This window comes from Lactiplantibacillus sp. 7.2.4 (genome assembly GCF_018991185.1).
Lineage (GTDB): Bacteria > Bacillota > Bacilli > Lactobacillales > Lactobacillaceae > Lactiplantibacillus > Lactiplantibacillus pentosus.
Genome location: NZ_JAGYGS010000023.1, coordinates 1 through 46864 on the forward strand (window position 1 = coordinate 1; position 46864 = coordinate 46864).

General features: G+C 48.0%; 33 protein-coding genes and 1 pseudogene. 14 read left to right on the forward strand and 20 right to left on the reverse strand.

Annotated elements, in window-relative coordinates:
- Window positions 1-190 precede the first annotated feature (190 nt).
- Window positions 191-370 carry a small multidrug resistance protein gene (locus KGF70_RS08825; protein ID WP_225083503.1) on the reverse strand — a complete coding sequence of 60 codons (180 nt, stop codon included), beginning with the start codon at window positions 368-370 and terminating at the stop codon, window positions 191-193.
- 129 nt (window positions 371-499) lie between these two features.
- Entirely contained in the window at window positions 500-1687 is a 1188-nt protein-coding gene (locus tag KGF70_RS08830; protein ID WP_216768008.1) for an acetate/propionate family kinase, read from the reverse strand.
- Between the two features lie 195 nt (window positions 1688-1882).
- On the opposite strand from KGF70_RS08830, the gene KGF70_RS08835 reads away from it, so the two are divergent.
- Both KGF70_RS08835 and KGF70_RS08840 read left to right on the forward strand, forming a co-directional pair.
- Window positions 1883-2764 (forward strand): NFACT RNA binding domain-containing protein, encoded by an 882-nt coding sequence (locus tag KGF70_RS08835; protein ID WP_216768009.1) that lies wholly within the window; start codon window positions 1883-1885, stop codon window positions 2762-2764.
- Window positions 2751-3101, forward strand: coding sequence for an iron chaperone (locus KGF70_RS08840; protein ID WP_088770224.1), 351 nt, complete (start codon window positions 2751-2753; stop codon window positions 3099-3101). Before KGF70_RS08835 ends, KGF70_RS08840 begins: the two co-directional genes overlap by 14 nt.
- Before the next feature lie 2 nt (window positions 3102-3103).
- Here KGF70_RS08840 and KGF70_RS08845 read toward each other — a convergent pair whose 3' ends face one another.
- From KGF70_RS08845 to KGF70_RS08865, 5 genes are all read right to left on the reverse strand, one after another.
- Window positions 3104-3325 carry a hypothetical protein gene (locus tag KGF70_RS08845; RefSeq protein WP_003637440.1) on the reverse strand — a complete coding sequence of 74 codons (222 nt, stop codon included), beginning with the start codon at window positions 3323-3325 and terminating at the stop codon, window positions 3104-3106.
- Between the two features lie 473 nt (window positions 3326-3798).
- Window positions 3799-4788 carry an aldo/keto reductase gene (locus KGF70_RS08850; protein WP_216768010.1) on the reverse strand — a complete coding sequence of 330 codons (990 nt, stop codon included), beginning with the start codon at window positions 4786-4788 and terminating at the stop codon, window positions 3799-3801.
- A 262-nt stretch (window positions 4789-5050) separates the two neighbouring features.
- The gene (locus tag KGF70_RS08855; RefSeq protein ID WP_216768011.1) at window positions 5051-6919 is read right to left on the reverse strand and encodes an ABC transporter ATP-binding protein; all 1869 of its coding nucleotides are present in this window, start codon (window positions 6917-6919) and stop codon (window positions 5051-5053) included.
- A complete protein-coding gene (locus tag KGF70_RS17765) occupies window positions 6897-8720 on the reverse strand; it encodes an ABC transporter ATP-binding protein (protein WP_216768012.1) in 1824 nt (607 codons plus the stop codon). Before KGF70_RS17765 ends, KGF70_RS08855 begins: the two co-directional genes overlap by 23 nt.
- A gap of 1448 nt (window positions 8721-10168) precedes the next feature.
- Window positions 10169-10792: a histidine phosphatase family protein gene (locus KGF70_RS08865; RefSeq protein ID WP_216768013.1), complete on the reverse strand. Its 624-nt coding sequence runs from the start codon at window positions 10790-10792 to the stop codon at window positions 10169-10171.
- Window positions 10793-11308: 516 nt separating this feature from the next.
- On the opposite strand from KGF70_RS08865, the gene serC reads away from it, so the two are divergent.
- The 7 genes from serC (at window position 11309) to KGF70_RS08895 (ending at window position 20879) form a co-directional block, all read left to right on the forward strand.
- Entirely contained in the window at window positions 11309-12385 is a 1077-nt protein-coding gene (gene serC, locus KGF70_RS08870; RefSeq protein ID WP_216768014.1) for a 3-phosphoserine/phosphohydroxythreonine transaminase, read from the forward strand.
- Window positions 12386-12415: 30 nt separating this feature from the next.
- Window positions 12416-13585, forward strand: a complete 1170-nt coding sequence (locus KGF70_RS08875; protein WP_216768015.1) for a phosphoglycerate dehydrogenase — start codon at window positions 12416-12418, stop codon at window positions 13583-13585.
- Between the two features lie 362 nt (window positions 13586-13947).
- Window positions 13948-15609 carry a peptide ABC transporter substrate-binding protein gene (locus tag KGF70_RS08880; RefSeq protein WP_101872658.1) on the forward strand — a complete coding sequence of 554 codons (1662 nt, stop codon included), beginning with the start codon at window positions 13948-13950 and terminating at the stop codon, window positions 15607-15609.
- Between the two features lie 316 nt (window positions 15610-15925).
- On the forward strand, window positions 15926-17587 hold the full coding sequence (locus tag KGF70_RS08885) for a peptide ABC transporter substrate-binding protein (protein ID WP_216768016.1): 1662 nt from the start codon (window positions 15926-15928) through the stop codon (window positions 17585-17587).
- 354 nt (window positions 17588-17941) lie between these two features.
- Complete coding sequence (locus KGF70_RS08890) at window positions 17942-18784, forward strand: helix-turn-helix transcriptional regulator (RefSeq protein ID WP_050337920.1); 843 nt, start codon at window positions 17942-17944, stop codon at window positions 18782-18784.
- Window positions 18785-18877: 93 nt separating this feature from the next.
- Window positions 18878-19009: a hypothetical protein gene (locus KGF70_RS17605; RefSeq protein WP_021336886.1), complete on the forward strand. Its 132-nt coding sequence runs from the start codon at window positions 18878-18880 to the stop codon at window positions 19007-19009.
- A 949-nt stretch (window positions 19010-19958) separates the two neighbouring features.
- A complete protein-coding gene (locus tag KGF70_RS08895; RefSeq protein ID WP_050337921.1) occupies window positions 19959-20879 on the forward strand; it encodes a LysR family transcriptional regulator in 921 nt (306 codons plus the stop codon).
- Between the two features lie 156 nt (window positions 20880-21035).
- On the opposite strand, the gene KGF70_RS08900 is transcribed toward KGF70_RS08895, so the two are convergent.
- Entirely contained in the window at window positions 21036-22709 is a 1674-nt protein-coding gene (locus KGF70_RS08900; protein WP_216768017.1) for an alpha-glucosidase, read from the reverse strand.
- Between the two features lie 548 nt (window positions 22710-23257).
- Here KGF70_RS08900 and nhaC point away from each other — a divergent pair.
- A complete protein-coding gene (gene nhaC, locus KGF70_RS08905; RefSeq protein WP_216768018.1) occupies window positions 23258-24658 on the forward strand; it encodes a Na+/H+ antiporter NhaC in 1401 nt (466 codons plus the stop codon).
- Window positions 24659-24853: 195 nt separating this feature from the next.
- A complete protein-coding gene (locus KGF70_RS08910) occupies window positions 24854-25768 on the forward strand; it encodes an NADP-dependent oxidoreductase (RefSeq protein ID WP_216768019.1) in 915 nt (304 codons plus the stop codon).
- A 935-nt stretch (window positions 25769-26703) separates the two neighbouring features.
- On the opposite strand, the gene KGF70_RS08915 is transcribed toward KGF70_RS08910, so the two are convergent.
- From KGF70_RS08915 to KGF70_RS08925, 3 genes are read right to left on the reverse strand one after another with little or no spacing between them, the layout of a single operon-like run.
- Entirely contained in the window at window positions 26704-28380 is a 1677-nt protein-coding gene (locus KGF70_RS08915; protein ID WP_216768020.1) for an alpha-glucosidase, read from the reverse strand.
- 19 nt (window positions 28381-28399) lie between these two features.
- Entirely contained in the window at window positions 28400-29380 is a 981-nt protein-coding gene (locus tag KGF70_RS08920; protein WP_105960613.1) for a LacI family DNA-binding transcriptional regulator, read from the reverse strand.
- Window positions 29361-30872 (reverse strand): sucrose-6-phosphate hydrolase, encoded by a 1512-nt coding sequence (locus tag KGF70_RS08925; RefSeq protein WP_216768021.1) that lies wholly within the window; start codon window positions 30870-30872, stop codon window positions 29361-29363. The genes KGF70_RS08920 and KGF70_RS08925 overlap by 20 nt, the downstream gene beginning before the upstream one ends.
- Window positions 30873-31118: 246 nt before the next feature.
- On the opposite strand from KGF70_RS08925, the gene KGF70_RS08930 reads away from it, so the two are divergent.
- Together KGF70_RS08930 and KGF70_RS08935 are read left to right on the forward strand one after the other, a co-directional pair.
- Complete coding sequence (locus tag KGF70_RS08930; protein ID WP_216768022.1) at window positions 31119-33074, forward strand: sucrose-specific PTS transporter subunit IIBC; 1956 nt, start codon at window positions 31119-31121, stop codon at window positions 33072-33074.
- A 133-nt stretch (window positions 33075-33207) separates the two neighbouring features.
- Window positions 33208-34074 carry a fructokinase gene (locus KGF70_RS08935; protein WP_050337929.1) on the forward strand — a complete coding sequence of 289 codons (867 nt, stop codon included), beginning with the start codon at window positions 33208-33210 and terminating at the stop codon, window positions 34072-34074.
- 198 nt (window positions 34075-34272) lie between these two features.
- On the opposite strand, the gene relB is transcribed toward KGF70_RS08935, so the two are convergent.
- Window positions 34273-34512, reverse strand: a complete 240-nt coding sequence (gene relB, locus KGF70_RS08940; RefSeq protein ID WP_216768023.1) for a type II toxin-antitoxin system RelB family antitoxin — start codon at window positions 34510-34512, stop codon at window positions 34273-34275.
- Between the two features lie 315 nt (window positions 34513-34827).
- The gene (locus KGF70_RS08945) at window positions 34828-35148 is read right to left on the reverse strand and encodes a SemiSWEET family transporter (RefSeq protein WP_082230185.1); all 321 of its coding nucleotides are present in this window, start codon (window positions 35146-35148) and stop codon (window positions 34828-34830) included.
- Between the two features lie 448 nt (window positions 35149-35596).
- On the opposite strand from KGF70_RS08945, the pseudogene KGF70_RS08950 reads away from it, so the two are divergent.
- Window positions 35597-38443, forward strand: a pseudogene (locus KGF70_RS08950) (discoidin domain-containing protein).
- Here the strand turns inward: KGF70_RS08950 and KGF70_RS08955 are convergent.
- From KGF70_RS08955 to KGF70_RS08985, 7 genes are all read right to left on the reverse strand, one after another.
- Entirely contained in the window at window positions 38436-38711 is a 276-nt protein-coding gene (locus tag KGF70_RS08955; RefSeq protein ID WP_216768025.1) for a hypothetical protein, read from the reverse strand. The pseudogene KGF70_RS08950 and the gene KGF70_RS08955 overlap by 8 nt on opposite strands.
- A 235-nt stretch (window positions 38712-38946) precedes the next feature.
- On the reverse strand, window positions 38947-41217 hold the full coding sequence (locus KGF70_RS08960; RefSeq protein WP_216768026.1) for a glycoside hydrolase family 65 protein: 2271 nt from the start codon (window positions 41215-41217) through the stop codon (window positions 38947-38949).
- Between the two features lie 26 nt (window positions 41218-41243).
- Window positions 41244-42350 (reverse strand): ABC transporter ATP-binding protein, encoded by a 1107-nt coding sequence (locus tag KGF70_RS08965; RefSeq protein WP_216768027.1) that lies wholly within the window; start codon window positions 42348-42350, stop codon window positions 41244-41246.
- Window positions 42351-42451: 101 nt separating this feature from the next.
- Complete coding sequence (locus tag KGF70_RS08970; RefSeq protein ID WP_216768028.1) at window positions 42452-43774, reverse strand: alpha-amylase family glycosyl hydrolase; 1323 nt, start codon at window positions 43772-43774, stop codon at window positions 42452-42454.
- A 33-nt stretch (window positions 43775-43807) separates the two neighbouring features.
- Window positions 43808-44638 carry a DUF1189 domain-containing protein gene (locus KGF70_RS08975; protein WP_216768029.1) on the reverse strand — a complete coding sequence of 277 codons (831 nt, stop codon included), beginning with the start codon at window positions 44636-44638 and terminating at the stop codon, window positions 43808-43810.
- Between the two features lie 27 nt (window positions 44639-44665).
- Window positions 44666-45451, reverse strand: coding sequence for a sugar ABC transporter permease (locus tag KGF70_RS08980; protein ID WP_175365131.1), 786 nt, complete (start codon window positions 45449-45451; stop codon window positions 44666-44668).
- A 103-nt stretch (window positions 45452-45554) separates the two neighbouring features.
- Entirely contained in the window at window positions 45555-46844 is a 1290-nt protein-coding gene (locus KGF70_RS08985; RefSeq protein WP_003637416.1) for a carbohydrate ABC transporter permease, read from the reverse strand.
- Window positions 46845-46864: the final 20 nt, after the last annotated feature.

Consider the following 46864-nt stretch of genomic DNA (forward strand, 5'->3'; position numbering starts at 1 on the left):
AGCTGACGAACAGTAAGCCAGACAAATTAACTAGCGCAATGTGTACGATAACCATTAAAAAATAGCCGCCTCAGATTCGAGGCGGCCTTTTTAACGATATTTAAGTCGTTTTGACCATGCTAGTAACGATTCAATTCCGTCACTAGCAATGGGTAAAACGATTTTTTAAGTTACTCAATTTATCTTCACGTTAAGTCGTGGCACTTCCGAATAAAGCGACACCGGCAATTGCGACAACGATTAGGCCGAGCCATAGGGCAATTTTGAATAAAAATAACCCGATGGCAATCATGAACACCCAACCAATAATTTTGAAACCAATTTTAAAGATAACTTTGAGCAACCACAAACCAATTACTAAAGCAATCAATAAACCGATCATCTATGCGCTCTGCGACGAGAGCTTCCCTCCTTACAAGTCCCATTATGGGATCCTTGTCAGTTAGTATAGCACGGCTGTTCGTCCAGGGGTCGTTGCCGCTTCCGAATTAAGAGAAGCTTAATTTTGCAGCGCTGCGACCTGGCGCACCATTGCCAACTCTTCGTTAGTCGGAATCAGTAACACTTTGATTTGCGAGTCGGGACTGCTGATGACACCTTCCTGCCCGGCGGCGTTCAAGTCCGCATCCAGTTTGACACCAAAAATGCTGAGTTCATCAACGATTTGTTGCCGGAGCTTGGGATTATGCTCACCGATACCGCCAGCGAAGACTAACGCATCCACGTGTTTCAACTCTGTCAGATAACTCCCGGCGTACTTAACGATTCGGTTGATGAAGATTTCAATCGCCAAGTGGGCCTGCGGATTGGTGGCTTCCTGGGCTCGAATTTCACGCATATCTGATGACACCCCTGAGAGTCCTAATAAGCCGGACTGGTCATTGAGTAACGTCATGATTTCATTCGGGTCAGTCGTCTTTAAGACCTTCATCAAGAATGGCAGCAGTGCCGGGTCGACATCCCCCGCACGCGTGCCCATCGTCACCCCAGTTAGCGGTGTAAAGCCCATCGACGTATCAAACGCCCGGCCAGCTTTGACTGCGGCTAGGGAAGAACCGCTCCCTAAATGCAACGTCACCAGGTTAACTTCTGATTGTGGCTGATCTAATAGCGTGGCCGCACGCCCGGTCAAGTAACCGTGGGAAATGCCGTGTTCACCATAGCGGCGAATGTGATATTGTTGCGTTAAATCATAGGGCAGACTATAAATCGCGTTCATTTCAGGCAAATCGGTAAAGAACTGACTATCAAACACGGCGTATTGCGTCACGTCTGGCAAGGCTTTGGCCATCGTTTCGATACCACGCGCTTCCATCGGATTGTGCAATGGTGCAAAATCACTCAACTGTTTGATGGCGGTCAACACTTCCGGCGTGATTGCGACCGCCTGCTTGAAGGTCTCGCCACCCGCCACGACGCGGTGCGCCACCGCCGTGATTTCTGATAAGGATTCAATAATTGCTAACTGCTGTAATTCATCTAATAGCATCTGAGCAGCCTGACTTTGACTCAATTGGTCGACAGTCTTCTCAAATTTCTGATGGTCACCGTACTTGATGGTAAAAATCGAACCAGGCGTACTGATTCGCTCAACCAACCCACTCGCGACGACGGTTTCGGCAGGCATGGCAAATAATTGCCATTTCAAAGACGAACTACCCGCATTAATAATCAATGTTTTCTGCATTTCTCTCTCAACTCCCAAGTACTAGAATACCGGAATTTTCTGAAAAATGCTCAACTTTTTTCAATCTTAATAAATTGACTATGGAAGCCGCACCAGCCCGCACCTTTTTAGGCCATCAGCGGTTGTGATATCGCTGATTATCCGGAACGTGTTATCATTGAGACGTTAACTTTTAGAGATTAGAGGAACGTATTCATGACAACCTTACCCGCAAACGATGCCGCGCTCGTCCAGCATGGCTTGGCGCACCTAATTCATCACACGCGCAAGCAAATCGAGTCGCTGACTAAGGCGCTCGCACACCTGCCAGTGGCCGATGACCTGCAGCTTAAAGGGACGCTGTTGAAGACCTATGCCAGCCAGATCGACGGTCGCCATCATTTCGTCGAATTACCGGACTATCAGCATCCCGGTCACCAACTCAGTATTCAACTTGATATTAAAAAATCAATTATGGAAAATGCTGAAGATTATTTTAAACGCTACCGCAAGAGCAAACGCGGCCGTGCGACCGTTCAAGCTAACCTGACTAAGGCTGAGGCCGAGTTACAACAACAGCTCACGACCCAAGCCAATTTTGACCCGACTGATGCGAAACAAGTGGCGACACTCAAAGCAAAATTGATCGACGCCGGTGCGATTCACACCCAGGTTTTGCATTCATCGAAAGCGCCAGAACCCGCTCACCCGCGCCGGTTTTACACCCATGACCATGTCTTAGTAGAGGTCGGCAAAAATAGCCACCAAAACGACCACCTGACCATGACGGCGCGCAAAGATTATTACTGGATGCACGCGGGCGGTGAAATTCCGGGCTCGCACGTCGTCATTCACAGTACCCATCCGAGCGAACGGACCTTGCACGAAGCGGCCGTCTTAACGGCTTATTATAGTAAAGGGCGGCAGCTCAAGCGCGTCCCAGTCGACGTCCTCACCGTGGGTCAAATGCATAAACCCAAGGGGGCCAAAGCTGGCTTAGTGACTTTCAGTGGTCCAGCCAAGACCCTGACGGTAGCGCCGGACGCCAACCTAGTCACCGAATTACGCGAACAGGAGACAGCCAATGACACCCATTGACACTTATATTGCGGCCGCACCAGCAGCCTATCGCGACCAGCTCACTGCCATTCGTCAGACGATTGCCGCAAATCTACCAGGCGCTGAAGAACAGCTCAAATATCAAATGCCGACCTTTTATTGGCATGAGAATGTGATTCACTTCGCACTCAACCAGCACCACTTTGGCTTATACCCAACGCCCAGCGCGGTGACTGCTTTTCAAGCCACGTTGACCGCCTATAAGACGAGTAAAGGAGCCATCCAATTCCCACTGGATGCCCCCTTACCACTAGATTTAATTGGTGCCATTACGGCTTTTCGTCGGCGCGAAATCATCGCCAAATACGACCTTTAGGCTTAGCGCTGCCACCATGACTGCGCTAAAAAGTCAATGGCTGTGACGTCGTCCAGGGCGACCTGGTTCACCACGCCAGCTTGTTGATTCAATAGTAGCTGATGGTCGTTCACAGCCGCAATGAGCCCGCTTGGCTGACGGCCATCGCTCAATGTGAGCTGGACAACGCAGTTCAACTCATAGGCTTGTAATATCGACGCTTCAATTGGTTTCAGCTGTTCCATGTCCATCACCTCATCGAAATAGTAGCTCTATCATAGCACACTTTTAGAACGTACGTTCGACAAAAAGCATTACATTTTGATGACGTTGATTTTACGGTCGTTTGTAACCATCAGTGATTGCGAGTGCCAACTAATAACACGCTTAACTACCGGGATTACCGAACATTGTCATCATTTTTTGACTAATCAGCAGCTAAATCAACTGTGTTTAGAATCGTGAACCAATCCCTTTCAACCGGCTAGCTGATTCTGACCATCATTGCCACCTAAAATGGCGCCTCAAGTGGATTCGTCTACTTGAAGCGCCATTTTTTTAAATTCAGTCGTCGAATACCATAACCCCAACATCCTGTGGCGGTCGGCTAACCGTGACTCGTTTCAAACCTAGTAGCATCTGTTGCGACGCTCACTAACACCACGTCATCCTTGCGTTGCAGTACCGAATATCAGCAACAGAGCACTAGCGACGTGACCTACTTCAAAATCGCGGTGATTGCTGCGACTTCATCGGCACTAAAGTCCAACTGTTTGGCCGCGTCAAGGTTGGCGTGTAAGTGGTCGATGCTCGTCGTACCAATGATGACACTGGTGACCGTTTGAGACCGCAACAACCAAGCTAATGCCATTTGGGCTAAAGTTTGACCGCGCTGTTGTGCGATGTCATTTAAGGCGTTCAACTGCGCCACGACCGGCTGCGTCCCCTGTTCAAACAAATATTTATTCGTGCGATGGATTGGGAAATCCGCTAGAATGCCATCTAAATAGCGCTGGCTCAGCAATCCTTCCGCCAATGGCCCGTACGCAACTAGTCCCGCACCATGTTGGCCAAGATAGTCCAATAAACCGGTCGTCTGGGCCTGCTGATTCAACATATTGTAAGAATACTGGTTGACCGTGAACGGCGTGTGCATGTCGTTGAAATACTGAATCATCGTCGCGGTCTGGTCCCGGTCGTAGTTGGAAATCCCAACGTACAGTGCCTTCCCCTGGCGAACGAGTTGGTCGAGCGCTTGGGCCGTCTCCTGCAAATCAATATTAGGATCTGGACGATGTGAATAGAAAATATCGACGTAATCCAGATGCATCTGCTTGAGACTCCGATCCAATGAGCTAATCAGTGTCTTGCGTGAGCCAAACGCCCCGTATGGCCCGGGCCAAGCGGGATAACCCGCCTTAGTCGTAATGACTAATTCATCACGATAGGGGTTCAAATCACGTTGCATAATTTGTCCAAAAGTCCGTTCTGCCGAGCCTTTCGATGGCCCATAGTTATTGGCTAAGTCAAAGCTGAAGACACCATGGTCAAATGCGTCTAATACGACCTCCCGTGAACGGGCAAATGGGGCTTCATCCCCGAAATGCCGCCATAATCCTAACGAAATCACTGGTAATTGTAACCCAGTCTTACCGACACGCCGTATTGGCAACTGATCGTAGCGTGTCCCTGCTGCCGAATAAGTCATTATTTACTCACCTCATCTAATTTTTAAATACAATTTATATTATACCGCTTCTGTATTTTTGGTACCGTTTTAATGACTGATATCTCAGCGGATTTCGATCATTAGTAGTAGTTAGCGGAAAGATGAGGAAAATGCACCAGTGATTGGCTTAGACGTCACCTCCACTGAAAATTGACGCAAACTCGCACTGTTTCCAGTGGTCCTAAGCTGGCTGCCTTTTAACTTAAGAATCGACACATTTTACCTTGACTAGCACACCCCATCACTGATAATACTTAGCTTGTTGTGAGAATAAGTCGTAATAGAGGCCGTGCTGGGCCATCAGCGTTGTATGTGTCCCGCTTTCAACGATGGCGCTGTGATTTAAGACGAGGATCCGTGAGCTGAAGCGAGTCGAACTCATGCGATGAGAAATATAGACCGCCGTCTTATTGGCAACCAGCTCATTGAAGTGCGCGTAAATCTCCGCTTCCGAGATTGGATCTAACGCAGCGGTCGGTTCATCTAGCACAATGATGGGCGCATCTTTGTACCAAGCCCGGGCAATGGCGATTTTTTGTAATTCACCACCAGAAAATTGGACGCCATTAGCATCCAACTGCGTCCCAATCGCGGTTTCACCTTGATGCGGGAGGCTCGCAATCTTTTCCCAGACGCCAGCTAGTTTCAACGACCGTTTGGCCCGGGCCGCATTCAGTGTGGGCGCCGACGAAACGTTGTCGTTAACTGAAAAACTGGATAATGAGAAGTCTTGAAACACCACCGAAAACAGGGCTTGATAGTCAGCAACACTTAAATCATCGATGTTGACACCATTAATCTTGATCGTGCCAGATGTCGGTTGAATTAGTTTGACCAACAATTTCACCAGCGTCGTCTTGCCACTCCCATTAGGCCCGACGATGGCTAACCGTTCGCCCTTGTGGATGGTCAGGTTGATATCGTTCAACGCCCACCTGTCACTTCCAGGATAGCGATAAGACACGTGGCTAAATTCGATTTGGCAGTCCGTCCCCAAGTCCGGAAGCGGTCGTTTACCAGAATCATCGGTGGTATCGCCAAAATTCATGAACTGAATATACTGATCCATTGTTTTAAATGAGCTTTCTCGTTGGCCCCAAGCACTAAAAACGGTGGCTAACGTGGCCATTAATTGCTGCAAATAGCCGACATAGACGACCACGCTCCCGACTCCAATGGCCCCAGTGGCACTCTTCATCGAGACTAATAGATACAATAAACCGACAACACCATATGTAATCAACGTATTCATGCTGGCAACCTGTGCGACCCTGACCTGAAAATCAGCGTCTTTTTTAATCTGCTGGTAGACGTCCTCGCGCGCCTTCCTAACTGTTTTACCAGTCAGATCATACAATCTGAGCGTCTTGCCAAAAATCGGCGTTTTAAATAAAATCTCGCCGTAATAGTCGAGCACCCGATTGAATTGAATATTATAGGCGAAAAACTGCTTCATGATTTGACTTCTCGCAGTCGTAATTGGTCGCGAACTAAGCAGTGGAATCACGACCAAGCCGATGACGACCAGGATGAACCACGGCGAATTAACGAAATTCCCCAATGAGTCATGGGTCGTCGCATGGGCAAAAATCATCACGACAAGCGAACCGGCCGCCAGCACACAAGTGGTTCCAAACGAAATCAGGCCGTTCAAAATATTGGCCACGAAAACTGTAAAACCACCCGTGTAAGTGAAGCCAGTTTTGACCGTGCTATACAGCTTTCTAAAGGCCGGGTCAATAAAAGTCGGATAGTCGGCGTCTAACATTTTGGTCGCCATGTTGCGCCGTGCGTGGGCCAAAATCAGATGTGCACCCGAGTTCGCCCGCACTTTGAAATATTCGCTGATTAGATTCAAAACCAACAAGATCAATAAGAAGCCGACTGTTCGCCAAATCACGATTGGTTGGTCTTCCGCACGCACGAGCAGGTTGATGATTTGGCCAATAAAGAAGATATTGACGAAGATGCTGATGGTCGAAATCACCGAGGCACACAACTGAATACCAAAAACATGTGGATATAGCTGATTGGCATATCTGATATAGCTCCGGGCCTTGGTCAAATCCGCGTTAAATTGTCCGAATTTATTCCGTTGTATCCGCGCCATCCCCCTCCTGATAATATTGACTTTGCGCGTGGTAGAGGGCTGCATAGGCTGGATTGGCTTTCATCAAATCCTGATGAGTCCCCGCATCCGCGATTCGGCCATCCTGAACGAAAAAGACGATATCTGCAAACTGCGTCGAGGCCAAACGATGGGAGATGAAGATGGAAATCGTCCCCTTCGACAAGTCGTGATAGTGCTGATACAGTTCACTTTCAGCTAGCGCATCCAGGGCCGCAGTCGGTTCATCCAGAATTAACACTGGCCGCTTTTGATATAGCGCTCGGGCCAGCATCAGCTTCTGAGATTGCCCACCTGACAGGCTCATCCCCTGATCATCGACATACTGTGTTAGATTCGTTTGTAGCCCCGCCGGCAAGTCCTGGACGTCTTTCCATAATCCAGACTGTCTGATGGCGGCTTCCATGGCCGGGGTAGCTGTTTTTCCAAAAGTAATGTTGTTTTCTAACGTATCTGCAAACGTCGCGGATTCCTGAAAAACAGGTGCAAACAGCCCTAAATAGTCATGATAATCGAACGTCTCACTGGGCTGATCATTGATCAATATCGTGCCACTAGTCGGCTTCAGTAAGCCCATCAGTAGCGCGACCAGTGTGGATTTACCCGCGCCATTGAGTCCGACTAGCGCCACCGCCGTATTTTTATGGATGACAAAACTAACATCATCAATAATTTTCTGATCATGATTTGGATAGTGATAGCTGACGTTTCTAAACTCGATTTTTTCCACTTGCGCCTTATTTTGCAATTGGTGCTGTTCTGAATCAGACGTGATGAACTGCGCCGCGTAATCTAAATAATCACGCCCCACCGATAAGTTCTCGTTGGCGACAATCATCTGCGAGAATTCGGTCGCACCCTTCCGAACCAGGTTGCTTAAGGTGCCTAACAGGGTAAAGAAAAAGGTGAACGCCGGTAGCGATAAGTGGTGTGAACTCACCTGTATAACTAATGGCACGTATAACAAAATCAATTGAACACTATCAATCAGGCAAACGACCCACACGGCTTTGATCTTCTCGCGGTCAAGTTGGCGCTGTACCGCTAGCATCTGTTGCGATAAGGCGGCGATTTTTTGATGATACTGCTGTCGCAAGTGATAGAGTCTGATATCTTTGCCGGCCCCTAACCTGAACGCCTCTTTATACAAATATTTCTGCATAAAATTAATGTTTGCTAAACTCGTTCTGAACTTTTCCTGACCGCGATCAAACTTGACCAGCAGGGTTCCCGCCAAAAGTGTCAGCGTGACAATGACGATTGGGCTCCACCACTGTATTCTCAGCGTCAATCCGGCAATCACCCCTACCGAAATCAGCGTTGCACTAAAGTCGACGAAGCTGGGCCACAGCAATGCGACCCCACTATCGTCATCTTCGTATCCCAGCTTACTACTCCTCGCGCGTTGTTTTTGGACCGCGGTATCGATTGATTCCTCAAAAGGCGAATTCAAAAAGCCCTCGCCATCATCCACGCTCAGTTGCATTCTGAGATTGGCATTCTCCCACGTCATCCACGTCTTATAAACGGCTTGCCCAGCCACCAAACACCCGAGTCCGACACAAATTGACAAGATGAAACCGGCAAACTGCGGAAATGCTAATTGCTCCTGTAACCCCCAGACAATCAACGTTGGGACGCCACTAGTTGCAACTAGTAAAATCAGACTCATCGTCACGGTCAGGAGCAAGCCGTACTTGAGATTCGGAAATTTGGGCGCTGCTTTGGTCAAGTACCAGTGAATATTCTGAAAGATCGAATTCTTTTTGTGCGTTAGATTCACAATCATCCCCCCTTTTCTAGCTGATTAGGGCAATTTCGCTTTGAACGATCCCCGTCCATCACGTTTCATGACACGGCGCCTACTCGGACTGTTAGCTTCAAAACGGCGCTAGTCTCACCAGCAACAACTGAAACCAGTTCACTAATCTAATCAATTTTTAATTGCTTTATTATATTACAATCATATGCCATGTCAATTTATCACTCGGCATGGCGCTAGTTATTGTGCATTGTGCTAGTTAATTCGTCATGATTCATGGTTAAATCATGACAAGTTGGCGTCCTGTTCGTCAGCCAATGCGCGCCTTAGTCCGACCTCCGGGGCTGGCTGACAACGCTGGAACAGGGCGGACATCAATTTGAACTCACGCAGAACCCCACTGCGCAATTTCAAATACGAGTCTTCTTCTAGCCCGGGAAATTCGCCCGGACAAGAAGAATTTCGCCCTTGAGCATTGTCAATCAGCCCCTCCAGTCGGGAACCCGCTCGAATGGCAGATGAACAGCCACCTATCTGGGTGCAATTGACCACTGAATATTAAGTGACTGGTCCTTCAGGCAAACTTTTAATTGGCCTCAATAATGCTTTATCACACTTAATCACTGAAAAAATCCGTTAAATTTTATTCGCAAGATTCAACGGATATTAGTCTTGAATTTAGTCGATAAAATTACCTTCGTTTATAATTTGAGGCTTTGCTATCTCAAACGATTAGGGAAAGTTCTGACAAATTCAGTGAAACTGCTGATTCGAAAAGTTAAAACATGGGTTAGGAAGCTTAGCTATCATTAAAAACTAGTCTGACAGTTGAATGTCAAAATGACCTTAGACTACGAATCAACGACTAATCTAAGAAAAAGTTGAGTTCGCACACGTCTGCCTTTCGAATACCATCCAGGCTGGAAGGTGTTTCTGACAATGCTCAGCGATGAAATTTCACTTAACAAGCGTCTTTTGCTTGGTTAGTGAAAGACCAGTATTTAAGACGTGGGTTGTCGGCTTAAATCTGTGTCCATCGCGTTCCAGCGTTGTCAGAAATACCTGGAAGCCGGCCTAGGACGTCTCCACAACAGCAAGTTTACGCTCAGTCGCACTTCTTCCAGCGGGTCTCAGCTGGCAGCACTTGAACTTAGAACTTGTCATGATTTAACCATCTTTAAGGCTAAAGAATAACTAGCACAACGCGTAGTTATTACGCTGATTGAACCGGTCAGTTCATTGGATGGCGATTTGGAAAATGTAGTCTCCAACTGCCCGATTCCCCGATAATGCCATGCCAAAAAGGCAGTCCTCGCATTTGCCAGGACTGCCTCACTTAGGAGTTTATGTGATGTCTGCTGTTGTTGCCTGAATGAAACTCGGATTTGAAATATGGTTCAACAGGACGTGGTTATTTCAAACCAACCTCTATTGTAATCCGGAATGTGCGGTTCGTTAAGCAATACCCATTAGAACTGTGGCAGCCGATTGTAGTAGGCCAAGTACTGACGCGCGTGCACGGCATCGACGACGATCTTAGTCACACTGGTGTTGGCGGGCTCTGGCAGGCTCATCGGGTCTTTTGGTTGGAGCACCGCAAGCGCCATGGCCTTGACGGTAAAGCCGTGGGTCACGACAATCAGTTGTTCATCGGGATAGGCCTGGGCCATGGCCGTCAAAAAGGCTTGAACCCGTTGCTGCACATGCGTAAACGTCTCGCCGTCCGTCGCCACATCGACGTAACTCGGTAAGAGGTCCTGCAACATTGGATCAAAATACTGCGGATAGGCGGCCAATAATTGGTCGTTGGCCTGCCCATCCCACTGGCCGTATGAAATTTCTAATAGCCGCTCATCCGTACTAACGGGCAAGTCACGGCCTGCATTCAAAATAGCCGCGGTTGCCTGGGTGCGGTCGAGTGGACTACAAATGAGTCGGTCCGCAAAACTGATATCAAACGCGTCGTGTAGCGTTTGAGCTTGTTGCCGACCTACGGCATTTAGGTGCGTGATGTCAGTATTGATCGTGCCCTGTTTGAGATTTTGCGCATTGGCCGTTGTTTGACCATGCCGTACCACGTAAAAGGTTGTCATTGTGCGCCTCCAAGATTAGATTATTATTAATTACAGTAATGGTGTCACAGTTTTTTCTCATTAACATGCTTGACAAACCAGAATTTGCTTGCTAAATTAATACCAACGCAATTCAAGCACCGGCAATCATGACCGGTCAGTCGAAAGGAGTCTAACTGATTATGGCACAGCGACAACTCAACAATCAATATCATATCAGTTCCTCCTGGTCTACGCACTCATCTGTGTTGGCCTAATTTTGCGTTCGCAAATCAGCCCGAGCACGGATGTTAGACATTCGCTACCGGGCGCAATTGCTTCAGATTGTCATTAACCGTCCTGGTAGTCGAAATCGACTGCGAGGACTTTTTTGTTGTTACCGACTAATCGGGCGAAACGCCACAGTTGCCTGATACACGAACTGATGATGGTTCACGTTAGTACTAGCTGACTAACCATCGAGATGTGATTAGGTCGACCTGCTCCAGACGATTAGCCGTTTAACTGCCATTAAACAATCGAAAGCGAGGATTTTTTATGCCAATTTATAATTTTTCTGCTGGTCCAGCGGTCTTGCCGCAACCCGTCATTGCCCAAATTCAAGCAGCGTTACCGTCATTTCAGAATTCTGGGATGAGTATCTTGGAAATCTCCCATCGCTCCGATCTGTTCGAACAAGTCATCAATGACGCCGAACAGGACTTGCGGGACCTAATGGCGATTCCCGATAACTACCGGGTGCTATTCTTTCAAGGTGGCGGGACCTTGCAGTTCACCGCTGCCCCGTTGAACCTCGCGACGAACCATCACCACATTGGCCTGTTAGATAGCGGACACTGGGCACAACGGGCTGGCGACGAAGCCCAACGCGTTGACACCAAAGTCACCGTCCTTGGCAGTAGCGCCGCCACCCATTATGACCGGCTACCCACTATCGAACAGCCACTCGATCCAACCCTCGACTACGTTCATTTGACGACCAACAATACGATTGAAGGAACCATGACGACCGATTTGCCAGCCACCGGCGATATTCCACTGGTCGCCGACATGTCTTCTAACTTTTTAGGTGAATCCTACCGCGTCAGTGATTTTGGCCTGATTTTTGCCGGCGCTCAGAAGAACCTGGGCCCTGCTGGTTTGACGCTGGTCATCGTTCGCGAGGACTTGATTGGCCACGCCCAACAGCTCCCCAGCATGCTGGATTATCAACTGTTCGCTGACAAACACTCGATGTTCAACACGCCACCCGTTTTTGCAATCTATGCCGCGGGGCTCGTCCTCAAGTGGCTCAAACAACAGGGTGGCTTAGCAGCCATGACGGCGCGTAATCACGCTAAAGCCGCGCTACTGTACGACTTTCTCGACCAGTCACAACTATTCACGAATCCCGTTAAAGCCAGCGACCGCTCAACGATGAATGTGCCCTTTGTCACCGGCAACGCCGAACTAGACGCCGCCGTCATCGCTGGTGCCAGCCAACACGGTCTCTTGAATCTAAAGGGCCACCGCTCCGTTGGGGGTATGCGAGCTAGTCTCTATAACGCCATGCCACTTGCCGGGGTCCAAGCCCTCGTTGACTACTTAGCCGCATTTGAAGCCCAACATCATTAATATTCGAACGATCCGAGGAGGAATTTCGTTATGTATCAAATTAAAACTTACAACGCCATCGCCCCAGCCGGTCTCAACACATTTTCCGCTGATTACGCGCTGAACCAGTCTGACCAGCCCGATGCCTATCTGATTCGCTCGGCCAACTTGCACCATGAGACACTACCCACGTCGCTCAAGGTAATTGCTCGCGCCGGCGCCGGTGTCAACAACATTCCGCTCGACCAAGCAACCGCAAATGGTACCGCCGTTTTCAATACGCCCGGCAGTAACGCCAACACCGTCAAGGAACTGATTATCGGCCTCCTGATCGTCGCTTCTCGCCATTTGATGGCCGCCGCCAACTATTCAGCGAAGCACACTGAGGCGGACGTTTCTCAGCGGACTGAGCATGACAAGACCCAGTTTAACGGCTCCGAATTAACGGGTAAGACGCTGGCTGTGATTGGCCTGGGCCACGTCGGTTCACTAGTGGCCAACGCCGCCCTCAATCTGGGGATGAACGTGATTGGTTATGACCCCTACCTATCCGCCGATGCCGCCTGGAATATTGCCAAACAAGTGCAGCGGGCCGCGACCCTGACCGACGCCGTTAAACACGCCGATTTCGTCACCGTCCACGTCCCTAAAAATCCGGACACGCTAAATTTACTTAATGCGGAAGCTTTCGCTTCAATGCCCGCCGGTGTCCAGTTATTCAACTATTCACGCCTCGGCATCGTGGATAATACCGCCGCCTTAGCAGCCATCGCCGCACATCACATCGCGCACTACTACACCGACTTTGGCGAACCGCAGCTCGCTGACAACCCGGACGTCACCGTCACCCCCCATATCGGTGGCTCAACGCTAGAAGCCGAGGTCAACGGTGCCACGCAGGCCGCGCGAACCATCATGACTTACTTAGAGACCGGTAACGTCCACGCCGCCATCAATTTGCCGGACCTAAACGTGCCATTCAACGCCGCTTACCGTTTTACCATCATCCACCAAAACGTGCCCAACATGGTGAGCCAAATCACGGCGAAACTGGCCGCAGCCAACCTCAATATCACGACGATGGCCAACGCCGCCAAGCACCAAACGGCCTATACGATTATTGATGTCGACGACTTACAACAACCGCAACACGCCCAACTAATCGACGAACTGACGAAGATTCCCGCAGTCATTCGGGTGCGGTTACTGCAACAGGATTAATGGTTCGTCTTGCTTAACCCTGCTCAAATCTGCATCATCATGGAATTGGTGTTGACTAGTTTCTGGCCTGTATGCGCTAAGTTTTCAAACATAAATGCGGACTAGCTATGACTATCCGTAACTTTCAGAAATCGAGCGCTGACAGGCTTTTGACATGTCGCTACCAAAGTTTTGGGCATTGACATCAGCCCTAATATTCCCGCGTTAGTTTACTTAATTAAGCTAGCACGGCCTCCAACAGGTCGTGCTAGCTTTTTTGACTGAATAATGTTAACCATTAAAATGTTTATATTGCTTTTAATCTATTTTTAATGTATTCTCATCTACATATCATACTTATTTGAGTAGGGGGTACATATTTTATGCAATGGAAATTATTTACAACTGTTGCGACACTGACCGCAACCACCGGGGTTCTATTAGTGGGTTGTGGGCAATCATCATCTAGCTCTAGTAACGCCGGCAATACGACGGCCAAGATGGCCAGCACCCAAGTTCTGAATTGGTCAGAAAACGGGCAAGACTTGACCACTTTGGACCCGTCGCTTGCGACCGACGTGGTTAGTGGCACGATGATCAGCAATTCGCAGGAAGGCCTGTATCGGCTCGGTAAAAATAGTAAGGTCACGCCTGGGATTGCCACTAAGACGACCGTTTCAAAAGATAAAAAGACTTATACGTTTACCCTGCGGAAGAACGCCAAGTGGAGTAACGGCGATCAAGTCACGGCCAAAGATTTCGTTTACGGCTGGCAACGGACCGTCAATCCGAAGACGGCTTCCCAATACGCTTACTTGTACTCTGGCATCAAGAACGCCGACAAGATCGTTAACGGCAAGGCCAAGCCAAGTACGCTGGGGATCAAGGCAGATGGCAAGTACAAGTTGACGGTCACCCTGGAAAAACCAATGCAGTATTTCAAATTACTGATGGGCTTCGTCTCCTTCTTCCCACAAAATCAACATGCGGTTGAAAAATACGGCAAGGATTACGGGACGAGCGCCAGCAAGATGGTCTACGACGGGCCATTCAAGATGACCGGTTGGAAAGGGACGAACTCTACTTGGGCATTGAAACGTAACTCAGCTTATTGGGATAAAAAGCACGTTTACCTAACGAAGATCAACGACCAAGTTGTCAAGTCAACCACGACGGCCTTCAACCTCTTCCAGAGCAACAAACTGGATATGGCAACCTTGTCTGGACAACAAGTTAAAAACGAAAAGAACAATAGTAAGTTAGTCGTCCGCAAGTCTTCACGCTTGAACTACTTGGAATTTAACCAGAAGAAGGTCAAGCTCTTGGCTAACAAGAAGATCCGGCAAGCAATGTCCTTGACGCTTAACCGCAAACAACTGGTTAACGACGTGCTCGGTGACGGTTCCGTCACACCAAAGGGCTTTGTCACGACCGGTCTGGCCACTGACCCAACCACGGGCAAGGACTTTGCGACTGAAAACACGGTCAAATCATCCGTAACTCAAGACAACGCCAAGGCGAAGAAGCTTTGGAAGGAAGGCTTGGAAGAAACAGGCAAGAAGTCGGTCACTTTGACATTGACGCATGACGATACGGACCAAATGAAGGCCCTCGCTGAATACGTTCAAGGGCAATTAGAGAAGGAACTACCTGGCTTGAAGGTTCAAAGTGTCACGGTTCCATACAAGACCAGAATTTCTCGTGAACTGGCCGGTAACTTCCAACTCGTCATCTCTGCTTGGCAGGCCGATTTCGCTGACCCCGTCTCTGATTTAGGCATCATGACGTCGACCAACGACTACAACTTCGGTAAGTGGACGAACAAGTCCTTCGACAGTGCCATCAATACGGCCAACAGCACCACCAGCACGAAGAAACGCTGGCAAGCACTTTCGACCGCTGCCAAGACATTGGGCACTGACCAAGGTGTCGCACCATTATCCCAAAACGCGGTCGCTCAAATGGTCAATCCAAAGTTGAAAGGCCTCGTCTACAACACAGCCGGTATCAACTACAACTTCAAGAGTGCTTACATGGCCAAATAGGATTCTCTCTAAAAATCAGTAATACACGCTAATTACGGACTCCCTGCAGTATGGTGGGAGCCCGTTTTTGAGTTCAAAGACAGCCAGCTTAGGACCGCTGGAAATGTTGCGAGTTAGTTGGTGTGCTGTTCGTCAGCCAGCCCCGGAGGTCGGATTAGGAAGCTCTCGGCTGACGAACAGCAATCCAGCTAACTGGTACTTTTAATTATTAATGAGCTCAACGCGTGTTAATTACCTTAATTATTAGCGCTGAAAAATTGATTCTCATTATCCTTTAATGTATCCTCGTGAACATCCAGTTGGGGGGAGTTCACATATGAAATGGAAAATTGTTTTAACAACTGCGACCGCTGCCGCGACATCCGGCTTACTATTGGCAGCCTGCAGTCAGAGTCATACTGCTTCAGATAATGGGGGAAATTTGAAATCAGACATGGCTAGTAGCCAAGTTTTGAATTGGTCCGAAAATGGTTCCGAGTTAACGACACTAGATACGTCCCTCGTGACCGATTCCATTAGTGCCAACATGATCAATAACACGATGGAAGGCCTCTACCGCATTGGTGCCAATAATAAAATCACACCTGGGATTGCCACCAATACCGTCGTTTCGAAGGACAAGAAGACCTACACCTTCACCTTGCGTAAAAATGCCAAGTGGAGTAACGGCGACCCGGTGACCGCACAGGACTTTGTTTATAGTTGGCGGCGGACGATCGATCCGAAGACCGCTTCACAGTACGCTTACTTATATGCCGGCATCAAAAATGCCGAACAGATTATGAATGGCAAGGCAAAGGTCGATAGTTTGGGGATCAAAGCTGATGGTAAATATAAACTGACTGTCACTTTGGATAAACCGATGGCCTACTTCAAAATTTTGATGGGCTTTGCCATCTTCTTCCCACAAAATCAACACGCGGTTCAAGACTATGGCAAGGACTACGGGACGACTGCCAGCAAGATGGTCTATGACGGGCCGTTTACCATGACCGGCTGGAAAGGCACGAATACGACCTGGACCTTGAAACGCAATCCGCATTATTGGGACAAACGCCACGTCTATCTCGAACGCATCAATGACCAAGTCGTCAAGTCACCGACCACTGGGTTCAACCTCTTCCAGAGCAACAAGCTCGATATGGCAACCTTGAGCGGTGAGCAGGTCAAAAATGAACGTAATAATCCGAAATTAGTCCTTCGGAAGACGTCCCGTTTGAACTACCTAGAATTCAATCAGAAGAAAGTCCCCGCTTTAGCCAACGCCAAGTTACGCCAGGCGATGTCGCTGGTCATTGATCGGCAAGAACTCGTTAAAAACGTCCTCGGCGATGGGTCGACCGTGCCTAAAGGCTTCGTCACCACGGGCTTAGCCACCGACCCAACGACTGGTGAAGATTTCGCCACTGAAAACAGTGTCGCAGAAGCCGTAACGCAAAATGACGCTAAGGCTAAACAACTCTGGGCAGCAGGACTCAAAGAAGTCGGTAAAAAATCGTTGACGCTCTCGCTCACCCATGACAGCGTTGACCAGACTAAGGAAACGGCTGAATACCTGGAAGGACAATGGCAAAAGGAATTACCGGGCCTCAAGATTACTGACATCACTTTGCCGTTTAAAAATCGGTTAGCACGTGAAACGGCCGGCAACTTCGAGCTTGCCATCTCGGGCTGGCAAGCAGACTTCGCGGATCCAATCTCAGACCTGGGCATCCTGACATCGACTAACGACTACAACTTTGGTAAGTGGAAGAATGCCGACTACGACGCCGCCATCAAGCAGGCTCAAACTGCCACTAACAATTCAACGCGGTGGCAAGCGATGGGCCGCGCCGAAAAAATTATCGGCACTGAATCCGGCGTCGTACCTTTAACGCAAAACACGATTGCGCAGATGGTCAATCCGAAGTTGAAGGGCCTGATTTATAACACGTCCGGCACCAACTACAACTTTAAAGACGCTTATCTGGAAAAGTAAGTTGAATGAGCGCTACACAGAGCGACTAGTTGCTTTTAGCAGAAAGTAGCCGAGCAGCATTACTGCTTTTAAGCCGTCGTGCGAGACTAACTTGAGCCGACCTGTCCTATCAATTAGCCTTCAATCAGGCTTCAATTCACGCCTGAATGGACACTTTATCGGCACCGCAAGTATTGGATTACTGCTTGCGGTACCGATTTTTTAGTTGCCATATTTTTATATTTGATAGACACATTTTTGGAATACTATGGATTATGTATAAATATTGACAAAATTATATAAAAAAGTTTTTAATTAGAATAAATGAAAACAATTTCAAAAATGACTTAACTATGTAAAGGAAGCGTTGATGGCATGAATATTGAGCTCTTCATCGCCCGTCGCAAGGCACTGGGTCTTTCGCAAAAAGCCCTTGCAGACGGCATATGTACCCAGGCAACATTAAGTAAGTTTGAGAATAATGGTAAGGCCCCTGCCATTCGAATCGTGGCGCAATTGTGCCAGCGGCTGAACCTTCAATTGGAAGATGTCTTTCCAACTGAACGGGTCGCGGATGCTGCAGTCTTGAAGATTCTGGAACAAGTCGAATTTGATTTGATCACCGCAGAATATCAGGATGCTGAAGAACAACTCGAAAAGGCCGCTGATATGCCGCGGCACGATCGCGAGACTAAGCTCCAATACTGTTATCTAAAGGGTTACGTGGCAGCACTTAACCACCATCCAATCAGTGACGTGGTCTTTAACTTCGACCAAATCATCACGGACTTGGATGAATCGCACATTACGATTTACACCCAGTTGGCTTATTGCGGAACCGGGATTGCTTATCAGCAGACCGGCGATAACGACAAGGCCCAATATTATTTTGAAAAGGTCCGGCACGCTCTGCCCAACTTGCCACTAGAGACGACCGCAAGTATCTGGCGCGTAATCAACCTCGCCTATTACACCGGGGCCTTTTACGCTAGCATCGCAGATACTGAACGTAGCCTGCAACTACTCAACTACGGGATTGAAATCTGTGCTCGGTTCCACGTCACCTACTACGCCGCTCGCATCAAGTTCTTACAGGCCCAACTCGCGACGGATACTGATGAAGTTCATGAGTATCTCAACGACGCGGCTGCCTTTGCCCGGATGAACAAAAACCATCAATTGCTTAAGAATATTTCAAGTTATTCAAATTCCCATTAATTAGCGGTGAAATAATTGCAATTGGTTAAGAAATCGCCTAGACTGCAAGTATCAAATGACGAGTGCTTAACAACCATTGAGGAGGTCCTGCCCATGTTATTAGCAGGTTTATTAGTTGCAGCTGGTTTAGCTGCTGTCGCCGGGGTTGTCGCTGGCAACCGAGTTCCTGCTGCGCAACCAGTCAGAATCAAGCATGACCAACGTACGCCTCAGAATCGGCGGTAATGTCGAGTATGCGCACTAGCTATCTTCGTGATAGCTGGTGCGTTTTATTTTGGATCAAGTTGTGAGACAAAATCCTTTAGCCCCGATTCGGGGTTTGCTATAATAAATTATTATAGTTAATTAATTAACTCACTGTTATATCGGCGTTTTATAGATTGTCGTTCCGAGTAGTATTATAATTATTTATGCAAATGAGTGGGTTAATCCTCAGGCCAACTAAATTAGCACACCCGTTTAACTGATTATCACAAGTTATGATTAAGCCAGCGAACATAGGCCCGCGGATCGCCTTTTTTTGGTCGTTTTTTGGAGCTTATTAGTTTCAGTTATAACTTAAACACGTTAACTTATTTGGTTCAAAAATTTGACCGTTACCGCCAAATGCGACGCCCACAGCCTGCAGCCGACTTCATGTAGACCAATTTTTAGTTAGCTGGCTATTTCCGACAACCCCTTAACTGATACGAATCATTTATGGTGTGTAACCGCTTTTATAATTGAGCCTGGTACTTATTGAAGATGGGTAATAAAATTTATTTATCACTTGACCCCTTTAACTTTATCAATCGCGGTCATAGCTATCATTTCAAGGGTTTCTTAAGTGCCAGTGATCTATAATGACCCGTTTCAAATTGACAAATTAGTCCCGATAGATAATCAAACAGCCCTTTAACTGATAAATTAAACTGATGATTCAAAAGCTTGAATGGTGTCAAACCAGCATCCATACCAATTTCAAGTGTTCGGCTTATTAATAATCATTATAATTTCAGGGCGTTAACTATTCTGTGAATTTATTTTTACGAATTATCCTGACACTATTCGTTATAACAATGGTATGATTAACATGACGTATAATAACCAGCTTTAATCAATCAGTCGGAGCCTGCTTACCTGCGACTATTAATTGCTCAACCAACATTAATATTTTATGGAGGCTACATTTTTCATGAACATTAAAGACTTGTATTACTTCCAACGCTTGATCAGTACGCAAAGCTACACGCAAACCGCTGCTGATTTTCACGTTAGCCAACCAACAATTTCACAAGCAATTAAGCGACTGGAGCGTCATTTCCAAGTGACGCTATTCTTTCGTCAAGCAAAAACCAAGGCGCTCGTCCTGACACCGAGCGGCCAGCAGCTTTTGCTCGCGGCCAATGATATTATCAATAACTGGCAACACGTCAACGAATCAATCAGTCACCTCCGTCAACACACACTGCGGTTTGGGATCGAACCCTCCGTCAGTGAACATTACTTACCAGCATTAACTAAGCCCATCATCGAACAGGACTTGCTCAGTAGCGTCCATACCGTTGAAATGGGCGCCAACCAGCTCGTTAAGCAAGTCTTGGCTGGTCAGCTGGACCTTGCCATCAGTGGCAACTTAGACCAAACGCTCGATGAACGCCTGGCAGTCACGCCATTGCGGCCATTTAAATTCCGCATTCTGGCTAACCCAGACCACCCGCTAGCCAAGTCGGATCACCCGACCTTTGCGGAAGCGCTGAAGTCACCGTTTGTCCTACTTAATGCAACTTATTTGAACAAGCTCGTCTTTCGGCAGTTGGCTGAACAGCTTTCAATCGAGCCACAAGTCCTCTTCGAATCTGACAGCAGTACTTTAATCAAGGGACTGGTCAAGGAGAACTTGGCGTTAGGGTTCATCTCGGACATTACGACGCCGGCTGAAGGTGAAGACGACGACCTCGTCGAAATTCCATTCGACGACGTCCAAGTTCCCAGCGTGCATATCAATCTGATTCGGCGCGCACACCAATTCCCAATCGGGTTGGTCAAGCAAGTCATCGATATCATCGAAAAGACCTTTGCTGATGACAACGCCAAACAAGAAAACAAGCAGTAATTGCACTTAACACGACTAAAGGACGCTCTGTTATCTTTGTTGATAACAAGGGCGTCCTTTAGTTTTTACTGATTAATTTTCAAATCTGAACTCGACAATTGACTAATAGCCAGCGCCTCGCCGCACGCATCTAAGTTAGTCAGCCCGAGCCTCGACTTAGAATTGATAAACCTTCGCTTCATACGCCCGCAAAACGTCCTGATGGTCCTCATCATAATTACTCAACAGAAGCTTAGCCGTGGCCGGTAATTCAGCAAAGTGCCGCGTCTGGGTGGCGTCCGTGAAGTTGCAGATCACGAGCAGATGTTGGTCACCCGCTTGGCGCATGTAGGCGTAGACGGACTGGTCTTCTGGCAACAATAGCCGGTAAGTCCCAGTCGTGATAACTGGTAATTGGTGCCGCAACTTGATCAACCGTTGATAGTAGCCAAATACCGAGCCAGGTGTCCGTTGCGCTAGTTGCGCGTTCAGGCGTGGATAATTTGCGTTGACCGCTAGCCAAGGTGTCGCCGTTGAGAAGCCGGCATTGGCACTGTCATCCCATTGCATTGGGGTCCGGGCATTATCACGAGACGTGTGCGCTAAATAGCTTAACATCTTATCCGCTGAGACGACCTGTTCGTCGTCGACAAAGTGATGATAAGCATTCAGTGATTCCAAATCTTGATAGTCGCTCAGTTTGTCGAAATGGGCGTTGGTCATGCCAAGCTCTTTGCCCTCATAAATGTACGGGGTCCCTTGCAAGAAGTGTAGCGCCGTGGCCAACATTTTGGCTGAGCGTTCCCGATAAGCTGGTCGTTCGTCGCCAAAGCGGGACACGATCCGTGGTTGATCGTGATTATTCCAATAGAGGCTATTCCAAGCCGCACCTTGCAAGCCCGTCTGCCATTTTGATAAACTCTGCTTCAAATCAACGAGTTGGACGGGTTGATCATTCCACTTGCCCAATGCGGGGTCGGGATTGCCGTCTAAGCCCATGTGTTCAAATTCGAAGACCATGTTGAGTTCTTGACCTTGTAGACTCGCTAACTGCTTGGCATCCGCAACGGTCGCACCCGGCGTCTCCCCGACCGTCATCAGTTGATGGCCAGCAAAGACCTGTTGATTCATCTCTTGTAAGTAATCATGCAAATGTGGCCCGTTTGCCACGATGTCACCGATGGCCGCGTATGGTTCGCCCGCTTCAGGTTGTCCATCCGCAAAGCTGGCTGGTTTGGAAATCAGGTTGATGACGTCTAAGCGGAAGCCATCGACACCCTTATCGACCCAGAAGTTCATCATGTCATAGACCGCTTGCCGCAACTTGGGATTATCCCAATTCAAATCCGGTTGTTCGACGGCAAATGAATGCAAATAATACTGTTGCCGACTCTCGACGTATTCCCAGACTGAGCCGCCGAAGAAGCCACCCCAGTTATTGGGCGCATGTCCGTCGACTGGGTCACGCCAAATATAATAATCAGAATATGGATTATCCTTGCTCTTGGCACTCTCCGTAAACCATTTATTTTGGTTGGATGAGTGGTTCACGACGATGTCCATCATGATTTTCAAGCCCTTCGCGTGGGCGGTTGCGAGCAGCTGGTCAAAATCGGCCATCGTCCCAAATTCCGGATTAATATCGTAATAATCACTGATATCATAACCGTTATCGACTCCGGGTGACCGGTAGATTGGATTGAGCCAGATGACATCGGCACCCAAGTGTTTAATATAATCTAAGCGTTGGGTGATTCCGGGTAGATCCCCAATCCCATCACCATTCGAATCTTGAAACGAGCGTGGATAGACTTGATACACGACGGCTGATTGCCACCATTGATTAGCCATATTGATATCCCCCTAAAAACTTTTTTATCTTTAAAAATAACTAGCGCCGTCTCTTGTTAGAGACCGCTTACAACACTATCTATTCTACCATTCCAACCTCACTTATCGTAGCGGGCAAACGGAATTTGTCCGAGTTTTTTATGCCAACTGCCGTTCACGTCAGTTGACGAACTCGGGCGCACATGCTACTATCATCAGTATTCAAATAACGAACGATAATCTTACTTTCAAGTAGCGAATTAACTGTGCGTCAGGAAGTCGGTGGGTGCTGCGAACCGATCAGGTTAATCTCGATGAAATACGGTAGGAGAGGTCCGGGTACGCCCGGCGGATAACAACTAGAGCCGTTAACTGCTAGTGAGTGGAGTCATATTGTGGCTCAAGCTGGGTGGTACCACGGTCTAATCAATCGTCCCTGTTGCATTATTGTGCAACGGGGACGATTTTTTGCATTCATTATGATTATTATTGGCGCGTACCGTCATTCAAGCAGCTGGTGACCACCTTGCTTGATGACGCTGGGCGACCTTCAAAAGGAGTTATCGATTATGCCTCATTCAGAAAAATGGCGACCGGTCAAATTACCAGAAGCCTTATGCGTTTTGTTGATTATGTTAGCGATTATGGGACTTGGTGTGATTAAGTTCGGCCTATCGCCACAAACACCCGTCATCCTGGTGATTGCCCTCATTATTTTGTGGGCCCGCATTCGTGGCGCCGCTTGGGATGATATTCACGGCGGCATCATTGATGGGATCAAAACTGGGATCATTCCGATTTTCATCTTCCTGCTGATTGGTGCGCTGATCAGTGTGTGGATCGCAGCCGGCATTATTCCGTCAATGATGGTCTTCGGCTTTCATTTGATTTCCGCACAGTGGTTCGTGCCGTCCGTCTTCCTAGTCTGCGCCATCATCGGAACGTCGATTGGGAGTGCGTTCACGATTATTTCAACGATTGGGATCGCCCTCTTCGGTATCGGGACGACCATGGGCATCAACCCGGCTTTGATTGCCGGCGCAATTATTTCCGGCGCCATTTTTGGCGATAAAGCTTCGCCGCTGTCAGACTCAACGAACCTGGCGTCAGCGATCGCTGAAAGTGATTTGTTCGATCACATCCGTAACTTAATGTGGTCAACGATTCCGGCGTTCGTCGTCTCATTAGTCCTGTACACGATTCTCGGCACGGGCGCAGCGACCCAAAGTCACTTAGGTAAAATTCAAACGACCCTGACCGTGCTCAACAGTAATTTTTCCATCACATGGTGGGCCGCACTGCCGCTAGCGGTGATGTTCGCCTGTGCGCTCCTCAAAATTCCAGCGATTGCGACGTTATTGATGAACATCGGGCTCGCCATCGTGATGATTTTTATCCAGCAACCACACATCGCCATCGCTAAAATCGCAACGATGATTGAATCTGGTTTTGTCGCAAAAACTGGCAATGCCAGCGTCGACGCCCTGCTCTCTCGGGGTGGCATTAGCGCGATGATGAGCACGGTCTCACTGATTTTACTGACCTTATCGCTCGGTGGCCTGTTGATGAAATTCAACTTGATCCAAACCGCGATGGTGCCATTGACCAAGCGGCTCAAAGGGACTGGCGCCACCGTCACTGCGGCGATTTTAGCCGGAATTGGCGTCAACATCTTTGTTGGTGAACAATACCTATCCGTAATTTTGCCTGGTAAAGCCTTCAAACTCGCCTTCAATCAGCGCGGACTCGCCAACTTGGCACTCAGCCGGGTGCTCGAAGATGGTGGAACGGTCATTAACTACTTGATTCCATGGGGTGTTGCGGGGGCGTTTGCCGCGAATACCTTGGGTGTTTCAACACTGGCTTACTTGCCATTCTGCTTCTTCAGCTTGCTATCGCCAGTCTTCTCCATCATCAGTGGTTTTACCGGTTGGGGCCTCAAGCGCCAGCCAGTCAAACCGACCGCTTAATTCAGTCGGTAACCGAACGAAGACCGGAATATAATTGTTTCGACTTGTGATTTCCCCTGTTCGCCCGCTACAATGAGGCAAGAGCATACTTTTGGACCAATGTCTGAACCCACGCATTTGGTTGGTAAACGCCGGTATCTTCGGTGGTTTTGCGAGTCTAAATGCTGGTTCAGCCATGATAGGAGGGGGATTATCATGCTTGCATACGGTTATCAAAAATTTGGGGGACCCGCCGTATTTGAGACGCTTGTCCAGCCAGCACTACACCTGACTGATAATCAAATCTTAATTGAAACGGCGGCAGTTAATTTAACAGACGAAGACCGCTTGGAGCGTCTGGGTACCAAGGCCAACGTGGACCTGCCACACATTCCGGGACATGATGTGGTCGGACGCGTGATTCAAGTCGGAGCGGCAGTCACTGATTTTAAGATTGGCACCTTAGTCGCAGCGCACACCACTGAAACTTACGCCGAACAGGTCTGTGTCGATAGCGACCTGGCCGTGACGGTTCCTGACGACCTCACACCCGCCAGTGCGGTAAGCCTGATCACACCTGGCATCATCGCTTACAAAACGGTGCGTTATTTTGCAGACGTACAAGCTGACCAGACGGTGATCGTCAAAGGCGCTGGCAGTCCCGTGGGCTTGCTAGTCGTTCAACTAGCAAAACGCCTCGGTGCGCACGTAATTGCCGTGGCGAGTGGGCGCTACGCGGATCTGATCACTTCACTGGGCATCGACCAATTTGTGGACTACCAGCAACAAAATCCAGTCCACGTGTTAGCCGACCGCGGCGATGTCATCATCAACGTCGCTTTAGACGGTGTCGGTGGCAAGGACGATTTGGCAATGGCGAAGTTTGACGCCACAATTGCCTCCTTCGCCCATCGCCTTCCTGCCACCAGTAAGTCAATTCGGTTCCAAGCGATTCAACCGACCGAAGTCATTTCGGACCAGGCGACATTACAGTTATTATTTAAATTATTAGCAACTCACCAACTCATCACCACGATTGCGGCCGAACTGCCCTTTGACCTAAACGGCTTTATTCAAGGCCACCAGCAACTAGATGAACCACACATCGGCCAAATCGTCATTGTTCGTTAAATAAAGCGACCTTCAAGATTCTTGAAGGTCGCTTTATTGGTGTGTGGTTATATTCGTACGCGTTGTGCTGGTTATCGCTTAAAGTCAATCATGTTAAGTTCAAGTGCTGCCAGCTAAGACCCGCTGGAAACAATGCAAGTTACCGTAAACTTTCTGTTGTAGCTGCGTCCTATTCCGGCTTACAGGCATTTCTGACAACGCTGGAACGCGATGGACACAGATTTAAGCCGAAACCCACGTCTTAAATGCTGGTCTTCCACTAACCAAGCCAAAAACGCTTGCTAAGTGGAATTTCATCGCTGAGCATTGTCAGAAACGCCTTCCAGCTGGGGATGTTATCCGAAAGGTAGACATGTGCGGGCTTAACTTTAGATAAATAGGTCGTTGATTCATAATAAATATTCATCTATAAGACTATCTTCTAATGAGTACTCAGCTGGCTTACACGTATTTCAATCCATGAAGTTCGGTATCACCGAATGTTGTCAGAAGTCTTCGTGGCCAGTTGCGACATGGTCTTGAGTTTTAAGACAATAATAATACTATTGTCTAACTGTCAGTATGCAAATGCTAATTCAAAGTTTGCTAAAAGGGCCAGCCACCTAATATTTCAGTGGTCAATTGTACCCAGATAGGTGACCGTTCATCTGCTATTCGAGTGGCTTCCCGACTGTAGGGGCCGGCTGACAATGCTCAGTAGCCAAATTATTCTTAGCTGGAAGTGGGTTGCTTCCGGCTTAGAATAAGACTCGTATTTGAAATTGCGCAGTGACTTTCTGCGTGAGTTCAAATCGACGTCGGCTTACGTTCCAGCAATTGTCAGCCGGCCCTGGAAGTCGGACTAAGGCGCGCACCGGCTACTGAACAAGAATACGCCAACTCGCCTTATTTCCAGCGATCCTCAGCTGGCTGCTTTTGAACTTAAGCGCCTATCACTAAGCGAGCTGGTACACCCAGGCTTCATACGGGCGTAATGTGTCGGTTTGGTGGTCGTCGTAGTTACTCAGCAAGCACTTGGCATCGGCCGTCAAATATTGATGGAGTGGTCGTGAAATCGTTTCAGACGTGAAGTTGCAGGCAATCAGCCAAGTCTGGTCCTGCCAGTGCCGCTCGTACATAAACACCTGCGAATCATCCGCCAGTAATAGTTTGAACGTACCTAGCGTGACGATTGGATAGTGGTGCCGTAATTTTATCAGTTGCTGGTAGTAATACCACACTGAATCAGGGTCAGCTAAGGCAGCTTCAGCGTTGATCTGTTGGTAGTTCGGGTTCACTTTGATCCACGGTTGCGCATCGCTAAAACCGGCATTTTCAGTCGCATTCCACTGCATTGGTGTCCGTGAATTATCACGAGAACTCGCCGCAAGCCGGGCCATCATATCAGCATGCGTCAGCAAATGCCGGTCAGTCACTAAGTCGCGATAGGCGTTCAACGTTTCAATATCACGATAGCTATCTAAGTCTGTAAAATGGGCATCCGTCATCCCAAGTTCCTCGCCTTGATAAATATACGGGGTCCCTTGCAGCAAGTGCAGGCAAGTCGCGAGCATTTTAGCTGAGCGCACCCGATACATCGGCCGGTCATCACCAAAGCGGGACACGGCGCGTGGCGTATCATGATTATTCCAGAAAAGACTATTCCAAGCCTGTCCAGCCAGCCCCGTCTGCCAGTCGTTGATCACTTGTTTCAGCGCAACCAGCGGCGTCTTGCGGGTACTCCATTTACCAAATCCGTGTTGGCTATTATCAAGTCGTAAATGTTGAAATTCAAAGACCATATCGAGTTCATGGCGGTCATTACCGGCGTATTTACGGGCATCAGCCGGCGTCACATCATGAGTCTCGCCGACCGTCATAATATCGAAGCGCGACAAGACGCGTCGATTCATCTCTTGTAAGAATTCATGCACATGCGGGCCATTGGTCACTCGCGCGTCGCCGTATTGACTATGTGGCTTGAGGGGGCCATCTGGGAGGCCTGGTAATTTAGAGATCTGGTTGATGACGTCCATTCGAAACCCATCCACGCCTTTTTCCAGCCACCACGTCATCATCTGATAGATTGCCGTTCGTAGCGCCGGATTTTCCCAGTTCAAATCCGGCTGTTTGGTTGAAAATGTGTGCAGATAATACTGCTGCGTCTGCTCATCATAGGTCCACGCTGAACCGCCAAATGCCGACTCCCAGTTATTCGGTTGGTCAGCTCCCTTACCGGAACGCCAAAAGTAAAAATCACGGTACTGATTGTCACGACTCTGGCGACTTTGCTGGAACCAAGGGTGTTCATCCGAAGTATGGTTCACGACAAGGTCCATAATCACTTTTATCCCGTGGTCATGCGCCGCCGTTAATAAGTCGTCAAAGTCCGCCATTGTCCCGAATTCCGCGGCGATTTGTTGATAGTCACTAATATCATAACCATTATCATCATTGGGCGAGCGGTAAATCGGATTCAACCAAATGACGTCGACCCCTAATTGCTGTAGATAATCAAGGTGCGCCGTAATCCCTTTTAAATCGCCGATGCCATCATGATTGGTATCTTGAAAGCTCCGTGGATAGACTTGATAGACAACGGCTTGTTGCCACCATTTAATTGTTGCTGCCATGTTACTCATAACTCCTTCGTTACGCGGTAATGCCCTTACTCAACTTGACCGGTAACGTGTATTTTGATTCCAACTGACAATCAGCATCCGCGATTCGCTGTAATAACAAGGATACGAGCAGCGTGCTGATATCCGTCAGCGGTTGTTCGATGGTCGTCAATTCTGGGTGATAGTTGCGCATCAAGGCGGTGCCATCGTAGCCGACGACACGCAAGTCTTCTGGCACCCGAATCGAGAGTTGGTGGGCGACGTTGATCGTCAATAAGGCGGTCAAATCATCACTACAGAAGATACCGTCGTAGTTTTGCTGGGACATGATCGTTTTGATTTCCATCATTTTTAAGGCTGGTGATAATTCAAACGGTAATTCGTGTACATGTGGCGTCAATTGTTCCGACGCTAAATACGCTTCATAGCCTTCCCGGCGGCCATTCGTCGGCGAACCCGCGTAGGATTTACCGGTAAAAATCGCGATGTTTTCCGCACCAGCCTGACGTAGCGTTTGGGCAGCCAGCCAGCCGCCATGGTAATTATCCGAGCTCACGATGGGAATGTTGTCGGATAGGTAGCGGTCAAATGAAATAATTGGCAGCCCGTACTGTTGATATTCTTCGATGCCTAAGTTATGGGCCCCGGCAATGATGCCGTCCACCTGATTGGCCATCAGCATTTGCAGGTAGTCGCGTTCCTTTTGCGGGTCATCCGCACTATTGCATAAAATCACCTTATAGTTCTTCGCAAACAGGATTTTTTCAATCCGCGACACGAGCTCGCCAAAAAACGGATTGCTGATATCTGAGAATATCACGCCGATCAATTGCGTGTTCTTCCCCTGCAACGACCGCGCCATGTTGTTTGGTTGGTAATGTAACTCGCGCATCGCTGCAAAGACTTTTTCTTTCGTTTGTTCACTTAAATAGCCGTGATTGTTGATTACGCGTGACACCGTGGTCGGTGAGACGCCGGCCAGCTTAGCCACATCATTTAATTTTGGCTTCATATTCATTCGCTCCAATATGCTCTGATTGGCGCCATTTCCAGACTTTACCAGTGACCGCCGCTGACGAACTTGCTTCTACGTTCAGTTGCGTTGGTGTGTCCGCTAAGAAAAAGCGTCCGGTCATCACAGAATAACCACTATCAATATAGCATTCAAAGACCGATACATCTATCATGAGCCGAATGTTGATTGCCGTGTGCGGCTTTACTTGAGCAGTCCGAGTCTGACCGTAGTCTTTTGCAAACGGGTGTCCAGTCTGACTGCGGTCAATGACGACTTGGCCTGCTCGGGCATCAACCGTGACGATTAGCGCACCCCGATTATGGGTATCCGCCACGCGCACCGTACTCGTTTCGTCAGCCGCAACCGTCATCAGGAGCTCAAAGCTACCGTCCAAGTCAGCAACTGTCGCTGTATGTTGAGGGTCCAGTGTCAGTGGTTGGTCTGTCGTGCGTAATTGATCGACTTCCGCCACTGGATTCTGGTAGAGGTGGTCGTTTTTCAAGGTCAATTCTTTCACGAAGCTCAAGCAGTGCGCCCAGTTCTCCTGGTCAGTTGGGTAGGCGACTTCTGGTAGCCCAATCCAGCTCACGGCTAAGGCCCGCCCATCTGGTGCGTTGATGGCCTGCGTTGCGTAGACATCAAACCCTTCATCTAACTGATGTAAGGCTTTCGCACCAGTCAATTTGGCCTGGTCTAAATCAAATTCTTCAGCAACTAGAGACGTGTTTGGATAAATATTCTGATAAGCCAGCGTCTGCTGCGACAAGCCTTGTGGGCAGAATAGTAGGACGGGGTGTTGATCGATCCACACGATGTTCGGACATTCGATCATGTACCCACGCGCGGCTTCAGGGACGTTGACTGCGCCACGACAGTCCCATTTCGAAAGGTCTTCTGAATAATAAACTAAGAGTGCGCCCTGCTCATCCGTTGTTTGCGCGCCAATTAATGCGTAGTAACCGTGGTCAGTCTTGACGAGGTCGGGGTCTCGAAATGAGCTCGTGTACCCCGCTGGCGCGTGGGAAATCAGCGGTTGGTCTAATTTATGGATTTGGTTATCCGCCGTCATCCACGCGCCAATCTGGTACGCTTCACGTTGCCAGTCAGCGGTGCGGACATTGCCGGTATACATAATGAATAAGCGATCACCAACGGGCAGCGCCGTCCCCGTATAGGCCCCGTGCGAGTCATACGGCGTATCTGGCGCAATCGCCAGTCCTTCGTCGTGCCAGTCGACTAAGTTGTCGGAAGTCACGTGCTGCCAAGATTTCAAGCCATGGACGGGCCCGAATGGGAAACTTTGATAGAACAAGTGCCACTGCCCATTAAAATATGAAAAGCCATTGGGATCATTTAACAGACCGGATGCGGGTTGAATGTGGTGCTGCATCCGCCACTTGGATTGCCGAGCTTGGGCCGCCAGTTGCGGTAATTTAGTCGCTGGCCACTGATTATAGGGGGTATAACGCATTTTACGATTCCATTGCATGCCGATTGAGCTCCTTTTATCGTTTGAATTAAGTGGCTCCATTATAAAACCGCTTACATTGTTATGTCAAACGTATGACATTTTTTGTGATTAGTTTTCACATTGGACACTTATAACGTGATTTAAAAGCCGAATTATTTTATATCAAACGCTTGACATAAAACTAGAACTTGTTATGATTGGGTTTGTAAAGCGCTTGCAAAACTAACTTAAATTCAAAATTTCGATACCAGGGAGTGAACCACCATGAATCATCAAGAAGTTGCAGATCGCGTCCTCAAGGCCATCGGCAAGACCAATATTCAGGCGGCCGCCCATTGTGCGACGCGCCTCCGTTTAGTCATCAAGGATGAATCTAAAATCGATCAGACTGCCCTAGACAACGATGCTGACGTCAAGGGGACCTTCGAAACCAACGGCCAATACCAAATCATTATTGGCCCCGGCGATGTCGACAAAGTCTACGATGCCCTCATTGCCAAGACTGGCCTCAAGGAAGCGACTCCTGATGATATTAAGGCAGTCGCGGCCGCTGGTAAAAAACGCAATCCACTGATGGACTTTCTAAAAGTCTTATCAGATATTTTCATTCCAATCGTGCCCGCATTAGTTGCCGGTGGGCTTTTAATGGCGCTCAACAACGTGCTGACCGCCGAACATCTTTTCATGGCCAAATCCGTAGTTGAAGTCTATCCAGGGTTGAAAGGCATCGCTGAAATGATCAATGCGATGGCTAGTGCCCCATTTACCTTCTTACCGATTCTGCTCGGTTTCTCAGCAACCAAGCGCTTCGGTGGTAATCCTTTCCTCGGTGCGACGATGGGGATGATCATGGTCTTACCATCACTTGTTAATGGTAACGCGGTCGCGGCCACCGTGGCGGCCGGTAAGATGACTTACTGGAACGTCTTTGGTCTCAACGTTGCCCAAGCCGGTTATCAAGGTCAGGTACTACCAGTCTTAGGGGTTGCCTTCATTTTAGCTACCCTTGAGAAATTCTTCCATAAACACATTAAAGGGGCCTTTGACTTCACCTTCACCCCAATGTTTTCAATTGTGATTACCGGATTTCTGACCTTTACCATTGTTGGACCAGTCTTACGGACGGTCAGTGACGCGTTGACCAACGGCTTGGTTGGGCTATATAACAGCACCGGCTGGATTGGGATGGGCATCTTTGGCTTACTCTATTCTGCCATTGTGATTACCGGGCTCCACCAAACTTTCCCAGCAATCGAAACGCAATTATTAGCCAACGTCGCCAAGACTGGTGGTTCATTTATCTTCCCAGTCGCTTCGATGGCCAACATCGGGCAAGGTGCTGCCACTTTAGCTATTTTCTTTGCCACTAAAAGTCAAAAACAAAAAGCCCTGACTTCTTCAGCTGGGGTCTCAGCGTTACTCGGAATTACGGAACCAGCCATCTTCGGGGTCAACTTGAAGATGAAATATCCATTCGTCTTTGCGGCGATTGCGTCTGGAATTGCTTCCGCCTTCTTAGGGCTATTCCATGTCCTATCAGTAGCGATGGGACCCGCATCAGTCATCGGGTTCATCTCAATTGCTTCAAAGTCGATTCCAGCCTTCGCGCTTAGTGCTGTTATTTCGTTCGTCGTCGCCTTTATTCCGACCTTTATTTATGCAAAACGAACCCTCGGCGATGACCGCGATCAAGTTCAACAACCTGAAACACCCAAGGCACCGATCAACGTCAATGACGAAATCCTCGTCGCTCCCGTCACTGGGACCAGTGAACCTTTGAGCCAAGTCAATGACCAAGTATTTTCCGCTGAAATCATGGGTAGTGGTGCCGCAATCGTCCCAAGCGCTGATCAGGTTCTAGCGCCAGCTGACGGTACCATCACGGTGACTTACGATAGCCATCACGCATACGGCATCAAAACGACTGCCGGTGCGGAAATCCTGATTCATTTAGGATTGGATACGGTCAACTTGAAGGGCGAACATTTTACAGCCAACGTTCAAAAGGGCGATACCGTTCATCAAGGTGACTTACTCGGTACCTTTGACGTGGCCGCCTTGAAAGCCGCTAACTATGATCCAACCGTCATGGTCGTGGTCACTAATACCGCTAGTTACGCTAACGTTGAGCGTTTAAATGCCACCGATGTTCAGGCCGGCGAGCAACTGATTGCATTGACGGAACCGGCAGCGGATGCGACTGCCGCGGTTAATTTATAAGCACCAGTTCGATGCCCGGATTTCAACTGTGAGCTAGACGCGTGCTAATATTAATGTAATCGTTAACAAAGCTATTAAATAAGCGTATACTATTTATTAATAAAACTATATTTTTATCCACAGGAGGCACACGATGCTTTTAGGTGCAATTGAAGCTGGTGGCACAAAATTTGTTTGTGCGATTGGCGATGAACAAGGACAAGTTAGTGACCGGATTTCAATCCCGACGACCACCCCAGCGGAAACCATGGCGGCAGTCGATGATTATTTTACAGGCCATCCGGTCGCGGCCATTGGGATCGGGTCATTCGGGCCAATCGGCGTTAATCCGGAAGATCCAAAATACGGCTACATTACGACCACGCCTAAGCCTGGCTGGGGCGACTACGACTTTCTCGGCCATTTGAAGCAGCAGTTTGACATTCCATTCTACTGGACGACCGATGTCAACGAAGCCGCCTATGGTGAGGCGATGATTGGGATTGCCAAGGACGTCCCGAACAGTATTTACATGACGATTGGGACCGGCGTTGGCGCGGGTGTTATTAGCCATAATCAAATTTTCAACGGCCGGACCCACACTGAGCTCGGCCACATGCGGCTCAATCGGCTCCCTGGCGACGATTTCAAATCAAGTTGCCCATACCACGACATCTGTCTAGAAGGCCTAGCTGCCGGCCCCGCTGTTGGTAAACGGACCGGGATGGCTGGTAAGGATATTCCAGTCGATGATCCAGTCTGGCCAATCATTGCGGACTATATCGCGCAGGCTTGCGTCAATCTGACCGTTGCGTTTGCACCAGACAAAATCATCTTAAATGGTGGTGTCATGAATCAACGGCAACTCTTCCCAATGATTCGCGAAAAATTCGCGGCTTATCTAAACGGCTATGAAGAAGTGCCGGCACTCGATGACTACATCGTTCCCGCCGGACTTGGAAACAACTCTGGTATTGCCGGTGGCTTGTTATTAGCTCAAGTCGCATTAGACCAGCATTAAGCTAAAGATCAAAATCCGTCGCTGTTGATTGAGTGACTCATTGCGAATGTGTTTCTAAATGACTAATAGGACCCGAAATCAATCATTGTGGATTGATTTCGGGTCCTATTTTGTTGAGCCTTAAATGCAGTTGCCAGTTATAACCGCAGCGACTTTTGTTGAACCTTAAATGCGATTGTAAAAGCTAATCTGTCCCGTCTACTCGTCTTCAGCCGGTTTATCAAAGTCGGCTAGCACGTCCTGCATGGACACGGTTTGCTTGTCATCCTTAAGCCACGCTTGATAGGCTTGATCAAGGACGCGTGCGTCGTACTCATCTTCTAACTGATCCATTGAATATTGCTTGATCAAGTCCGATAGACTGATTCCATGAAAGATCGCCATTTGTTGGAGCCATTCCTTTTCGGCGTCACTCACGCGTACTGAAATTATCGCCATGATTACCCCTCCTATATTTCGTGACAAGTCGCGTTGCACTGATTATTATTTAGCATTAACGATAATTAAAAGATATTGAGCTGGATGTAAGCCGGATTAGGACGTACACAAAACAGCCGTTTTACGCTAACTCGCCTTGTTTCCAGCGGTCTTCATCTGGCCGTTTTTGAGTTTAAGAACAGCACGTTTGAATCCCGATTCATAATAAATTCCGCCATTTTGTGATCAATGTTAGCACAAAGTGGCGGAATTTATTAGCTATACAACTGACAAAAAATCTGTCGGCTGATTGTTATTATCTATTTTCGGTTATGGTTAATGAACATATACGGTTAAAACGGTGATGAAACCAAAGATAACCCCAGGGACATTCGAGATAATGACTGGCCAGTCTTTATACGTCTTGAACCAGCCATACCCCGTCCATAATATCCCGTTGATCATTGCGACAAGGGGTTGGAGCGGCGACACCGGATTACCAGTAAAATTATCAATGATTTGCGGAATATACGACACGTACATCGCAATACAAGTAAAGGTTGCTAACTTACTAATTAACTTCAGATATTTGACCCGCTTGGGATCGACAGCGTCCTTACCAGTCGGGTACTCACCATTATCAACTTTATATTTAATAACTAATCACCTTCCTGGTAGGTCATTATACTACACGACTTCAATCAATCCAAAAAAAGCAAAATCGATAACGTTTTCATACATCTTTTCATGATTCAGCCCCGCCCTAATCACACCAGGTTGTGAGCGTAAATTCAGATAAACCGTCTAAATTGGCGTTGTTTCAGTCATCAATTAGTTTATTTTGTCCCTTAATTCCTTTAATTTGTCGATACCCTTTACTGAAAAAATTATATATCATACATACCAGTAATGTATAGATGACCCTGGTCGTGTGGCCGGACTTTACCGAACACGATTAGTCTCCATTAGACGATTGGCAATTACCACAGAACCGCTAATTTATTACCGTTTATCGCCATTATCTGGTGACTTTCAATCGTCAGTCCACATGGCCATGGTCGTCTTCGTCAGGTGACTCAGATTTGATCAAGGGAGGAACAGTATCATGAGAAAAAGACGGCAACGCCAAATCGCGAGTACGTTTGCCCTACTGATAGCCGCGCTCAGCTTGTCCGCATGTTCAAGCCAGCAATCTAGTGGCAAAGTCAGCTACAAACAGACCGCTGAAGCCAGTCTGGATAAAGGAATGGATAACCAACCAGAAGCGCCGTACTGGTTTCCTAATCAGCTGCTAAAGTGGCAATTCAGTAAGGACAAGCAGGCCAAATACAATGTTGCGACCGTACCACTGGCCAAGCGCATCGACAAGTGGCAGCTCCCGACCGTCAACAAAACCCAGGACCCTAAAATGAAAGTCGTCGCATTATCGATTATGAACGCGTCGACCAGTGGGAATGCGCCCCGCGGCATCAACACGTTTGACGCCAACGTCTTCTCAAATTGGCAATATATTGATCAACTCGTCTACTGGGGTGGCTCAGCGGGTGAAGGCTTGATCGTGCCACCCACGGCCGATGTCATTGACGCCGCTCATAAAAATGGTGTGCCCGTTCTTGGAACCGTTTTCTTTCCGCAGGTCGTTAGTGGCGGTAAGCTCAAATGGCTCAATGACTTCCTGAAGCAAGATAAGGACGGTCATTTTCCAATGGCTGATAAATTGGTAGCGGTCGCTAAAGCCTATGGGTTTGATGGCTGGTTCATCAATCAAGAAACCGACCCCGAAGTGAAGAGCTTTGACTCCGCCGCTAGTGGTAAGAACAATCAGTCCACGACGAAGAGCGGGCTAACCAAAAAGCACGCACAGCTCATGCAACAATTGATCAAGGAATACAAGCAAAAAGCCGGCAGCAAGTTGGACCTGATGTGGTACGATTCGATGACCAAGGACGGTAAGATGGATTGGCAAAATGCGCTCACTAAGGAAAACCAGTCCTACCTGGTCGACGCTAACATGAAGCCAGTCGCGGATTCAATGTTCCTGAACTTCTGGTGGACGAAGAAACGGTTAGCGAGCCAGGACTTGCTCAAAAAGTCGCGGGACCGGGCTGAAAAGCTAGGGCTCAACCCTTATAACCTATTCGCCGGCATCGACGTTCAGGCGGATGGTACTTCGACACCCGTCCGCTGGGATCTGTTTGCCAACCAGCACAACGTTCCTTACACGTCGCTAGGCCTTTACGCCCCGAATTGGACCTATACGTCATCTGAAACGCCCGATGAATTCCAATCTAAGGAAGAAACGCTATGGGTGAACAGTCATAGCGATCCGTCACGTAGCGTTCCGTCCAAGACGTCGAGTCAGTGGCCCGGTGTTTCCACCTATGCCGTGGAGAAAAGTGCCATTACGAAACAACCATTCGTCACCAACTTCAGCTTAGAAAATGGCTATAACTACTTTATCAAGGGACGCAAGGTCTCACTTCGCGATTGGAACAACCGATCGTTGCAGGCCATCAACCCGACTTACCGCTGGATGATCGACAATCCCTCTGGTAACGACTTAAAAGCGGCATTCGATTACACCGACGCCTATGACGGTGGCAACGATATTCAGCTGTCCGGTCAGATGCGCAAGAACAAGGCCAGCACCATCAAGCTCTATACGACCGATATTCCGTTTACTGCCAACACCCAGGTCAAGGTCGCTGCGAAAGCCACGGATGAGACCCAGTTAGATTTAGTGGTCACGTTAAAAGATGGCCGCAAGAAGACGATCAAGGGTGATCAGGCCCTCAGCTCTAAGTGGCAAACGATCGATTACGACGTCAGTGGGCTTGCTAAGAAAACTGTGAAATCAATCAGTCTAAGCCTAACAACGAGCAAGTCGGATACCAGTTATCGCGCACAATTAGGCCGTTTGGCAATCACGGGCAAGCCGCAAGCCAGTCCAACGGCCGTCAAGTCCGTCGCCATCGACAACCGTGTCTTTGATGAAGAAGGCAAGTACGCTGGCGTGAACTTGAGCTGGCAAGCCGCATCAACTAAGCATTTGGACCACTATGAAATCTACCAACGGAACCAGAATGGCTCACGCTCATTTCTCGGCGCAACCGATACGACTAATTTCTACCTCAACGCCCTCGAGCGGACTGGGCAACAAAATGAAACTGATTTGATGGTCGTCCCAGTCGACATTTGGAACCAACGTGGCCCGGCCTCCAAAGTGACTACGTTGAAATGGCCCGATAACCGCAAGCCCAAAGCAGCCTTTACCGTCGACCGGACCTTAGCTAGTCCCGGAAGTACCATCAAGTTTACGAACACGTCATCCAAAAACGCGACTAGCTTTAAGTGGCAGTTCACCGGTGCCAAGCAAACCAGCAGTACGGCTAAGAACCCAACGGTCACGTACGCTAAGGCTGGCACCTATAACGTCACTCTGACCGCCAAAAACAAGGACGGTCAGCGTTCCGTGACGATGAAGAAATTGATTACGATCACGCCTAAGGCCAAAGGTGCGCTGACGGTACTATCGAAGAATGCGAAGACGAGTGCCTCGGGTTACACCAATAGCAGTGAAGCGCCAAAGATGGCCGTTGATGGCAAACTCAGTACCAAGTGGTGTGCCACTGGTAAGGCCCCGCATACGTTAACGCTCGATTTAGGCCACCAAGCCACCGTTAGCGCGGTCAAACTCGCCCACGCCAAGGCGGGTGGCGAAAGCGCGGATATGAATACCAAAGCGTGGACGATTCAAGTCAGCACAGATGGTAAACACTTCAAGGATGTTGCCCGCACGTACGACAACACGAAGGCCACAAGCCTGAATACCTTTGCCGCAACGACCGCCCGTTACGTCCGCATCGTGGTCGACAAACCGACCTAAGTGGCCGATACTGCCGTCCGTATCTATGAAATGGATGTTCTCGGCTTGAACAGCCCACTTAAATAGCGATTAGATGGCCTATAAACAGCGCCACAATCAGCCGTGCTGAATCGGCGTGCGCGCTCCCATCCAGCCAGATTAATCGTGAATCACTAGCAACCAGCAAAATAGCAGACAGAAAAGCACAGATAGAGATAGCCGGATTTAAGTATCGGCAAGAAGTCGCTTCGAATTTCGAAGCGACTTTTTTTGCATGCTTATCGCGAGACACGCATACTTGGTCACTTGAAACGAGCCGTTTTCGCACACCGCGCACGCTTTTCCAAGTTTGCATCGCCGCTTGCTCATGGTCACCGCCAATCGTGGGCAGTTACTAGTTTCACCACACAACCACCGCAAATCACGATTCACCGCTAACCGCCACATTCGCACAAGTTTCCTGATGCCCAAAAAGCCCGCATCAAAACGATACGGGCCCTCTAGGACTAGGTTAGAATGAACTTGGAATCATTCTAGGGTTGAGTCTTGATCCCCACCAGTTACGGCCAGGTGTGAATCAAGGCAGGTTATTATTTTGTGGAGACGGTATTTGCGACTTCGACGGTCTTGCCGTTCAATTCGATGGTCAATGGATTACCGCTAACTAATTCAACGGTCGTCCCCTGTTGGTCAACATCGACTTTGAGCAAGCGACCGCGGAAGTTCACGTGGAACTGATAACGGGTCCAAGCCTTTGGAACAAACGGTGCGAAGGCTAACGCATCGTCAGTCACACGCATGCCAGCGAAGCCTTGAACGATTGCCAACCATGAACCAGTCATGGACGTGATGTGTAGCCCATCGACCGTGTCATTGTTGTAGTTATCCAAGTCAAGCCGGGCAGTCCGTTCGTACATTTCGACCGCTTTATCTTCATAGTGCAAATCAGCGGCTAAAATGGCGTGAACGGCTGGTGACAAGCTCGATTCGTGGACCGTTAGTGGTTCATAGAAATCAAAGTTACGTTTCTTCTCTTCCGGTGTGAACCGATCCATGAAGTAGTAGATACCTTGTAAGACATCCGCCTGCTTAATATACGGCGACCGGAGAATGTGATCCCATGACCAGTGCTGATTAATGGGCCGCTGATCTGCTGGGATGGCTGAGACGGGCTGAACATCCTTATCTAGGAAGCCATCCTGTTGAACGAAGATGCCCAATTTGTCATCATGTGGGAAGTACATCCGATCGATAATGTCCTGCCATTTGGCTAATTCATCATCAGTAATCTTGAGTTCCGCCCGTTTATCAGCACTGACCTTCTTCAAGCTGGCCAACGTGTATTCCAACGTCCAGCGTGCCATGAAGTTGGTGTACCAGTTGTTATTGACGTTGTTCTCGTATTCGTTTGGCCCGGTGACGCCGTGAATCATGTATTGCTGATTCCGTTGCGAGAAGTGAACCCGGTCCGCCCAGAAACGTGAAATTCCAGTCAAAACGTCGATACCTTTAGTCTTCAAGTAGGTCTCATCGCCGGTATAGCGCGTGTAGTTAAAGATGGCATAGGCAATCGAGCCGTTGCGGTGAATTTCTTCAAACGTGATTTCCCATTCGTTATGGCATTCGATCCCGTTGAAGGTCACCATCGGATAGAGTGCGCCCGCCAAGCCTTGCATTTTAGCATTGTGGAACGCACCAGCCAGCTGATTATACCGATATTCCAAGAGGTTTTCGGTCACTTCTGGTTTTGCCAACGATAGGTAGAACGGTACGCCAAACGCTTCGGTGTCCCAATATGTGGCACCACCGTATTTTTCACCAGTGAAGCCCTTAGGCCCTAAGTTCAAGCGTTTGTCTTCGCCATAGTAGGTTGAGAACAGCTGGAATAGGTTAAAGCGAATCCCTTGTTGCGCCGCATCGTCACCATCAATGACCACATCGGCCAATTGCCAACGTTGTGCCCAGCCATCAACGTGCGCCTGACGCAGGTCTTCATATGACTGCGAACTGACAGTTTCACTCAACTCAGCTAGTCCGGTCCGCATCGCAGGCATGTCGGCATAATCACGCGAAGTCACGACCAAGACTCGTTTTTCAAAATTCTTAGTCTCATCCGGCGCTAATTCGCCACGGAAAATGTTCGTGACGGCTTTTTCAGCATCCGGTGCGTTGATTCCCCGCAACGACGTTTCATGCAACATCTGCATGCCAAGAGTGAATCGTGGCGTGCCAAAGTCATTCGGCTTGGTTTCGGCAAACATACTGCCACCCGTGATCGCATGGCTCTTGTCGAGCACTTGCCAGAACTGTTCATCATAGTTGGCATCTTCATTAAAGACGTCCGCATCGATCTGCGACATAAAGCTGACTTGTACCGGTTCATTACTCAAATTATGAACGCTATAGTGCACATCGAATAATTCCTTTTGTGCCACACTAACGAACCGGTCAATCATGAACTGAACACGTTTTTCACCCTTCGTCACGATAAATGACCGCCGCAAAATTCCGGTGTACATGTCGAGGTCCAAGGTGAAATCACTGACATTGTCCTTCGCCAAATCGACTTGGTCGCCATCAATCGTCACGTTGACCTTGATGAAGTTGACCGAATTGATCACCTTACCAAAGTAATCCGGGTAGCCATTCTTCCACCAGCCGACCCGCGTCTTGTCGGGATACCAGACCCCACCAATGTAAATTCCTTTTAGCGTATCGCCCGAGTAATGCTCTTCAAACATGCCCCGCATGCCCATGTAGCCATTACCGATACTCGTCATACTCTCTTGTAGTCGCTTATCCGCTGGAACGAGTTCATGGCTGACAACGTGCCACGGATCTACTTCAAAAATGCGTTTCATTGTAATTGCTCCTCCGTAATGTGAAATTACCGAATAACATCTTTAGTTTCTGGGTCAAAGAAGTGCGCCTTTGCCATTTCAAATGCCACTTCAACGTTTTCGCCTGGATTATGATAATCACGTGCATCCACTTGAGCGGTAAACTTAGACTTACCAGCCGTGCAGTACAGCATACTTTCAGCACCCAAGAATTCAGAGACCATGACCTTCGTCTTAACGATTGAGTTCGGCATTGCTTCCAAGGTGATTTGTTCAGCGTGAATATCTTCTGGCCGAATCCCGACAATCATCTTCTTTTGATCATAACCTTGTGCCTTGAGAATCTTCAGTTGTCCTTCTGGTACGGCAACATCTAAGCCTTCGCCATCGCTGACCCGGCCGTCATGGAGCGTTGCGTTGAAGAAGTTCATTGATGGTGACCCCATGAAGCCAGCCACAAATTGGTTGACGGGTTCATTGTAGAGTTCGTGTGGGGTTCCGACTTGCATGATTTTACCGTCATTCATAATCACAATCCGGTCAGCCATCGTCATCGCTTCAATTTGATCATGGGTGACGTAGATCATGTTGGTCTTCAAACGCTGGTGCATTTGAGCGATGGTTGTCCGCATATCAACCCGCAACTTGGCATCCAAGTTAGACAGTGGTTCATCTAGCAGGAACGTCCCCGCGTCCCGCACAATCGCCCGGCCTAAAGCAACCCGTTGCCGTTGACCACCAGAAAGGTTAGCAGGCTTACGTTGTAAGTAGTCCGTTAATCCTAATTGTTCGGCGGCATTGTCGACCCGTTTTTTAATTTCCGTATTACTATAAGTCTTCCGAATTTTCAGTCCAAACGCCATGTTGTCAAAGACCGTCATGTTTGGATACAACGCGTAAGTTTGGAAAACCATCGCGATGTCCCGGTTCTTAGGTTCCACGTCGTTCATGACTTGGCCATTCATCTTAAAATCGCCCTTAGTAATATCTTCCAAGCCGGCAATCATCCGTAATGTCGTCGACTTACCGCAACCAGATGGCCCGATAAAGAAGATGAACTCACCATCTTTAATATCAAGATTCATGTCGGTAACGGAGTACTTGTCGTTACCTTCATATTTTTTGTAAATGTGATCGAGATTCATTTCAACCATCGAAATCCACTCCCTTGTATTCTCACTTCTAAACAACGTCCACTGCACAGCGCCCCGCAAGCGCTTGCTTTTTCAACCAATTGCCATCCTTCGATAACCGATTAGTTGGATTGATCCGCAACCTTCGTCGCAGTCGTATTTTTCGTATATTTAATTAGTACTGGTTGACCATTAACTTGAAGCTGATGATTATTGACCTCGACTGCCGTATCCGTCAAGATATTTTGATAATGATCATCAGGCAGCGTCGTCTTAACCGTTGTTACTTGACCTTTCAGTGGAATCCAAGCCGTCAATGCAGCGCCAGCGGCTTGATAGCTAACTTTGATAATGCCATCTTCAACGACCGCTAATTGATAATCAGCAGCCCGCATCAGCGGTTCGTGCTTAATCGCAACCAGCTTTTGAATCAATGCTGTTAAGTCACCATGACGGTCGTTCACCATGACATCGCGGTCAAATAATGACGGCTGATGTTCAGCGCTGAATTCTTGCCCGTTATAAATTAACGGAATACCACGTTGCATAAAGATCCAAGTCAGCGCATTCACCGCTTCAGATTCGCTATGCATTAAGCTCATCATCCGGGCGTTGTCATGATTTTCCAAGAACCGCATTTTGACATAGTTACCTGGGAAAGTCGCATCTTGTCGTTGTAATAAGTCAACATACTGGTCGACCGTACGCCGGCCTTGCCAGTAATCCTTGAAATCACTGAAGACATCGTAGTCGTAAGTCATATCAAATGCTTGGTATAGCTCGCTATCTGATAATCCAGTGTATCCCTGTGAGCGGAGTTCTTGAATAAAGCCACTACCGGCTGATTCCGCCAGCCACAAGGTTCCTGGGTACTTGGCATTGACTTGTTGACGTGCTTCTAGCCAGAAATCTAAGGGAACTAATGGGGCGACATCACAGCGATAACCATCTACGAATTGACGCCAATATAACAACGTATCGATTTGATACTGCCACAAATCATGGTGGCCGTAATCCAAGTCCTTGACGTCACTCCAATCACCAACTTTGTTCGTTAGCTGACCTTCCGCATCATGGTAAAACCATTCAGGATGTTCAGTGGCCAAGACTGAATCTGGTGACGTGTGATTATAAACAATATCCATCATCACCCGCATGCCAAGTTCATGCGCCTTAGTCGTCAGTGCCTTAAAATCATCCAAGGTCCCATATTCTGGGTTGATTTTCCGATAGTCCTTAATTGCATAGGGTGAACCCAACGACCCTTTACGGTTAACTTCACCAATCGGATTGATTGGTAGTAACCATAAAATGTCGGTCCCCAGATCCTTAATTCGTTGCAAGTCAGCGGTGACGCCAGCAAAATTGCCAGCCTCAGAGTAATTGCGGACAAAGACTGAGTAAATCATTTCGTTGCGTAATTGTGTTTGCGTATCGCGTGCCATTAATCTTCCTCATTTCTATGCTTACTAATTGGCCTAAAGTAACATGGTTTGGTCAACTTCTGGATCTTTAAATTTCGTTTTCAGGTATACCCATAGCACAACGAACGCTAAGCTCAATGATTGAACGGTTAATTCGATAGTGACGTCAAAGTGGATGAGCCCAATCACCATCGCTAACAAACTCCCGATTCCCATCATCATGAGGGTTAAATTGACCCCCTCGCGAAAGTTGCAAATATGCGTAATTTTATTATGCCGTGACAAGAACAAGAAGAAGGCCGCTCCGTTTACAAGAATCAAGTTGACCCCAACGATGATCAACCCCAGCGCCATCAGCATAAAGAGCCCAATCATGACCTTATTACTCTGATACCAGGAATTAACCAGAAATGCGTGCGCATTCGTCCTCAAATCATGTCCCGGAACGTACTTTGCTTTGAAAGTACTGCCAACTGACTTCACCTGAAAGGTACTCGTGTGCAGATTAATGACGTTTTTACGCCCCGCCATATCGGCTGTCGTCAGGTCAAAGCCAGCAACATTATCCTTAGTTTTAATAATCACTTGATGCTGCACATTGTCGAACTGCTGATTGTGATAATCAGCGGCTTTCAATGCGGTTTGCATCTGGTCACTCGCCATCATTTTATCGATATGTGGCAGAAATGGTGATAAGTTGAAATTCGTTTGATGATTGTAATAAAACGGAATCGGCATCACCATCACCGCAGTCAGAAAGATAAATAAGACGATAATCTGTAACCAGTTAAATTGATCCCGGTTGGCAAACATTCTTCGAGGTGAGAAGAGGCTGCCAAAAAACCGGACCGGAAACGCGGTTGGTTTGTTTTTCGTACTCTGCATCTAATTTCACCCCTACTAAATTTTGTTTTAACCTTTGCTCCCACCAGCAAGTAATCCAGAAACGAAGAACCGTTGTAGGTAGAAGAACAAGGCAGCAATTGGTAACGCCACTAAGATTGCCCCTGCCGAGAAGAGGACTACTTGTTGATTTTGTGCGTTGTTAATAAATGTTTGAAGCCCAACGGCAACCGTATAATGCGATTCAGACGTCAATAAGAACTTCGCCATCAGATAATCTTGAACTGGTGACATAAATGCCCATAGCGCTTGGACCGCGATCATTGGTTTAACCAGTGGTAAGACAATCGACCAGAAAATCTTAAAGTTACCGGCACCATCTAGCTTGGCAGATTCATCCAAGTCATATGGCACATTGTCGAAGTAGCCTTTCATCAACCACGTATTCTGTGGAATCCCACCACCAATGTAAATCGCAGTTAAGAACCAGTAATGGTCCAAAGCATTCAACATGTTAGCTAAGACGTAGTAAGCAGTCAAAGCAGCCATTGTTGGGACCATTTGAATTACGATAAAGAAGGTCAAACTGAACTTCTTACCTGCAAAACGATACCGACTGTAAACGTAACCAGCTAACGTAACAACGATGACTTGGATCACCATACATGAGACTGAAATAATCATCGTGTTCAGATACCAGCTACCGTATAACGTCTGCGTAAATAAGTTTTTGAAGTTAACCAACGTCCACTTACCACCGAAGTCGAGGACGAAGGCTTGCACGTTAGCATCCTTAAACGCCGTAATGAACGTAATCAGAACGGGATAAATGATAATAATCCCAAGAACGACCATGTAAAAATACGTAAAGAACTCTTTCCAGAAACGGTGCCGACGCGCGCTATTTTGTTTTGAATTGGCATTTTTAGGTGCCACTGCTTGTGCATTATCCATAACACTAGTCCCCCATTTCAAAAGCGTGGGTCTTCTTGAAGACAATCAATGAGATCCCAATGACTAAGACGGAAATAATCAGTGTAACCGCTGCGGCTAACGAGTACTGTGGCGATGTCCCGGTCGTTAACTTGTAAATCCATGAGATCAGGATATCAGTCCCACCGGCATTCGCCCCAACATCGCCTGGACCACCTTGGTTAAACAGATAGATCATCGAGAAGTTGTTGAAGTTAAACGTGTATTGGGTCACGAAGATTGGTGCAGCAATTGCAAAAATCGTTGGTAACGTGATTTTATTGAACTTCTGCATCACCGTTGCCCCATCCAGGGTCGCAGCTTCGTATAAATCTTCTGGAATCGCTTGTAAAATACCCGTAATCATCACATAGATGTATGGGAATCCAAGCCAACCTTGAATCATAATAATGGCAACTTTCGTCCAGAATGTATCGGTCATCCAATGAATTGGTGCAATATGGGCAAATGGGACTAATGTGTTCCATAGGCCAATGACTTGCACGTTAATCGCACCGGCTGAATCGTTGAAAATATTTGAAAAACTCATAATTGAAACAAACGCCGGAATAGCCCAAGGGAGTAAGAAAATAACCCCGAAGAAGCGCTTTCCTTTAATGAAGTTCTGATTAGCAATCACCGCAGTGGCAATTCCGATGATAATTTGTAACGTGGTTGCACAGACCGTCCAAATAACTGTCCAGCCAAAGACTGCGTTAAAGGTTGCACGGTAGCTACTCAAGAAGAACATTGATGTGAAGTTCTTGAAGCCGATCCAGTCGAGTAACATGGCCGGTGGAATATGCGCGAAATCATAGTTCGTGAATGCCATCAGTAAGGTTACTAATACTGGGAACACAATCGTGAAAATCATTAGGAAGTACGCTGGTGTCGTCAACAGATAGGCGAACCCACCGTCAACAAGACTAGCCCCTAATTCTTTGAATGTGTGTGAAACCTTTTTCCCATTGTTGATTAATTGGGCCACGTGTTTTGCATCATATAAGTTCGCAATGTAGAACACGATGAAGACAATCGTCAACAGAATCTGCAACGTCCCATAAATCATCATGAACAATGAGTTGTCTTCCATTGAGACCGAACCCAAAGTCACCAAGTTAGCAAACGCGCTAAAGCCGCCAAAGATGAATTCAGCAACGAACGCCAATAAGATAATGATGAAGCCGACACCTTTGATGGTCTGACCATTATAAAATTGACCTAGCCCGGGAATAATTGACAGGCGTTGCGCTTTTTTTACATCTTTCTTTTGCATGTCGCCCGCACCCCTTTCCT

Excerpts from the sequence above, each read along its gene's own strand:
- KGF70_RS08830 (WP_216768008.1), bottom strand. The coding sequence starts at position 1,687 with ATGCAGAAAACATTGATTATTAATGCGGGTAGTTCGTCTTTGAAATGG.
- KGF70_RS08835 (WP_216768009.1), top strand. The coding sequence starts at position 1,883 with ATGACAACCTTACCCGCAAACGATGCCGCGCTCGTCCAGCATGGCTTG.
- KGF70_RS08840 (WP_088770224.1), top strand. The coding sequence starts at position 2,751 with ATGACACCCATTGACACTTATATTGCGGCCGCACCAGCAGCCTATCGC.
- KGF70_RS08845 (WP_003637440.1), bottom strand. The coding sequence starts at position 3,325 with ATGGAACAGCTGAAACCAATTGAAGCGTCGATATTACAAGCCTATGAG.
- KGF70_RS08850 (WP_216768010.1), bottom strand. The coding sequence starts at position 4,788 with ATGACTTATTCGGCAGCAGGGACACGCTACGATCAGTTGCCAATACGG.
- KGF70_RS08855 (WP_216768011.1), bottom strand. The coding sequence starts at position 6,919 with ATGGCGCGGATACAACGGAATAAATTCGGACAATTTAACGCGGATTTG.
- KGF70_RS08865 (WP_216768013.1), bottom strand. The coding sequence starts at position 10,792 with ATGACAACCTTTTACGTGGTACGGCATGGTCAAACAACGGCCAATGCG.
- serC (WP_216768014.1), top strand. The coding sequence starts at position 11,309 with ATGCCAATTTATAATTTTTCTGCTGGTCCAGCGGTCTTGCCGCAACCC.
- KGF70_RS08875 (WP_216768015.1), top strand. The coding sequence starts at position 12,416 with ATGTATCAAATTAAAACTTACAACGCCATCGCCCCAGCCGGTCTCAAC.
- KGF70_RS08880 (WP_101872658.1), top strand. The coding sequence starts at position 13,948 with ATGCAATGGAAATTATTTACAACTGTTGCGACACTGACCGCAACCACC.
- KGF70_RS08885 (WP_216768016.1), top strand. The coding sequence starts at position 15,926 with ATGAAATGGAAAATTGTTTTAACAACTGCGACCGCTGCCGCGACATCC.
- KGF70_RS08890 (WP_050337920.1), top strand. The coding sequence starts at position 17,942 with ATGAATATTGAGCTCTTCATCGCCCGTCGCAAGGCACTGGGTCTTTCG.
- KGF70_RS17605 (WP_021336886.1), top strand. The coding sequence starts at position 18,878 with ATGTTATTAGCAGGTTTATTAGTTGCAGCTGGTTTAGCTGCTGTCGCC.
- KGF70_RS08895 (WP_050337921.1), top strand. The coding sequence starts at position 19,959 with ATGAACATTAAAGACTTGTATTACTTCCAACGCTTGATCAGTACGCAA.
- KGF70_RS08900 (WP_216768017.1), bottom strand. The coding sequence starts at position 22,709 with ATGGCTAATCAATGGTGGCAATCAGCCGTCGTGTATCAAGTCTATCCA.
- nhaC (WP_216768018.1), top strand. The coding sequence starts at position 23,258 with ATGCCTCATTCAGAAAAATGGCGACCGGTCAAATTACCAGAAGCCTTA.
- KGF70_RS08910 (WP_216768019.1), top strand. The coding sequence starts at position 24,854 with ATGCTTGCATACGGTTATCAAAAATTTGGGGGACCCGCCGTATTTGAG.
- KGF70_RS08915 (WP_216768020.1), bottom strand. The coding sequence starts at position 28,380 with ATGGCAGCAACAATTAAATGGTGGCAACAAGCCGTTGTCTATCAAGTC.
- KGF70_RS08920 (WP_105960613.1), bottom strand. The coding sequence starts at position 29,380 with ATGAAGCCAAAATTAAATGATGTGGCTAAGCTGGCCGGCGTCTCACCG.
- KGF70_RS08925 (WP_216768021.1), bottom strand. The coding sequence starts at position 30,872 with ATGCAATGGAATCGTAAAATGCGTTATACCCCCTATAATCAGTGGCCA.
- KGF70_RS08930 (WP_216768022.1), top strand. The coding sequence starts at position 31,119 with ATGAATCATCAAGAAGTTGCAGATCGCGTCCTCAAGGCCATCGGCAAG.
- KGF70_RS08935 (WP_050337929.1), top strand. The coding sequence starts at position 33,208 with ATGCTTTTAGGTGCAATTGAAGCTGGTGGCACAAAATTTGTTTGTGCG.
- relB (WP_216768023.1), bottom strand. The coding sequence starts at position 34,512 with ATGGCGATAATTTCAGTACGCGTGAGTGACGCCGAAAAGGAATGGCTC.
- KGF70_RS08955 (WP_216768025.1), bottom strand. The coding sequence starts at position 38,711 with ATGCAAACTTGGAAAAGCGTGCGCGGTGTGCGAAAACGGCTCGTTTCA.
- KGF70_RS08960 (WP_216768026.1), bottom strand. The coding sequence starts at position 41,217 with ATGAAACGCATTTTTGAAGTAGATCCGTGGCACGTTGTCAGCCATGAA.
- KGF70_RS08965 (WP_216768027.1), bottom strand. The coding sequence starts at position 42,350 with ATGGTTGAAATGAATCTCGATCACATTTACAAAAAATATGAAGGTAAC.
- KGF70_RS08970 (WP_216768028.1), bottom strand. The coding sequence starts at position 43,774 with ATGGCACGCGATACGCAAACACAATTACGCAACGAAATGATTTACTCA.
- KGF70_RS08975 (WP_216768029.1), bottom strand. The coding sequence starts at position 44,638 with ATGCAGAGTACGAAAAACAAACCAACCGCGTTTCCGGTCCGGTTTTTT.
- KGF70_RS08980 (WP_175365131.1), bottom strand. The coding sequence starts at position 45,451 with ATGGTCGTTCTTGGGATTATTATCATTTATCCCGTTCTGATTACGTTC.
- KGF70_RS08985 (WP_003637416.1), bottom strand. The coding sequence starts at position 46,844 with ATGCAAAAGAAAGATGTAAAAAAAGCGCAACGCCTGTCAATTATTCCC.